Origin of the sequence: Pseudomonas sp. PDM30 (assembly GCF_019218985.1) — a bacterium.
Lineage (GTDB): Bacteria > Pseudomonadota > Gammaproteobacteria > Pseudomonadales > Pseudomonadaceae > Aquipseudomonas > Aquipseudomonas jessenii.
In genome coordinates this window covers 171,000-227,484 of record NZ_JAHUWM010000009.1, presented here as the reverse complement: position 1 = coordinate 227,484, position 56,485 = coordinate 171,000, and the positions used below count along the sequence as shown (strand labels likewise).

Annotated in this window: 53 protein-coding genes (2 of these 53 only partly in view); 26 read left to right on the top strand and 27 right to left on the bottom strand. The window is 60.7% G+C overall.

Annotation, left to right across the window (positions count from 1 at the left end; all coding sequences use genetic code 11):
* Together glcD and KW840_RS21485 are read right to left on the bottom strand one after the other, a co-directional pair.
* Positions 1-1,012 carry the 5' portion of a glycolate oxidase subunit GlcD gene (gene glcD, locus KW840_RS21490; protein ID WP_218497694.1) on the bottom strand. It extends 488 nt beyond the left edge of the window, so 1,012 of the gene's 1,500 nt are visible here — the first part of the coding sequence; the start codon lies at positions 1,010-1,012; its stop codon lies off the left edge, out of view.
* A gap of 220 nt (positions 1,013-1,232) precedes the next feature.
* Positions 1,233-2,996 (bottom strand): L-lactate permease, encoded by a 1,764-nt coding sequence (locus KW840_RS21485; protein ID WP_218497691.1) that lies wholly within the window; start codon positions 2,994-2,996, stop codon positions 1,233-1,235.
* Positions 2,997-3,174: 178 nt separating this feature from the next.
* On the opposite strand from KW840_RS21485, the gene KW840_RS21480 reads away from it, so the two are divergent.
* Positions 3,175-3,411: a hypothetical protein gene (locus KW840_RS21480; protein WP_090456183.1), complete on the top strand. Its 237-nt coding sequence runs from the start codon at positions 3,175-3,177 to the stop codon at positions 3,409-3,411.
* Between the two features lie 38 nt (positions 3,412-3,449).
* Here KW840_RS21480 and KW840_RS21475 read toward each other — a convergent pair whose 3' ends face one another.
* Positions 3,450-3,710: a hypothetical protein gene (locus tag KW840_RS21475; protein WP_090456182.1), complete on the bottom strand. Its 261-nt coding sequence runs from the start codon at positions 3,708-3,710 to the stop codon at positions 3,450-3,452.
* Between the two features lie 383 nt (positions 3,711-4,093).
* On the opposite strand from KW840_RS21475, the gene KW840_RS21470 reads away from it, so the two are divergent.
* Together KW840_RS21470 and KW840_RS21465 are read left to right on the top strand one after the other, a co-directional pair.
* The gene (locus tag KW840_RS21470; protein WP_218497688.1) at positions 4,094-5,158 is read left to right on the top strand and encodes a hypothetical protein; all 1,065 of its coding nucleotides are present in this window, start codon (positions 4,094-4,096) and stop codon (positions 5,156-5,158) included.
* A 17-nt stretch (positions 5,159-5,175) separates the two neighbouring features.
* On the top strand, positions 5,176-5,529 hold the full coding sequence (locus tag KW840_RS21465; protein ID WP_090456179.1) for a DUF1428 domain-containing protein: 354 nt from the start codon (positions 5,176-5,178) through the stop codon (positions 5,527-5,529).
* A 14-nt stretch (positions 5,530-5,543) separates the two neighbouring features.
* Here the strand turns inward: KW840_RS21465 and KW840_RS21460 are convergent, their stop codons facing one another.
* Positions 5,544-5,738, bottom strand: a complete 195-nt coding sequence (locus tag KW840_RS21460) for a hypothetical protein (RefSeq protein WP_056727280.1) — start codon at positions 5,736-5,738, stop codon at positions 5,544-5,546.
* A gap of 122 nt (positions 5,739-5,860) precedes the next feature.
* Between KW840_RS21460 and thpR the strand changes: the two genes are divergently transcribed.
* Complete coding sequence (gene thpR / locus KW840_RS21455; RefSeq protein ID WP_218497678.1) at positions 5,861-6,403, top strand: RNA 2',3'-cyclic phosphodiesterase; 543 nt, start codon at positions 5,861-5,863, stop codon at positions 6,401-6,403.
* 269 nt (positions 6,404-6,672) lie between these two features.
* Here thpR and KW840_RS21450 read toward each other — a convergent pair whose 3' ends face one another.
* The 5 genes from KW840_RS21450 to KW840_RS21430 all read right to left on the bottom strand — a co-directional run bounded on the left by KW840_RS21450 (position 6,673) and on the right by KW840_RS21430 (position 12,037).
* Positions 6,673-7,770, bottom strand: coding sequence for a polyamine ABC transporter substrate-binding protein (locus KW840_RS21450; RefSeq protein WP_150814395.1), 1,098 nt, complete (start codon positions 7,768-7,770; stop codon positions 6,673-6,675).
* Between the two features lie 204 nt (positions 7,771-7,974).
* The gene (locus tag KW840_RS21445) at positions 7,975-8,859 is read right to left on the bottom strand and encodes an ABC transporter permease subunit (protein WP_218497675.1); all 885 of its coding nucleotides are present in this window, start codon (positions 8,857-8,859) and stop codon (positions 7,975-7,977) included.
* Positions 8,856-9,770 carry an ABC transporter permease subunit gene (locus KW840_RS21440; RefSeq protein ID WP_150814396.1) on the bottom strand — a complete coding sequence of 305 codons (915 nt, stop codon included), beginning with the start codon at positions 9,768-9,770 and terminating at the stop codon, positions 8,856-8,858. Before KW840_RS21440 ends, KW840_RS21445 begins: the two co-directional genes overlap by 4 nt.
* A complete protein-coding gene (gene potA / locus KW840_RS21435; RefSeq protein ID WP_102672777.1) occupies positions 9,767-10,909 on the bottom strand; it encodes a polyamine ABC transporter ATP-binding protein in 1,143 nt (380 codons plus the stop codon). Before potA ends, KW840_RS21440 begins: the two co-directional genes overlap by 4 nt.
* A gap of 366 nt (positions 10,910-11,275) precedes the next feature.
* Positions 11,276-12,037: a gamma-glutamyl-gamma-aminobutyrate hydrolase family protein gene (locus KW840_RS21430; protein ID WP_218497673.1), complete on the bottom strand. Its 762-nt coding sequence runs from the start codon at positions 12,035-12,037 to the stop codon at positions 11,276-11,278.
* A 284-nt stretch (positions 12,038-12,321) separates the two neighbouring features.
* Between KW840_RS21430 and KW840_RS21425 the strand changes: the two genes are divergently transcribed.
* From KW840_RS21425 to KW840_RS21410, 4 genes are all read left to right on the top strand, one after another.
* The gene (locus tag KW840_RS21425; RefSeq protein WP_090456168.1) at positions 12,322-13,698 is read left to right on the top strand and encodes a glutamine synthetase family protein; all 1,377 of its coding nucleotides are present in this window, start codon (positions 12,322-12,324) and stop codon (positions 13,696-13,698) included.
* Positions 13,699-13,882: 184 nt separating this feature from the next.
* Complete coding sequence (locus KW840_RS21420) at positions 13,883-15,373, top strand: aldehyde dehydrogenase (RefSeq protein WP_218497670.1); 1,491 nt, start codon at positions 13,883-13,885, stop codon at positions 15,371-15,373.
* Between the two features lie 51 nt (positions 15,374-15,424).
* Positions 15,425-16,708 carry an FAD-binding oxidoreductase gene (locus KW840_RS21415; protein ID WP_218497668.1) on the top strand — a complete coding sequence of 428 codons (1,284 nt, stop codon included), beginning with the start codon at positions 15,425-15,427 and terminating at the stop codon, positions 16,706-16,708.
* 349 nt (positions 16,709-17,057) lie between these two features.
* Positions 17,058-17,606 (top strand): cupin domain-containing protein, encoded by a 549-nt coding sequence (locus KW840_RS21410; protein ID WP_218497666.1) that lies wholly within the window; start codon positions 17,058-17,060, stop codon positions 17,604-17,606.
* A 128-nt stretch (positions 17,607-17,734) separates the two neighbouring features.
* Here the strand turns inward: KW840_RS21410 and KW840_RS21405 are convergent, their stop codons facing one another.
* Entirely contained in the window at positions 17,735-18,442 is a 708-nt protein-coding gene (locus KW840_RS21405) for a CatB-related O-acetyltransferase (protein WP_218497784.1), read from the bottom strand.
* A gap of 211 nt (positions 18,443-18,653) precedes the next feature.
* On the bottom strand, positions 18,654-18,947 hold the full coding sequence (locus KW840_RS21400; RefSeq protein ID WP_150814401.1) for a fructose-bisphosphate aldolase: 294 nt from the start codon (positions 18,945-18,947) through the stop codon (positions 18,654-18,656).
* Between the two features lie 648 nt (positions 18,948-19,595).
* Between KW840_RS21400 and KW840_RS21390 the strand changes: the two genes are divergently transcribed.
* A complete protein-coding gene (locus tag KW840_RS21390) occupies positions 19,596-20,399 on the top strand; it encodes a hypothetical protein (RefSeq protein WP_218497660.1) in 804 nt (267 codons plus the stop codon).
* 33 nt (positions 20,400-20,432) lie between these two features.
* On the opposite strand, the gene KW840_RS21385 is transcribed toward KW840_RS21390, so the two are convergent.
* Positions 20,433-21,170 carry a hypothetical protein gene (locus tag KW840_RS21385; RefSeq protein ID WP_218497658.1) on the bottom strand — a complete coding sequence of 246 codons (738 nt, stop codon included), beginning with the start codon at positions 21,168-21,170 and terminating at the stop codon, positions 20,433-20,435.
* A gap of 190 nt (positions 21,171-21,360) precedes the next feature.
* Positions 21,361-21,597, bottom strand: coding sequence for a hypothetical protein (locus tag KW840_RS21380; protein WP_090456158.1), 237 nt, complete (start codon positions 21,595-21,597; stop codon positions 21,361-21,363).
* A gap of 341 nt (positions 21,598-21,938) precedes the next feature.
* Here KW840_RS21380 and KW840_RS21375 point away from each other — a divergent pair, with 341 nt between their 5' ends.
* The 3 genes from KW840_RS21375 to KW840_RS21365 all read left to right on the top strand — a co-directional run bounded on the left by KW840_RS21375 (position 21,939) and on the right by KW840_RS21365 (position 25,197).
* Positions 21,939-22,385, top strand: a complete 447-nt coding sequence (locus KW840_RS21375) for an anti-virulence regulator CigR family protein (protein WP_218497656.1) — start codon at positions 21,939-21,941, stop codon at positions 22,383-22,385.
* Positions 22,386-22,502: 117 nt separating this feature from the next.
* Positions 22,503-23,006: a hypothetical protein gene (locus KW840_RS21370; protein WP_191622236.1), complete on the top strand. Its 504-nt coding sequence runs from the start codon at positions 22,503-22,505 to the stop codon at positions 23,004-23,006.
* A 271-nt stretch (positions 23,007-23,277) separates the two neighbouring features.
* Positions 23,278-25,197 (top strand): tyrosine-protein phosphatase, encoded by a 1,920-nt coding sequence (locus tag KW840_RS21365; RefSeq protein ID WP_218497654.1) that lies wholly within the window; start codon positions 23,278-23,280, stop codon positions 25,195-25,197.
* A gap of 519 nt (positions 25,198-25,716) precedes the next feature.
* On the opposite strand, the gene KW840_RS21360 is transcribed toward KW840_RS21365, so the two are convergent.
* Together KW840_RS21360 and KW840_RS21355 are read right to left on the bottom strand one after the other, a co-directional pair.
* Positions 25,717-26,664 carry an AraC family transcriptional regulator gene (locus tag KW840_RS21360; protein ID WP_256353532.1) on the bottom strand — a complete coding sequence of 316 codons (948 nt, stop codon included), beginning with the start codon at positions 26,662-26,664 and terminating at the stop codon, positions 25,717-25,719.
* A gap of 280 nt (positions 26,665-26,944) precedes the next feature.
* Positions 26,945-27,397, bottom strand: coding sequence for a hypothetical protein (locus tag KW840_RS21355; protein ID WP_090456151.1), 453 nt, complete (start codon positions 27,395-27,397; stop codon positions 26,945-26,947).
* A gap of 382 nt (positions 27,398-27,779) precedes the next feature.
* Here KW840_RS21355 and KW840_RS21350 point away from each other — a divergent pair, with 382 nt between their 5' ends.
* Complete coding sequence (locus KW840_RS21350; protein ID WP_218497649.1) at positions 27,780-29,537, top strand: SulP family inorganic anion transporter; 1,758 nt, start codon at positions 27,780-27,782, stop codon at positions 29,535-29,537.
* A 22-nt stretch (positions 29,538-29,559) separates the two neighbouring features.
* On the top strand, positions 29,560-30,378 hold the full coding sequence (ppk2, locus tag KW840_RS21345) for a polyphosphate kinase 2 (protein WP_090456147.1): 819 nt from the start codon (positions 29,560-29,562) through the stop codon (positions 30,376-30,378).
* 49 nt (positions 30,379-30,427) lie between these two features.
* On the opposite strand, the gene speF is transcribed toward ppk2, so the two are convergent.
* Positions 30,428-32,611: an ornithine decarboxylase SpeF gene (gene speF / locus KW840_RS21340; protein WP_090456145.1), complete on the bottom strand. Its 2,184-nt coding sequence runs from the start codon at positions 32,609-32,611 to the stop codon at positions 30,428-30,430.
* A gap of 442 nt (positions 32,612-33,053) precedes the next feature.
* Here speF and KW840_RS21335 point away from each other — a divergent pair, with 442 nt between their 5' ends.
* Positions 33,054-33,836: a DeoR/GlpR family DNA-binding transcription regulator gene (locus KW840_RS21335; protein WP_090456143.1), complete on the top strand. Its 783-nt coding sequence runs from the start codon at positions 33,054-33,056 to the stop codon at positions 33,834-33,836.
* Positions 33,837-34,007: 171 nt separating this feature from the next.
* On the opposite strand, the gene KW840_RS21330 is transcribed toward KW840_RS21335, so the two are convergent.
* The 7 genes from KW840_RS21330 to KW840_RS21300 form a co-directional block, all read right to left on the bottom strand.
* Entirely contained in the window at positions 34,008-35,291 is a 1,284-nt protein-coding gene (locus tag KW840_RS21330; protein ID WP_218497647.1) for an FAD-binding oxidoreductase, read from the bottom strand.
* Positions 35,292-35,773: 482 nt separating this feature from the next.
* Positions 35,774-37,132 (bottom strand): chromate efflux transporter, encoded by a 1,359-nt coding sequence (gene chrA / locus KW840_RS21325; RefSeq protein WP_090456140.1) that lies wholly within the window; start codon positions 37,130-37,132, stop codon positions 35,774-35,776.
* 44 nt (positions 37,133-37,176) lie between these two features.
* Complete coding sequence (gene moaE, locus KW840_RS21320) at positions 37,177-37,665, bottom strand: molybdopterin synthase catalytic subunit MoaE (protein WP_218497645.1); 489 nt, start codon at positions 37,663-37,665, stop codon at positions 37,177-37,179.
* Positions 37,666-37,668: 3 nt separating this feature from the next.
* Entirely contained in the window at positions 37,669-37,920 is a 252-nt protein-coding gene (gene moaD, locus KW840_RS21315; protein WP_090456136.1) for a molybdopterin converting factor subunit 1, read from the bottom strand.
* Entirely contained in the window at positions 37,917-38,423 is a 507-nt protein-coding gene (moaC, locus tag KW840_RS21310; protein ID WP_218497636.1) for a cyclic pyranopterin monophosphate synthase MoaC, read from the bottom strand. The genes moaD and moaC overlap by 4 nt, the downstream gene beginning before the upstream one ends.
* 43 nt (positions 38,424-38,466) lie before the next feature.
* Positions 38,467-39,294, bottom strand: coding sequence for a formate dehydrogenase accessory sulfurtransferase FdhD (fdhD, locus tag KW840_RS21305; RefSeq protein ID WP_218497634.1), 828 nt, complete (start codon positions 39,292-39,294; stop codon positions 38,467-38,469).
* 146 nt (positions 39,295-39,440) lie between these two features.
* Positions 39,441-40,331 (bottom strand): LysR family transcriptional regulator, encoded by an 891-nt coding sequence (locus KW840_RS21300; protein ID WP_090456130.1) that lies wholly within the window; start codon positions 40,329-40,331, stop codon positions 39,441-39,443.
* A 285-nt stretch (positions 40,332-40,616) separates the two neighbouring features.
* Here KW840_RS21300 and moaB point away from each other — a divergent pair, with 285 nt between their 5' ends.
* Positions 40,617-41,156 (top strand): molybdenum cofactor biosynthesis protein B, encoded by a 540-nt coding sequence (gene moaB / locus KW840_RS21295; RefSeq protein ID WP_150814417.1) that lies wholly within the window; start codon positions 40,617-40,619, stop codon positions 41,154-41,156.
* A complete protein-coding gene (gene glp, locus KW840_RS21290) occupies positions 41,153-42,358 on the top strand; it encodes a gephyrin-like molybdotransferase Glp (RefSeq protein ID WP_218497624.1) in 1,206 nt (401 codons plus the stop codon). Before moaB ends, glp begins: the two co-directional genes overlap by 4 nt.
* A gap of 263 nt (positions 42,359-42,621) precedes the next feature.
* Here glp and KW840_RS21285 read toward each other — a convergent pair whose 3' ends face one another.
* Both KW840_RS21285 and moaA read right to left on the bottom strand, forming a co-directional pair.
* The gene (locus KW840_RS21285) at positions 42,622-43,521 is read right to left on the bottom strand and encodes a bestrophin family protein (RefSeq protein WP_218497614.1); all 900 of its coding nucleotides are present in this window, start codon (positions 43,519-43,521) and stop codon (positions 42,622-42,624) included.
* 5 nt (positions 43,522-43,526) lie between these two features.
* Positions 43,527-44,525 carry a GTP 3',8-cyclase MoaA gene (gene moaA / locus KW840_RS21280; RefSeq protein WP_218497611.1) on the bottom strand — a complete coding sequence of 333 codons (999 nt, stop codon included), beginning with the start codon at positions 44,523-44,525 and terminating at the stop codon, positions 43,527-43,529.
* A 459-nt stretch (positions 44,526-44,984) separates the two neighbouring features.
* On the opposite strand from moaA, the gene KW840_RS21275 reads away from it, so the two are divergent.
* The 4 genes from KW840_RS21275 to KW840_RS21260 all read left to right on the top strand — a co-directional run bounded on the left by KW840_RS21275 (position 44,985) and on the right by KW840_RS21260 (position 50,021).
* Entirely contained in the window at positions 44,985-47,309 is a 2,325-nt protein-coding gene (locus tag KW840_RS21275; protein WP_218497609.1) for an FdhF/YdeP family oxidoreductase, read from the top strand.
* Positions 47,310-47,429: 120 nt separating this feature from the next.
* Entirely contained in the window at positions 47,430-48,851 is a 1,422-nt protein-coding gene (locus KW840_RS21270) for a cytochrome ubiquinol oxidase subunit I (RefSeq protein WP_218497603.1), read from the top strand.
* 17 nt (positions 48,852-48,868) lie between these two features.
* A complete protein-coding gene (gene cydB, locus KW840_RS21265; RefSeq protein WP_218497600.1) occupies positions 48,869-49,885 on the top strand; it encodes a cytochrome d ubiquinol oxidase subunit II in 1,017 nt (338 codons plus the stop codon).
* Complete coding sequence (locus tag KW840_RS21260; protein WP_090456115.1) at positions 49,872-50,021, top strand: DUF2474 domain-containing protein; 150 nt, start codon at positions 49,872-49,874, stop codon at positions 50,019-50,021. Before cydB ends, KW840_RS21260 begins: the two co-directional genes overlap by 14 nt.
* A 711-nt stretch (positions 50,022-50,732) precedes the next feature.
* Here the strand turns inward: KW840_RS21260 and KW840_RS21255 are convergent.
* Entirely contained in the window at positions 50,733-51,584 is an 852-nt protein-coding gene (locus tag KW840_RS21255) for a CAP domain-containing protein (protein WP_218497598.1), read from the bottom strand.
* Positions 51,585-51,726: 142 nt separating this feature from the next.
* On the opposite strand from KW840_RS21255, the gene KW840_RS21250 reads away from it, so the two are divergent.
* The 5 genes from KW840_RS21250 to KW840_RS21230 all read left to right on the top strand — a co-directional run bounded on the left by KW840_RS21250 (position 51,727) and on the right by KW840_RS21230 (position 56,141).
* Positions 51,727-52,347, top strand: coding sequence for a cell wall hydrolase (locus KW840_RS21250; protein WP_154947611.1), 621 nt, complete (start codon positions 51,727-51,729; stop codon positions 52,345-52,347).
* A gap of 198 nt (positions 52,348-52,545) precedes the next feature.
* Complete coding sequence (locus KW840_RS21245; RefSeq protein WP_218497596.1) at positions 52,546-53,523, top strand: NAD-dependent epimerase; 978 nt, start codon at positions 52,546-52,548, stop codon at positions 53,521-53,523.
* A 48-nt stretch (positions 53,524-53,571) separates the two neighbouring features.
* Complete coding sequence (locus KW840_RS21240) at positions 53,572-54,312, top strand: glycosyltransferase family 2 protein (protein ID WP_218497595.1); 741 nt, start codon at positions 53,572-53,574, stop codon at positions 54,310-54,312.
* On the top strand, positions 54,309-54,587 hold the full coding sequence (locus tag KW840_RS21235; RefSeq protein WP_095945709.1) for a lipid-A-disaccharide synthase N-terminal domain-containing protein: 279 nt from the start codon (positions 54,309-54,311) through the stop codon (positions 54,585-54,587). The genes KW840_RS21240 and KW840_RS21235 overlap by 4 nt, the downstream gene beginning before the upstream one ends.
* A 3-nt stretch (positions 54,588-54,590) precedes the next feature.
* The gene (locus KW840_RS21230; RefSeq protein ID WP_218497594.1) at positions 54,591-56,141 is read left to right on the top strand and encodes a glycosyltransferase family 39 protein; all 1,551 of its coding nucleotides are present in this window, start codon (positions 54,591-54,593) and stop codon (positions 56,139-56,141) included.
* Between the two features lie 125 nt (positions 56,142-56,266).
* Here the strand turns inward: KW840_RS21230 and KW840_RS21225 are convergent, their stop codons facing one another.
* Positions 56,267-56,485: the end of an NAD(P)-dependent alcohol dehydrogenase gene (locus KW840_RS21225; RefSeq protein WP_218497591.1), read on the bottom strand. 813 nt of this gene lie beyond the right edge of the window; only the last 219 of its 1,032 coding nucleotides appear in the window; its start codon lies off the right edge, out of view — the gene reads right to left on this strand; the stop codon is at positions 56,267-56,269.

Here is a 56,485-nt window from a genome sequence, read left to right as displayed (position 1 = left end):
TGCGCCCGGCCCAGAACAGCACACGCTCGGCTTCGTCCTTGGCCTGGCGTAACTCGGTGGCGCCGGCCTGTTGCAGTACCTGGCGCACCCGGTCGCAGTCATCTGAGACATCGGCTTCAACACCATCGAGCTCGCACAGCAGAATGGCCTGGGCATCCACCGGATAACCGGCGTGGATGAAGTCCTCGGCGGCGCGGATGGCCAGGTTGTCCATCATTTCCAGGCCTCCGGGGATGATGCCGGCGGCAATGATGTCGCCGACGGCGCGCCCGGCTTTTTCCACGGAATCGAACGCCGCCAGCAGCACTTTGGCGGTCTGCGGCTTGGGCAGCAGCTTGACCGTGACCTCGGTGATCACCCCGAGCAGGCCTTCGGATCCGGTGAACAACGCCAGCAGGTCGAAACCGGGGGAATCGAGGGCGTTGGAGCCCAGGCTCAGGTGCTCGCCATCGACGGTGAGGATGTCGACCTTGAGCACGTTGTGCACGGTCAGGCCGTACTTCAGGCAGTGCACGCCACCGGCATTTTCCGCGACGTTGCCGCCGATGGAACAGGCGATTTGCGAGGAAGGATCCGGCGCGTAATACAGGCCGAAGGGTGCCACTGCCTGGGAAATCGCCAGATTGCGTACGCCGGGCTGAACCCGTGCGGTACGGGCGGCTGGATCGATGTGCAGGATGTTGTTGAAGCGCGCCATCACCAGCAGCACACCTTTCTCCAAGGGCAACGCGCCGCCGGACAACCCGGTGCCCGCGCCACGGGCCACGACGGGGACGCGCAGTTCATGGCAGACCCGCAGCACCCCCTGGACTTCGTCGATGGATCGGGGCAGCACCACCAGCATCGGCGTGGTGCGATAGGCCGACAGCCCGTCGCATTCGTAGGGCTTGGTTTCCTCGCGCTGATGCAAGATCTCAAGAGCTGGCAAGCGGGTTTTCAGGGCGTGCAACAGCGCCTGTTTGTCGACGTCGGGCAAGGCGCCGTCAACGCGTTCATCGTAGAGAATGTTCATCGGCGCTCGACACTCGTTTTGTTGATGCGTGAGGTCTGTATTCGCGGTCCACTGTCTTAATCATTGGCCCGTCAGGCTCAGCTGTCCATGGGATCGTTGTCTGCTCGACGTACCACCATCCATAGATGTGGGAGCGAGCTTGCTCGCGATAGCGGCAGACCAGTCGACATCTATGTTGAATGACACTCCGCCATCGCGAGCAAGCTCGCTCCCACAGGGATCAATGTCCGCCCACCACCATATGGCTGAACGGTGCGACGTAGGCCTGCAGCGTCACCAGGCCACCGACCAGGATCGCCAGCACAATCGAGTGGAAGAACACGTAGCGCAGGATTTCCCCTTCATGGCCGTACCAGCGGGTGGCGGTGGAGGCGACCACGATCGACTGGGCGTCGACCATCTTGCCCATGACCCCACCGGAACTGTTGGCTGCAGCCATCAACACCGGGCTGATACCCAACTGCTCGGACGTCACCCGTTGCAGGCCGCCGAACAGCACGTTGGACGCGGTGTCTGAACCTGTCAACGCCACGCCGAGCCAGCCGAGCAGGGTGCCGAACATCGGGTAGAAAATGCCCGTCGCGGCGAAAGCCAGGCCCATGGTCGCATCCAGGCCCGAGTAGCGCGTGAGGAAGCCCAGCGCGAGCATCGCCACTATGGTGATCAGCGAATAACGCACCACCCACAAAGTGCGCAGGTACTGGTGAATCAGTTGCGGGATCGAGTACCCCATCAGCAAACCGCCGACAATCGCCGCCAGCAGAATGCCGCTGCCGGTGGCGGTGAACCATGTGAACTTGTACACCGCTTCTTCGGTTTTCGGCGCGGCCACCACGGGCGGGACTTTCTCGACCTGCAAGTGCAGGGTGGTGAAGGTCACGACCGGCGCAAACAGCGGGTTCGCCTCGCGCATCGGCTTGCCCTGAGGATCGAGCTTGGCGGCACTGGTTTGCGGGTCGATGGCGGGGCGGGTGTCGAAGGTGTTCTTGAAGCCCTGGGTGCCCCAGATGAACACGAAGACCGTGAGGATGAGCCACGGCATCCACGCCCGCATCACTGCCGGTTTTGCTTCATTGGCAAAGGTTGCAGTGGGTACAGGCTTTTCGTCGTGCTCGGCATCGATCTTCGAGTTGTCGACCCGGCCGGACAGGGCGGCGGAGGTATGCACGGTGGCCGGTTTCCACACCTTGAGGAAACCGGTCAGGCAGGCCATGGAAATCAGTGCGGCGATCACGTCCACCAGCATCGGCCCGTGATAGTTGGACACCAGGAACTGCGGCACGGCAAAACTGACCCCGGCCACCAGGATCGCCGGCCAGATTTCCACCATCTTGCGCCAGCCGGCAAAGGCCCAGATCAACCAGAACGGCACCAGCACCGAGAAGAACGGCAACTGCCGGCCGACCATCATCGACAGCTCCATTTCATCCAGCCCGGTGACCTTGGCCAGGGTGATGATCGGTGTGCCGAGGGCGCCGAACGCCACGGGGGCGGTGTTGGCGATCAGTGCCAGCCCTGAAGCGGCGAGCGGCGAAAACCCCAGCCCGATCAGAATCGCCCCGGTCACCGCCACCGGCGTACCGAAACCGGCGGCGCCCTCGAAAAACGCCCCGAAGCAGAAGGCGATCAGCAGCAATTGCAGGCGCCGGTCATCGGTGATGCGCGCCAGGGAGTCTTGCAGCACCTTGAACGAACCGTTCTCGGTGGTCAGGCGATGCAGGAAGATGATGTTCAACACGATCCAGCCAATCGGCAGCAGGCCGTTGGCCGCACCGAACAGCGCCGCGGAACCGGCCATGCTCGCCGGCATGCCGAAGGCGAAGATCGAGATCAGCAAGGCCGAGACCAGGGCGAGCAACGCCGCCAGGTGCGCCTTGATATGAAAAAAAGCGAGGGCCGCCAGCATCACCACCACCGGCACAGCCGCCATGAGCGTTGAAAGCACCGGGTTACCGAACGGATCGTAGACTTGCTGCCAGACCATGTTCCACCTCTGCTTTTTATTGTTGGACGTGCAGATCCCCTGGGGGAGGTGGCCTTGAGTATAGGTGGCATTGCGCCGCTGTCAGGGCCGGCCTCCGGTCCTGCCAATCGGCGCATTCCGGAGGGCTGAGCTAGCATGGCCAGTAGGGTTTGAATTCAGTCAGGGGAGCAATGCAGTCATGACCGAGCGCCATATGGAGCACAAGGAAACGCTATCGAACGGATGCAACATCAAAGTCAAGGCAGAGATATTGAAGGACGGTTCGTTGGGCATGTTCATCGGTGTCTATCGGCCGGACGGCTCGGCCATCGATGAGAACCACGACCCGCGGCCGCACATGCTGGACATGGAAGCGGCGATGGATTGGGGGATTGATATTGCCAAGGGGATCGGCAATAGCCAGCGAACGTTGTGAGCGGTTGCCGTCCGTGCCCGGGCGACCGGCGGTCGCTGTCAGAACCCGAACGAACGGGCCGAGCCTTTTGCCAGTTCGACATCCAGCAGATGCTCGACCAGCACGTCATTCAAAAAACGGAACTGATCATTGAGCCCGACCACTTCGTTGCTGAAGTGATGATCGGCTGCCGGGATCAGCAACGCCTCGAACTTCTCGTCGAACAGAAGAGTCAACTCTTTACGTGACTCGAATTCCTGCGCGTAGAAATTGTTGCCGAACACCGGAAAACGTACGGCGAGGGTGACAGTGTGAATCATGATGTTTGTTCCTCGCTCAGGACGTACCAGGCAAACACACTCAATGTGAACGCCGTCAGGGCCAGGCAGGTCAGCAGATGGATCAGCATGAGGTTCCCCTCCGATTCGGGGTTTCGTGTTGGCTTGGATTTGATCCTACGCTGACGGCGTTCAAGCGGAAGGCAATCGCGGCGATGGTGAATATCGACGCAAGTGATGGTGCAATTTGCGCTGTCTGCTCTGGCCCCATCGCGAGCCGGTTCGCTCCCACAGGTTCACCGCCGACCAGGGTGGGAGCGAGCCTGCTCGCGATGGCGGCCGACAGAGCACCGCCACCTATACTTAAACCGATGGTTTCGAGTGTCGGGCATTTCGTCCGGTGCACACTGCGGGAAGTCGCAATCTTGAGCCTGCGTTCGCTGATCGTCGCCGTGCTGGTGGTGTTGGCGGGGTGCGCCACACCGCCGCGTGCGCCGGTGGAAGTGGTGCCGGTCATCGTCTCAACGAGCACCTGGCAGCAAGTGGACCGGGAGATCGTCGCTGCGTCGCAGTCAGCCACCGAGCAAACCAGAATCTACGCCCGCGGCGCCATGGAGTACTGGCGCACACGGGTCTATGAGTTGACCGAACAGAATTTCATTCCGTGGTTCAGTAGCTACTGGACCCAGGAATGGCTGTCGGTGAAGGTCAGCTGGTACACCCTCAGCGCCAAGGGTGAGCAGGACGCATCGGAAAAACGCCTGGCGGCGTACCTGCTCGAAGCCTATCAGGAGAAGGTCCTGGCCCCGGCGGCATTGGAAGTCGATCCCGATGCGATTCTCGGTCTGGCAGCGGCGTTCTACGTCGACATCCTCAAGGAAGAGCTGCAGAAAACCTCCACCCGCCACGGCGTGCCGATGGCCCAGCTCAACGGGCGCATCCAGAAAATCCCGGCCATCGCCCTCGGGCCGCCGCCGGCGCGGGACGCCTCGTTGTACCAGATCGTGCACACCGAATCGCTGAACACCTTGCCGGCCTTCGCCGCGCTGGTCGACAAAATCCACAAGGCCGGTGGCGACAAGGGGGTGGGCTCGACCGACACCGCGATGGCGCCGGTGGCCAGGCGCGCCAGCCGGCGGATGGAAGCCGAGATGGCCCCGCGCGGGGCCGCCAGCGCCGTGGCCGCGGCAGCCGGGAGACTCGCCGGTGGCTTGATCACGATAGGGGTGGCGGGCATTCGCGCACTGATTCAGGCCAATGACCGGCCCGACAGCGAGGCGCTGATCCGCAGCAGCCTGGGCAATACCTTCGACAAGGCCTGGCTCAAACTGGTGCAGAACCCGACCACTGGCGTCATGGCTGGCACGCTTTACATGGCGGGGCAGATCGAAGGCAGCCTGGCGGTGCGTACCGAACCGCCGGTCGGTTTGAGTACCGGCACTGTCGATTGGACGCCAGCGCAATCGACTACCCAGCAGAACACCCCATGACCCAAGGAGAGATACTCATGTCTTATGTCGATGGTTTTATCGCTGCCGTACCCACCGCCAACCGTGAGCAATACATCAAACACGCCGAAATCGCCGCCTCGATTTTCAAGGAAAACGGTGCCTTGAGCGTGGTCGAATGCTGGGGCGAGGATGTCCCGGAAGGCAAGGTCACCTCGTTTCCAATGTCGGTGAAACTCAAGGAAGGCGAAACCGTTGCCTTTGGCTGGATCGTCTGGCCGGACAAGGCCAGGCGCAATGCCGGAATGGACAAGATGATGCAGGACCCGCGCATGAAGCCGGACGTCAATCCGATGCCCTTCGATGGCCAGCGCATGGTGTACGGCGGGTTCGAATTGCTCCTCCAGGCCTGACGCCGCACGCGGGATCACTCCGGCGTCGGGGTGATCCTGCAACTCTTGCGCTGGCGGATCTCGTCGTCCGTCGGCCGCTCGCGGATGAACTCGAAGCGCGGCTCGCCTTCGCTGTAGTGCACCAGCCAGCCCCATTCCAGCTTGAGTTCATCCTGGCCGGGCTCGGGCGGTCTGGCCCACCATGGTTCCTTGCTGATGATCTGTCGCATGGCCCCCTCCGGTTTTTCGGGATGCTAGAACTATAACGCGCCTGCCCCACGATGCCAGAAATGCGCTGGTCGGCAGGCGGGTGTTGAGTACACTCAGGCAGTCTTCCCACGAGGTGTCCGGCATGAACGACGAATCCCGCGAGCCGTTCAAGCGTCTGTTCTTTGCGCTGAACTGCGCCCCGGCCCAGCGCCGGGAGATAGCGCAGTGGCGCAGTGCGCTGCAACTGCGCAACGGACGGCCGGTGCCGGCGGAAAACTTTCACCTGACGCTGAAGTTTTTGGGGGCGGTGGGCGCGGCGCAGATTGCCGATATCTGTACCGCTGCGGCGGCGATCCGTACACCGGGCGAGCGTTTGACGGTGGTGCTGGATCGGCTGGACGTGTGGCGCAGGGCAGGGGCGCTGGTGCTCGCACCGGAGCAGGCGCCCCCGGCATTGTTGCGCCTGGTGTATGCCCTGGAACAGGCGATGTTGCCGTTCGGGCTGGAGGAAGCGCCAAGGGAATACCGTCCGCATCTGACCCTGGCACGGCAGTATCGGGCACCGGTGCCGGAGTCCGCAACGGCGCCGGAATTCCTCCTGCGTGCCGACCGGTTCACCCTGTTCGAATCCCACAAGGGCCGCTATCGGGCACTGGCCGAATGGCCTTTGATCGATTCCCAATAAAAAAGGCGCCCGAGGGCGCCAAAATTCACCTGAACCGAGGGAGCCAGGTGAGGCCGTTCTACTTGCAGGAGAGGCAGCGGTGGTAAGGCGCTGCGTGAACGGAAATGGGTAAAGCTGAAATGTGTGCTGGCTGTTCTGGCCTCATCGCGAGCAAGCTCGCTCCCACAGGGGGGTAGCGTCGTTCGCACATCATTGGTTCAACACGGACCACTGTGGGAGCGAGCTTGCTCGCGATGGCAATGTCAGGCTCAGCAGATCAACTGAGTGAATTACTGGCCCAACTTCACCTTGGTCCAGCCACGGGTCATGATCCGCTGGACGGCAATCGGCTGGTCCGGCACGGCATAGAGCGTGGCCATCACCGCTTCCGGCGGGTAGGAGCCCGGATCGTTGCGGATCGCTTCATCGACCAGTGGCGTGGCCGCAGCGTTCGCGTTGCTGTAGCCGATGTTGTTGGTGATGTCGGCAATCACGTCGGGGCGCATCAGGAAGTTCATGAACAGGTACGCGTTCTCGACGTTGGCGGCATCGCGCGGGATGGCGAGCATGTCGTAGAAACTGGCGGCGCCTTCTTTCGGGATGCTGTAGTCGATCTTCACCTTGTCCCCGGCTTCCTGGGCGCGGGCCTTGGCCTGCAGCACGTCGCCGGAGTAACCGACGGCCACGCAGATGTTGCCGTTGGCCAGGTCCGAGATGTATTTCGACGAATGGAAGTACGCCACGTTCGGGCGAATCTTCATGAACAGCGCCTCGGCTTCGGCGATGTGCTGTTTGTCCTGATCGTTCACCGGGTAGCCCAGGTAGTGCAGGGCGGTCGGGATCATTTCAGTCGGCGAGTCGAGGAAACTGATGCCGCAGGCTTTTAGCTTCTCGGCGTTTTCCGGTTTGAACAGCAGGTCCCAGGAGTTGGTCGGGGCGTTGGCGCCGAGCACTTCCTTGACCTTCTGCGGGTTGAAGCCGATGCCGATCGAGCCCCACATGTACGGGATGGCGTGGGCGTTGTCGGGATCGCTCGCGGAGGCGTTTTTCAGCAGCACCGGGTTGAGGTTTTTCCAGTTCGACAGCTTCGACTTGTCCAGTTCCTGATAGACACCGGCCTTGATCTGCTTGGCCAGGAAGCTGTTGGACGGCACGACGATGTCGTAGCCGGATTTGCCCGCCAGCAGGCGTGCCTCAAGGGTTTCGTTGCTGTCGAAGACATCGTAGGTCACCTGGATGCCAGTCTCGTCCTCGAACTTCTTGACGGTATCCGGGCCTATGTAATCCGACCAGTTATAGACGCGCAGAACCTTGTCATTGGCCTGGGCGCCGGTGGCGATTGCGCCCAATAAGGACAGTGTCAGCAGAGTCCTGCCAAACATTTTCATCGGTACAACTCCATTTTTTTATTCAAAAACACAAAACAGTGAACACAACACCTGTGGCGAGGGGGCTTGCCCCCGTTGGGTCGCGCAGCGGCCCCAAAACCGGATTCCGCGGTGTTTCAGTTACACCGAACGCACTGGTTTTACGGTTGCTGCGCAGCCGAACGGGGGCAAGCCCCCTCGCCACAAAGAGCAAACCACAGCGTCTTAGGCGGTGGCTTCCAGCATTTGCTTTTTCGGTTGCTGCCAGGATTCGCTGGCGGTCTGGTCCATGGCTTCCTGGATCGCGCGCTTGCGGGTGGCTTCGGCACGGCGGCTGAAGTACCAGACCATGAAGGTCACGATCGACACTGCCAACAGGATCAGGCTGGCCACGGCGTTGATCTCGGGCTTGACGCCCAGACGCACCGCCGAGAACACCTCCATCGGCAGGGTCGTGGAACCCGGGCCGGACACGAAGCTCGCCAGCACCAGGTCATCCAGCGACAGGGCGAACGACATCATGCCGCCGGCCGCCAGCGACGGCGCGATCATCGGAATGGTGATCAGGAAAAACACCTTGAACGGCTTCGCACCCAGGTCCATGGCCGCTTCTTCGATGGACAGGTCCAGTTCGCGAAGGCGGGCGGAGACTACCACTGCCACATAGGCGGCACAAAACGTGGTGTGGGCGATCCAGATCGTGACGATGCCACGCTCCATCGGCCAGCCGATCAACTGCGCCATGGCCACGAACAGCAGCAACAGCGACAGGCCGGTGATCACTTCAGGCATCACCAGCGGCGCGGTGACCAGGCCACCGAACAGCGTGCGGCCCTTGAAGCGTGTGACGCGGGTCAGGACGAACGCGGCCAGCGTCCCTAGTGCGACTGCCGCAATCGCGGTGTAGCAGGCGATTTCCAGCGAGCGCAGCACCGAACCCATCAACTGGCTGTTGTCGAGCAAACCGGCGTACCACTTGATCGACCAGCCACCCCACACCGTCACCAGCTTGGAGGCGTTGAACGAGTAGATCACCAGAATCAGCATCGGCAGGTAGATAAACGACAGGCCGAAAATCAGCATGAACTTTGAAAATCCGAAGCGTTTCATCCCCGTGCCTCCATCTCTTTGGCCTGGCTGCGGTTGAACAGCAGAATCGGCACAATCAGGATCAACAGCATTACCACCGCCAGGGCGGACGCCACTGGCCAGTCGCGGTTGTTGAAGAACTCTTGCCACAACACACGGCCGATCATCAGGGTTTCCGGGCCGCCCAGCAGTTCCGGAATCACGAACTCACCGACCACCGGAATGAACACCAGCATGCAACCGGCGATGATGCCGTTCTTGGCCAAAGGCACAGTGATTTTCCAGAAGCTGTTGAAGGTGCTCGAACCCAGGTCCGATGCGGCCTCCAGCAGGCTCTGGTCATGTTTGACCAGGTTGGCGTACAGCGGCAGCACCATGAACGGCAGGTATGCATAGACGACGCCTATGTAGACGGCGATGTTGGTGTTGAGGATCTCGATCGGGTGCGAGGTCAGCCCGGTCCACATCAGGAACCCGTTGAGCAGGCCGTTGTTGCTGAGGATGCCCATCCACGCATAAACGCGGATCAGGATCGCGGTCCAGGTCGGCATCATGATCAGCAGCATCAGCACGTTCTGCGCTTCCTTGCTGGCCTTGGTGATGGCGTAGGCCATCGGGAAACCGATCACCAGGCACATCACGGTGCTGAAAAACGCCACCTTCAACGAGCCCAGATAGGCGGACAGGTACAGCTCATCCTCGCCCAGCAGGGTGTAGTTGCCGATGTTGAGCAACAGCTGGAATTTCTGCTCGGCGAAGGTGTAGATCTCCGAGTAGGGCGGAATGGCCAGGGCCGCTTCAGAGAAGCTGATCTTCATCACCAGGAAGAACGGCAACATGAAGAACAGGAACAGCCAGATGAACGGAATCCCGATGACGAACTTGCGCCCGCTGGGGACCCACCTCAGGAATTGCTGATTGAAGGTTTTCATGCGCGCAGTACCACGCCGCTGTCGTCTTCCCACCACACGTAGACCTGATCGTCCCAGGTCGGACGCGCACCACGGCGTTCGGCGTTGGCCATGAACGACTGGACGATCTTGCCCCCAGGCAGCTCGACGTAGAACACCGAGTGCCCGCCCAGGTAGGCGATGTCATGCACTTTGCCAGCGGACCAGTTGTAGCGGTTATCCGGCTTGACGGTGCTGACCAGCAGTTTTTCCGGGCGGATCGCGTAGGTGATCGACTTGTCCTGTACCGAAGTGCTGACGCCGTGACCGACGTAGATCTTCTGCTCCAGGTCCGGGCTGTGGATGATCGCGTGACCTTCCAGGTCCTCGACCACGGTGCCGTCGAAGGCGTTCACGTTGCCGATGAATTCGCAGACCATGCGGCTGACCGGTGCTTCATAAATGTCCACCGGGCTGCCGATCTGGGCGATCCAGCCCAGGTGCATGATCGCGATACGCTGGGCCATGGTCATGGCCTCTTCCTGGTCGTGGGTCACCATCACGCAGGTCACGCCCACGCGCTCGATGATCTCCACCAGCTCCAATTGCATCTGCGAACGCAGCTTTTTATCCAGTGCGCCCATCGGTTCGTCGAGCAGCAGCAGCTTCGGACGCTTGGCCAGGGAACGGGCCAGGGCCACGCGCTGACGCTGGCCGCCGGACAGTTGGTGCGGCTTGCGCTTGGCGTATTGGGTCATGTGCACCAGGCGCAGCATCTCCTGCACCCGGGCGTCGATTTCGGCCGCTGGCAAACGGTCCTGCTTGAGGCCGAAGGCGATGTTCTGCGCTACCGTCATGTGCGGGAACAGCGCGTAGGACTGGAACATCATGTTGATCGGTCGTTCGTACGGCGGCATGTCGGTGATGTCGACACCGTCGAGCAGAATCCGGCCTTCGGTCGGGCGCTCGAAACCGGCGAGCATGCGCAGCAGGGTCGATTTGCCGGAACCGGAACCACCGAGCAGGGCGAAGATTTCACCCTGGTGGATTTCCAGGGACACATCGTCCACAGCGATGGTTTCGTCGAACTTCTTGGTGACGCGATCGATTTTCACCAACACCTTTTTCGGTGCCTGGTGACCCTCAAGAGCCTTCCTGTAGATGCTGGAGGCGTTTGCCATGTGAAACTCCCAACAGGTTTCAGTCGCCCGGCCAACACGGCCCGGCTTAATAGTGGATTGCAAACCCGTATCGGGGACTTCGGTCAGAACGCAGACCCTGTGGGAGCGAGCTTGCTCGCGATGAGGCCGGCACAATCGACATTGATGTCACCTGACACATCGCTATCGCGAGCAAGCTCGCTCCCACAGGGATTTGCGTTTGCTGATCGAACTCACCCATACCGCTCGGGTTTATTCGGCGCCGCCATCCTGGCTGCCTGGTCGTACTTGTTGTTATTGCAGTGTGTTGTTTTCGCGAGCGGGGCACGCACAAGCGCCTGCCCGCTCGCGTTGGGCAGTCAATCGTTGAATGTGGGTATCAGGTCGTCAGCTCGAGTGACGCAGTGCCGCCCGTTGCCGGCAGGCTTCGCCGAACGCCTGGAAAATACTCAAATAAGGAGGGTTGTTCAGCACTTGCCATTCCGGGTGCCATTGCACGCCGAGGGCAAAGGCTTTGCTGTGCTCGACGGAGACCGCCTCGATCAGGCCATCGGGCGCGACGGCTTCGGCGCGCAGGCCGGGCGCGAGGCGGTCGATGCCCTGGCCGTGAATCGAGTTCACCTGGAACACCGCAGGCAGCTCCAGCGCTTCGAACACACCGCCGGGCTGCACATTCACCTCATGGGCGGGGGCGTATTGCACGGCCAGGTCCGGATGGTCGGCCTCGCGATGGTCGAGCAAGCCAGGCAGCTCATGGACCTTCTGATGCAGGCTGCCACCTAACGCCACGTTCATTTCCTGGAAACCACGGCAGATGCCGAGCACCGGCACGCCCGCTGCAATAGCAGCGCGGATCAGGGGAAGGGTGGTGGCATCCCGCGCCGGATCATGATCCGTGCCGGGGGCGCTGTCGGGGCCTTGATAGTGGAAGGGTTCCACGTTCGACGGCGAGCCGGTCAGCAATAGACCGTCGAGCTGCGGCAGCAGGTCATCGATTTCGGTCAGGTCGCCTAAGGAAGGAATAACGACAGGCAGCCCCCGCGCCGCAACGCTGACAGCACGCAAGTACTTGTCACCGCTGATGTGGTAGGGGTGCAGGCCAATCTGTTTGACGCACGCAGTAACGCCGATCAATGGCTTGAGTGCCATTTTTATCACCTCGAAGTTTCACACTTGAACGAGCTTTTCCGGAGCTTAGCCTTGTTGATTTTAATTAACAACTCTCATGTAAAAAATTCTAAACGCCGCACGTCCGATCTTCAGGGTTTACGCGTGTTTGAGGGCGTATCTGGCACTCTCGTCCCCCTGAGAGGCCCGAAAATAAACGTTGAAAGGCCAGGTGTTCGCTATTGACTTCACTTTGCCTTTCGGATTGACTGGGCTCGTGAAAGGGCGGTGAACATAATAATTAACAGTAAAAAAATAGGTGCATCATGTCGGTCCCTCTGCGTGCCGTTCAACTCAACGAAGCAAACGCATTCCTTAAGAAACATCCTGAGGTTTTGTACGTCGACCTTCTGATTGCGGATATGAACGGTGTGGTGCGCGGCAAGCGCATCGAGCGCACCAGTCTTCATAAGGTTTACGAGAAAGGCATCAACCTGCCGGCCTCTCTGTTTGCTCTGGACATCAATGGTTCCACGGTGGAAAGCACCGGCCTGGGTCTGGACATCGGCGATGCCGACCGGATCTGCTACCCGATCCCCGGCACCCTCAGCATCGAGCCATGGCAGAAGCGCCCGACCGCGCAACTGTTGATGACCATGCACGAAATCGAAGGCGAGCCATTCTTCGCCGACCCGCGTGAAGTGCTGGCCAATATCGTGCGCAAGTTCGACGACATGGGCCTGACCATCTGCGCCGCGTTCGAACTGGAGTTCTACCTGATCGACCAGGACAACGTGAACGGTCGTCCGCAATCGCCACGTTCGCCGGTGTCCGGCAAGCGTCCGATGTCGACCCAGGTGTACCTGATCGACGACCTCGACGAATACGTCGATTGCCTGCAAGACATCCTCGAAGGCGCGAAAGAGCAGGGCATCCCGGCTGACGCCATCGTCAAGGAAAGCGCCCCGGCGCAATTCGAAGTCAACCTGCATCACGTGGCTGACCCGATCAAGGCCTGCGACTACGCGGTCCTGCTCAAGCGTCTGGTGAAGAACATCGCCTACGACCACGAGATGGACACCACCTTCATGGCCAAGCCGTATCCGGGCCAGGCAGGTAACGGTCTGCACGTGCACATTTCGATTCTCGACAAAGAAGGCAACAACATCTTTGCCAGCGAGGATCCCGAGCAGAACGCCGCGCTGCGACACGCGATCGGCGGTGTGCTCGAGACCCTGCCGGCGCAGATGGCGTTCCTTTGCCCGAACGTCAACTCGTACCGTCGTTTCGGCGCGCAGTTCTATGTACCGAACTCGCCGAGCTGGGGCATCGATAACCGCACCGTGGCCGTGCGTGTACCGACCGGCTCCAAGGACGCCGTGCGCATCGAGCATCGTGTAGCCGGTGCCGACGCCAACCCGTACCTGCTGATGGCATCGGTATTGGCCGGTGTTCACCACGGTCTGACCAACCAGATCGAACCGGGCGCCCCGGTGGAAGGCAACAGCTACGAGCAGAACGAGCAGAGCCTGCCGAACAACCTGCGCGACGCACTGCGCGAGCTGGACGATAGCGAAGTCATGGCGCGCTACATCGACCCGATGTACATCGACGTGTTCGTGGCGTGCAAGGAAAGCGAGCTGGCCGAGTTCGAGAACTCCATCTCGGACCTTGAGTACAACTGGTACCTGCACACCGTCTGACGGCGTTGGCGGCACACACAAATCCTGTGTGCACCGCCAAACCCTGTGGGAGCGAGCTTGCTCGCGATGAGGCCATCACATTCAACATGGATGGTGTCTGACCCACCGCTATCGCGAGCAAGCTCGCTCCCACAGGGATTGCGGTTCTTTTCAGATTCTTATTCCCCTGCGTCGAGTCACAACCATGACAAACACTCGCAGCGATTGGGAGCAGCGCTTCCAGTCCCTAACCATCGAAGGTCGCGCATTCATTGACGGCCAATACTGCGCGGCCGCCAGCGGCGTGACGTTCGAATGCATCAGCCCCGTGGACGGTCGTTTCCTGGCGAACGTCGCCAGCACCGACGAAGCCGACGCCAATACAGCGGTCGCCGTGGCGCGTCGTACGTTCGAATCCGGCGTGTGGGCCAACCTCGCCCCGGCCGAGCGCAAGCGCATCCTGATCCGTTTCGCCGACCTGATCCTGGCGAACCAGGAAGAACTGGCCCTGCTCGAAACCCTCGACATGGGCAAGCCGATCAGCGACTCCATGAGCATCGACATTCCGGCGACCGCCAACGCGATCCGCTGGACCGCCGAAGCCATCGACAAGATCTACGACGAAGTCGCCGCCACGCCCCAGGATCAACTGGGCCTGGTGACCCGCGAAGCGGCCGGCGTGGTCGCGGCCATCGTGCCGTGGAACTTCCCGTTGATCATGGCCAGCTGGAAATTCGCCCCGGCCCTGGCAATGGGCAACTCGTTCATCCTCAAGCCTTCGGAAAAGTCCCCGCTGACCGCGATCCGCATCGCGCAGCTGGCGCTGGATGCCGGCATCCCGAAAGGTGTGTTCAACGTCCTGCCGGGCTACGGCCACACCGTTGGCAAGGCGCTGGCGTTGCACATGGACGTCGACGTGCTGGCCTTCACCGGCTCCACGGCGATTGCCAAGCAGCTGATGGTTTACGCCGGGCAGAGCAACATGAAACGCGTCTGGGCCGAAGCCGGGGGCAAGAGCCCGAACGTGGTGTTCGCCGACGCGCCGGATCTGCGCGCGGCAGCACAGGCGGCGGCCAGTGGCATCGCCTTCAACCAGGGGGAAGTCTGCACTGCCGGTTCTCGCTTGCTGGTGGAACGTTCGATTCGCGAGCAATTCATTCCATTGTTGGTGGAAGCCCTGCAAGCCTGGAAACCGGGCCACGCCCTCGACCCTGCGACCACCGTCGGCGCGGTCGTCGACCAGCGTCAACTGGACAACGTACTGCGCTACATCGGCATCGGCAAAGAGCAGGGCGCCGAACTGATCGCCGGCGGCAGCCGCACCCTCGAAGACACCGGTGGCCAGTACGTGGAACCGACGATTTTCGACGGCGTGACCAACGCCATGACCATCGCCCGGGAAGAAATCTTCGGCCCGGTGCTGTCGGTCATCACCTTCGACACCTTCGATGAAGCCCTGGCGATTGCCAACGACAGCATCTTCGGCCTGGCCGCTGGTGTATGGACCAGCAACTTGAGCAAGGCCCACACCTTCGCCCGTGGCCTGCGTGCCGGCAGCGTCTGGGTCAACCAGTACGACAGCGGCGACATGACCGCGCCGTTCGGCGGGTTCAAGCAGTCGGGTAATGGTCGGGACAAATCGCTGCACGCGTTCGACAAGTACACCGAACTCAAGGCGACCTGGATCAAGCTCTGATAACAATAAAGCGACGGTCGCCGGCTCTGTCGGCGGCCATCGGAGAACTGTATGAAACAAGCACATGTAAACAGCTACTACGCCGCCACCCGCAACTTCACCGGTGATTTCCCGGTGCTGGAAGGGGCGGTGGACTGCGACGTCTGCGTGATCGGCGCCGGCTACACCGGCCTGTCCTCGGCCCTGTTTCTCGCCGAAGCGGGCTACAGCGTGACCGTGCTCGAAGCGGCCAAAGTCGGTTTCGGCGCCAGCGGTCGCAACGGTGGTCAACTGGTCAACTCCTATAGCCGCGACGTCGATGTCATCGAAGAGCGCTATGGCGACAAGACTGCCGAAGTCCTCGGCAGCATGATCTTCGAAGGCGCCGACATCATCCGTCAGCGCATACAGCACTACGGCATCCAGTGCGACTACCGCCCCGGCGGCATCTTCGCGGCGATGAACAAAAAGCAACTCAAGGGCCTGGCCGAACAGAAGAAGAGTTGGGAACGTTACGGCAACAAGAACCTGAAAATGCTCGACGCGGCCGACATCAAGCGCGAAGTGGGTTCCGACGCCTACGTCGGCGGCCTGCTGGACATGCAGGGCGGCCACATTCACCCGCTGAACCTGGCCCTGGGCGAGGCCTCGGCCATCATCGGCCTGGGCGGCAAGATCTACGAGCAGTCGGCGGCGGTGGAAATCACCTACGGCGAGCCCATCACCGTGCGCACCGCCAAAGGCGTGGTGAAGGCCAAGTACCTGCTGATCGCCGGTAACGCCTACCTGCCGCAAGGCCTGGACAACCGCGTGACCAGCAAGAGCATGCCGTGCGGTTCGCAGATCGTCGTCACCGAGCCGTTGTCTGAAAAGCAGGCCCGAAGCCTGATCACCAACAACTACTGCGTGGAAGACTGCAACTACCTGCTCGACTACTACCGCCTGACCGCCGACAACCGCCTGCTGTACGGCGGCGGCGTGGTCTACGGTGCACGCGAGCCGGACGACATCGAACAACTGATCCGCCCGAAGATCCTCAAGACCTTCCCGCAATTGAAGGACGTGAAGATCGACTACCGCTGGACCGGCAACTTCCTGCTGACCATGTCGCGCATGCCGCAATTCGGCCGTATAGAGAAAAACGCCTACTACATGCAGGGCTACAGCGGCCACGGCGTCACCTGTTCGCACCTGGCCGGCAAACTGATCTCGGAAATGATCCGTGGCGACGCCGAGCGCTTCGATGCATTTGCCTCGCTGCCGCACATGCCGATGATCGGCGGGCGTACCTTCTCGGCGCCGTTGACCGCCCTCGGCGCGGTGTACTACTCGCTGCGTGACCGTTTCGGCATCTAAGCTTTACCTCGCCGGCGGCATCTCCCCAAAGGGTGCCGCCGGCTTTTTAATACCAGAAACACCAAATCCCCTGTGGGAGCGAGCTTGCTCGCGATAGCGGTCTGATATTCGACATTGATGTTGACTGACCCGCCACCATCGCGAGCAAGCTCGCTCCCACAGGTCTTGTGTCTTGACCCAGAATTATCATCAACAGGTTCTTTTTTTCAGCCGTTTATCGAACCTGCTGAGCATTACGAACAAACGTGATTTAATAGCCGCCTTTCACGTTTCCGGGACCGGAAAACGGCGTGATCCGCGCCTGCTCTCCACCCCCATTACCCTTAAGCGGTACGCACATAAGGCTGTCATGGACACGGGCTCACGACTCAAATTAGTACGCGAAAGCTACAAACTGTCCCAGCGCGAGCTGGCCCGGCGTAGCGGCGTCACCAATGCAACCATCTCCCTGATCGAACAGAATCGGGTCAGTCCTTCCGTCAGCTCCCTGAAGAAATTGCTGGAGGGCATCCCCATGTCCCTGGCCGACTTCTTCACCTTCGATCAGCCGCCGCGCGAACACCAGTACGTCTTCCGCGCCAACGAACAGCCTGACCTCGGCCGCCATGGCCTGCGCTTGCTGCTGATCGGCGCGTCCGTGCCAAGCCGGCAGATGCGCCTTCTGCGCGAGCAATACGCACCGGGCGCAAGCTCCGGCGAAGAGCCGATCGTGCATTCCGAAGGCGAGGAGTGTGGGTTGGTGACCCGGGGTACCGTGGAGTTGACCGTGGATGGCCAGGTGAGTGTGCTCAACGCCGGGGATGGCTATTACTTCCCGACGACCTTGCCGCACCGGTTTCGCAATATCGGGGCGGATGAGGTGGAAATCATCAGCGCCAACACACCGGCGAACTTCTGATAACCGCTTTTTGGGCAGGGATCATCAGGATCCAGCCGTTAAAACCCGCCTCTGATGCGGGTTTTTTTATAATTTGAATCTGGTTTGGCCGGGCATCTTGAATGTGCAGTGTTGGTCATTTCCAATGCTCAAGACGAAATACTGCACCCTTTGCGGGTTATTTCGATCTGTTGGTAGTCGGCACGCGTTTCTTTCTGCAGGGTGGCCAACAGAGATAAAGTGGCTTGCGGATCATTGAGCGGTAATGTCTTGAGTACCTCGACATCAACATCCCACCACTTGCTGTCGATCAGCGCCTCAATCAACTCGGGTGTATGCCGATACTTGACAACTTTTGCCGGGGTGCCGGCAACAATGGCATACGGTGGCACGTCATGGGCAACCAGGGCGCGGGTTGCGATGACAGCGCCGGTGCCTATGGTCACGCCTTCCAGGATCATCGCACTATGGCCGATCCAGACGTCATGCCCAATCGTGATGTCCGCAACCTCCGGGTCGTAAACCAGCGCCGTGTCGGTATATTGAAAGGGATGTGAACTGAGCCAGTCCAACGGATGCGAGCTCTTTTGTTGGCCGATAAAACAGCTGCTGCCAATGGAGCAAAACCTGCCAATGGATGAGACCGCCGAAAGGACGCAGTCACTGCGGATATAGGTATGCGCACCAATTTCCAGCTTTTTCGACTCTATGACCACATGCCCAAGCGTCACGCCTTCTTCTAGGGTCACTGTCGATCTTTTGTGCACCGACAATAAACCGCCCGCCACTTTGCATTTGTGTTTGCGGATCCATCTTTTCCAGTAACTATTTCGCAAGTAACTAATTATTGTTTTCATGAACAGCTGTCTTGGATATCCGTTATAGGGCATGGCCCGGCCCCATGAGCCAACGGCCGAGTCTAAATGAATCGGCCGGGGTAGATGAACTTTTTAGACGTTACTCAAAAATGGTTTTTGCGCGTTTCAGTTTGCTGATGGCTGCTGTAGCCAACTGAACGGTGGCCATTGAAAACCCGCAGAAATGCGGGTTTTTTTTGCTTGAACAATGTCACTGCTTCTTCGGCCCCTCAAACCCCCGCTGCTCGATCACCCCAAACACATCCCGCACATCCTGAAGCAGAATCCGCGAAATGTTGGTGACGGTGTTGATGTCGTTTTCGGCGTAGTCGGGGAGGCTGGTGCAGGCCATGAGGTTGAGGTATTGCAGGACGGCGTTCAGGCGTTCGGCGGCGCAGTTGTGGAGCTCGCGCAGCGGGGCGTCGCTGTCGATGAGGAGGACGGGGTAGCTGGTGGCGATTTGTTTCATGGGGGTGAAGCGGGGATGCGGACTGTTAGTCGTCATAAGTAAAACTTCCTCGTATCTGTAAGAAGAACTACTCCCGCTCGCTGCGATTCGAATGGGGTGGTAGCTATGTGCGGGTTCGCAGACCGAGGATACGAGGAACCCGGCAGACCCGAAGATCTCCCACACACAGCCACCATAAAGCGACATGCGGGCGCAGATGCGACCGTCATCGGCTTGATGGACTGCAAGGTTACTACACGTATCTACAGGGCTGCGAAACCCTGTCGCCAATTCAAGTCAGCGACGGGCGCACATTAGGTGTCGATCTCCAGCACTGCAACCGGCCTGTAGGACGCCAAATGCCCCCTGTGGCGAGGGAGCTTGCTCCCGTTCGGCGGTTCTGCCACCGTAAAACCGGGCACTGCGATGGGTCTGAGGAAATGAGTTGCAAAGGATCAGGGCCGCTTCGCAGCCCAGCGGGAGCGAGCTCCCTCGCCACAAAGGGACAAGTCCTACAAATTTTCCAGACGTCAAGATTGAACGTTCGTCGGATGGCGGGTTGCTACCATCGCAATTGCCTGCCGATATCAACACGGCTGCTACGCTTGGTCGTTGCAGTGCCCGAGTTCCATTCCTGCTCACGCTGCAAGGGTAATCACGGAGTGCGACATCCATTCCTGTCGGCAACCTGCACGGAGGCAGGCGATGGTGATCAAAAGCATGGCCGATTCGACTGCGGCGGGGAGTCTCGAGCCGCTCGATCGGGAAGAAATCGAGCGGGTGCTGGCGCTGTTGCTGGTCAGCCCGCTGTTTGCCAAGTCCAGGCGCATGGGCAGTCTGTTGCGCTTTCTGGTTGAGCACGACCTTCAGGCTTGCAATACGCCGCTGACCGAACACGCCATCGGCATCGCGGTGTTTCGTCGTGACCCGGCAGTGTATTGCACGGGCGACGATCCGGTGGTTCGAGTGCAGGTGGGGCGCTTGCGGCGCAAGCTCGCAGCGCATTACGCCGGCAACGGCCAGCAGGACCCGGTGCGCTTCAGCATTCCACCCGGGTGTTATCGCTTGACCTACCAGCGGCTGCGGCCCAAGGGCGTCGGCACTCGCCATCCTGTGGTCCAGATCCAGCCGTTTACCTGCCTTACCCGCGATGGCGATGACTTTACCCGGGGTTTGTGCGAGGAGTTGAGCTGCCGACTGTTCGAGTCGTTCGAGCAGGCGCAGACCGGGACCAATCATGTGTTGATGCGGGTGGCACGTAACAGCGAGCCGGTACCGGACTTCAAGCGCGGCGGGCGTTACAGCTATTGCCTGGAGGGCAGCGTGCGGGTCGAGCCTTCGCGGGTGCGAGCGTCATTGCGCCTAGTGGATGTGGCGCAGGGGCGGATTCGCTGGTCGGCGCAGTTCGATCGTGATCGACCCCATGGCATCGCCACCCAGGAGGACCTCGCGCAGTCGATCTGTCGCTCGCTGACGGGCTACTTCGCCACGGCGGGCAAAGAGGAGTGAAAGGGCAACCGCAAGGTTGCCCCGGCATGATGGTTACACGGTTTTCCACTGACCGCCTTCGTAAAGGCGACCTGCGGTGTTATCGAACGTCAAGTCGATTTCGATCGCCTTGGAGCGTGAGGTACTGAACATGGTGCTGGTCTGTACGTTCTGTTCGAACCACACGAGGATGGTTTCCACCGGCGTCAGTACGGTTTCACCGGTGACCACCTGATCCACCGCAACGTAAATGGGGGTGCTGACCTGATTGCCATCAATGCCGGTAGATAACTGGTTGATACCCGGATGGATGGGGTCGTAGTCATTTACAAAGGTTATGGAAATGTTCGGTCCCCCGGTAACCGCCGAACTCAGCAGACCGTGCTCATCGAGTGTCGATGTTTGCCCCAGGCCGATATTGACGATGTTGGTCGAGACTTTGACCTGCACATTTGCCTTGAACAGGTTGGACGCAAACAGCTGATATTGAGGCGTCCAACTGAACTCGTTGTTGCTCAGGTAAGCATCATAGGACTGCCAGACCACGTTGTAGTCGGCGTCACCCACCTTCTTGGCAAAGCACAGCTTGTAGCCGGACTTCTTGAGCAGCGCCAGGTCGCCGGCGGCGATTTCGATGGTGACGGTTTTTTGCGAAGCCGCCAGGGCCGACCTCAGTACCCGGCCGTAATCCGCCGCTTTCAGTTGCGTTGCACCCATGATCGACTTGACGGCTTCTTGCACATCATTGTGAAGCTGCTGGCTCTTTTGGCTGACAGCGATTGATTTGCTCATGGTTTCCCTCTTCCTTGGTGGTGTGTTGGGCAAACAATGGGCTGCTGGCGCTTGGCGCTGCAGTCCATTGACGGCTTCACTCTAGGGGCGAGGGGCAGGGCGGCTAAGTGTCTTGGTGTTACAAGCGGGTATCGGGGGTGTATCAGGGGCCGGGTCAGCGGGGCAGCCGATCGGCCGCCCCGCCTTGACCTCAGGCGGCCCGGGCATCGGCCCAGACGAAGTTCCAGCTGGTGCGTTTGCCCTTGGCGATCTCGATCAGCTTGTTCTCGTACACCGTATGATTGACCACGCCGGTGTAGGTCAGGGTGCGGGCGGCATTGGTCCCGGTGACCTCGCCCGGCTTGCCGCCCGACTCGACCATGGCTTTTTTCATGTCGGCATCCGACGGGGCGCTGCTCTGGTTTTTTTCCACTTTGACGAAACTCATGATTCACCTCTTCCGTGATGGGGGGATCGGTGCCAACGCGGGCCGACAAGTCGACGACCCAGTTCCACACCGACGGCCATACTCTATTGGCCAGTTCGGCGGCGCAGAAGTGACAACTGCGGCGCTGAGGTAACAATCGGGAAACAGCGCCACGCATTGAAGTATCTGCGACGTATCAAGCGTGGATTCACATCGAAGAAGGTTGCGGCGAATGCCCGGACGTGAAACCTGGTTTCGAGCGGATGAGCGCAGACGGTTCATGGCTCTGTGACTCGATGGAACCAACTACGTCAATAGCGTCTAAATTTCAGGGAACATTTCCCACCACGAAGGAGCGACTCATGTTCAGGTCTCGATCTTTGATTGCAGCAATCACCTGTTTGACCCTGATCAGCGGCTCGGCGACGGCGCTGGCTGATCCCGGTAACGGCCAGGGTAACGGGAAGGCCAACCATGGCAACCAGGGCAGTCATGGCAACAAGAACAAGAATTCCGGCGGCGGGGACTGGAGCAATGGCCCGAGCATCAACCGCAGCAGCGTGCTCCAGATCATTGGCGTGAACACGGGCTACTGGAGCCCCGGGCCTGATTTGCCACCGGGCATTCAAAAGAACCTTGCCCGTGGCAAGCCGCTTCCACCCGGCATCGCCAAAAAACTGGATGGCCGGCTGGTCGGCAGGCTGCCCCACTACGATGGCTACGAATGGCAGCAAGTCGGTACGGACCTGATCCTGGTTGCGCTGGCCACCGGGCTTGTCTATGAAATTCTCGACGGTGCGTTTGATTAACGTGTGGAAGGTCTTCCCGTTGACTGAAGGTGCTCCAGCCGTCTGTCGTGGCACTTGAACTGTTCCAGGGATATCGCGTCATACGTCACGCGATATCAACCTCCTACGGAAGCAATCATGCTTTTTAAAAACAAGAGTCTCGTTGCTGTAATGTCATGCGCCATGATGCTTGCAGCCGCTCCGTTACTCCCTGATGGCCTGTCGATCATGGGTTCCGCATACGCGAAGGATGGCGGTGGCGGTGGAAACGGTGGTGGCGGCGGTGGCGGAAATGGCGGTGGTAATGGCGGTGGTAATGGCGGCGGAAACGGCGCAGGCCACGGCGGCGGTATGGGGGGCGGACACGCCGGTACAGGCCACTCCGGCAGTAACGGCCGCGGCAACGGGCTGAACAGCGACCATGCCGGCAAATCCGTGCGCGACCATGGCCTGAGCGGGAACCACTACGGTAGTGAGCGCAACGATGATAACGGTCATGGCACCACGACCTCAGGCATCGCCCATTCCAAAGATACTCGCGGCATCTCCAAGGCCAGGGCTATTTCGGCCTCGACGCCGGGTGAGCACAACACCAAGGGCTTGAGTAAAGCCGGGCAGTCGACCTCGAAAAAAACCCATTGAGTTCGCGGCGACAGATCAGTTTCTGAAAAGCAAAAAACCCGCTGGAAGGCGGGTTTTTTTATACCTGGAAATTGACCGCCGGCCACCACACACCTCGTTCCCCGCCAGGCACATCACTCACAACCAGCCCCCCAGCGGGCATTACACGGACAGAAAACGAGCCGCGGGGACACATCGCGCAGTGATTTGCGTTCGTGGGCGATTTGTCATGTTCAACGCCATTTCATTGTAGATATTAGTCAGCCCAACGCGATTTCAATGAGGCTGCACTGTGTTCCAACGACTTGTGTGTTCGCTGTCTGTTTTGAGCCTGTCCATCGCTGCCGCCCAGGCGGCCGAGACAGTCCCCCTCAACACTCCTCGCCTGAAGAGCATCGATAACATGCGCGATGTCGCCGGTCTCACCACCGCGTATTCCACGGCCAATGACGGCACGATGCGTGGCGGGGTGTTTTACCGCTCCAACGCGCTGACGCCGTCGGCGGCGGATCTGGCAACCCTCAACGGTATGGGCATCAAGGCGGTCTACGACCTGCGCACGCCAACCGAAATCGCCGCCACGCCCGACACGATGCCCACGGGTGCGACGTACACCAACATCGACATCATCGGTGGCTCCACGTCGGGTGCGAACATCACCAACGTTGCGTTCCACAGCGCCGCCGAAGCCACCGCCATGATGCAGGACACCAACCGTGATTTCGTCCGCAACCCTGGGATGCGCAGCGAGTTCAACCAGCTGTTCAATGAGCTGGCCACGGTCGACGGCGCCGCGCTGTTCCATTGCACCGCCGGCAAGGACCGTACGGGCTGGACCGCTGCTGTGCTGCAAAGCATCGCCGGGGTCGACGATGCCACCATCATGAGCAACTACCTGGCGACCAACGACTACACCGCTGCGCGTATCCAGGCGACTCTGGCGGCGTTGCCTCCGAGCCTGGCGACCATCTATGGGCCGCTGATCGGTGTGGAGGCCAGTTATCTGCAAGCCGGCCTGGACGAGGTGACCGCGCAGTACGGCACGATGGATAACTACCTCAAGCAAGGCCTCGGCCTGTCCCAGGAAACCATCTACGTGCTGCGCGGCAAGATGGTGTTCTACAACAGCCTGCCTGGCGCAGCGGACCTGGCCGGCAACGCCGCGGCCGGCGCGCAGATGTTGCAGCAACTGCAGAACAGCAATCTGTCGGGCACCTACAGCGCCTACAACTACTACCTGCAGTCGGCCATCGATGCCCGCAGCCTCGGGGGCGTGGAGTCCACCGTCGGCGGTCAGGTGCACGCCGATGCCGCGAGCTACCTGCTGCGTCAGGGCGCGATGATCGAACAGGCCGCCGCGCCGTTCACCAGCGGCATCGACCTCAAGGCCGGGCAATATCGCCTGTGGAGCACCGCCCTGGCGGGGTACCTGGGCACGGATGGTTCGTCCCAGGCCTCCAGCAGCAACGAGCATAGCCAGGGCATGATGATTGGCCTGACCCAGCGCTTTTCCGAACAGCTCAGCGCCCATGCCGGCTTCGGCTACAGCAGCGGCAATGTCGGCGGTGCAGGTGGCGAGGCCGATACCGACCTGACCTTCTTCAGTGTCGGCGCACGCTTTGCACCGAACGGTCTGGAACGTGGCCTGTTTGTGGATGCCAATGCCAGCGCGGGCTATCTCGATTACGAGAGCAAGCGAGAACTCGGCGGCGGTCTGGGCACGGCCAGGGGCGACAGCCATGGCAACCTCACCGGCGCGACCCTGGCGCTCGGTTACCGTGTGCCGGTCAACGGCGTGACCCTCGAACCGAGCCTCGGCGTGCGGGTCAGCCACGTCAACCTGTCGGGCTTCCAGGAAAAGGGCAGCGAACTGGCCCTGGACGTCGACGGCATCCACGAGACCCGCAGGAGCGCGGTGGCCAACCTCAACGCATCCTTTGCACCTGTCAGCCTCGGTGCCTGGCAAGTGGTGCCGGGTGTGCAAGTGGGCTACGAGCATGTGTTGGGCGACCATGAAGTCGACAGCGAAGGGCAACTGCTAGGCCTGGACATCGAACAGCAAGCCGCCTTCGACAACCGTGACCAGTTCACCGGTGGCGTCAACGTCATGGCCAACCTTGGTCCGTGGAGCGTAGGGGCGCAAGTCGGCGCCAGTGGTGGCGGCGACAGCCACGGCTTCAATGGCGGCCTGAAGGCCAGTTATCTGTTCTGACGATCAGATCAAACAATCTGTGGGAGCGAGCTTGCTCGCGAAGAGGCCGTGTCAGTCGACATCGATGTTGAATGTCACTCCGCCTTCGCGAGCAAGCTCGCTCCCACAGTGGTTTTTTGTCGTACGCGGGATTTGTGTTCGACACCGATCAAAGTGTGGGAGCGAGCTTGCTCGCGAAGAGGCCGTGTCAGTCGACATGGATGTTGAATGTCACTCCGCCTTCGCGAGCAAGCTCGCTCCCACAGTGGTTTTTTGTGGTACGCGGGATTTGTGTTCGACACCGATCAATGGTGGGAGCGAGCTTGCTCGCGAAGAGGCCGTGTCAGTCGACATGGATGTTGAATGTCACTACGCCATCGCGAGCAGGCTCGCTCCCACAGTGGTTTTTTGTCGTACGCGGGATTTGTGTTCGACACCGATCAATGGTGGGAGCGAGCTTGCTCGCGAAGAGGCCGTGTCAGTCGACATGGATGTTGAATGTCACTCCGCCATCGCGAGCAGGCTCGCTCCCACACATCCTCAATTGGTCGCCATGGGTCGCGTTCGCCGGCCTTTTCTCACGTCTGCGGGACTGATGCCGTAGGCACTCTGGAAATACTGGCAAAACCGGCCGACATTGCTGAAGCCGTGTTGCAAGGCCACGTCCGTGACCGAAGGCGATACACCCTGGGACAGCGCGGCAAAGGCGCGCTCCAGGCGTACCTGGCGCTGATAGGCAACGATTGAAGTGCCCATGAAACGCTGAAAACCCTCCTGCAATGCGCGCAGGCTGACGTTGGTCAATTGCGCCAGTTCGGTACCGCTGGCCAGTCGGTCGGGATGCGCCTGAATGTACTCGACGGCCAGCTTCACATGTCGCGGCGCTATCAGTGGGGAGGGGCGCTGAAGGGCCTCGGTGAAGTTGTGCGGCCAGGTTTCGAGCACCGCGTCGACCAGCATTTCGCGAAGGCGTGAGGGCATCAGCGAGCCCGTATTGATCAGCAGGTCGAACTCGGTTCCGGTGGCCAGGTCCACCAGCGCCTTGATGCCCTGCAAGGCGGTGACGCTCAGATCCACCACGGGCTCAAAACAGATTTTTTGCAGGATCGGCTTGCCGAGCAACATCGACAGTCGTTCGGTGATCAGCGCCCGACTGATCGAAATCCCGTGCTGCGCATGATTGTCGACAAAGCGCGCCGAGCGGACCTCGGCCTTGTCGATGGCCAGGCCGATCTGGGCGAAGCCAACCGACTCGGTGACGTGGTTGAAGATGATCTTGCCGGCGGTGGGAATGACGAACGTGATTTCATCAAGGGGGGCGGGAAATGCCACCGTGAAGTCACCGTGAAAGTGCATGCGACGAAAGCTGACACCTTCGTGTCTGCCGTAGACCCCGCCGATGCTGATGCTTTTTGGCGGCGGCGCAGAGTCGGAGTAAAGGTTGCCGAACAGGTTCAAGAACAACGCGCCAAAGTCGTCACAGCTCATGTCGTTGGACCTGATGATGATTTGCTTGCGCGTCGTGCTTGAGTACACCTGTAGTGTCACCTTGAGCGGTTGGGCAAAGCCCGGTACGGGGAACTGCCGATCGGAGTTCGAACGGATGCGGTTCGGGAAAGCGCTAGGACGTTATCAGTGACTAATGACAGGTTTGTTACCGGTTGTTGCCACCGTCGTCGCCGGCTCCGTTCACCCGACGCCACCGCTCGCACCGGACAACGGGTGGCACGAGCGGTACCGGGGCGTGGGCGGCCTGCAATGGCCGCGGCTATTTCACCGGTTCTGTTGCCTTGATATCCCCGCAAAAAATATCGACGTTGCCATCGGTCGAAGCCGTTCGCACGACCACCGAATACTTGCCGTCAAGCAGGGTTTGCAACGGCACAGGCGCGGTTCTGGTAAAAGACCAGCCGCGTACGGGTTGGCGTTCGGTGTTGACGGTGTCGTTCATCGCGTAGGCGACTGACCCGGGTTGCTGGCAGGTGCCGTTATTGATGAAAGAGTAAAGACGCAGGGGCAGCGTAACCCCCATTGGAGCACCGCTGATGAAGAAACTGAGCCCCGTTTTCTTGTCCCAGTCGGTCAAGGTGACGGTGCCGATCTGACCGGCGTTTTGCCGGGTGGCGACCAGGTTAACGTTCACGCCGTGGGTCGAAGAAGTGGTGCAGCCGAAAAGGCTTGCCGCAACCACGAGTGCTGCCAGTGAGGTTTTGAGCTTCATTGCCAAACTCCTGAGTTGAAGAACTGCAATGGGGAGAATTAGCGGGTATAGCTCATTTATCGCTTTCATGACGTCGTCCATACGAGGCTTCCCCTTTCAGGAAGGACGTGTTGGAGGTGTTCGGGCTCGATCAACGAATCCCTTCATCGCCGCGCAAACCGGCTACATTTGTAATCTACCGAGCCCGATTGCCCGGACGTTTGCCGGTGTATTCAACCCATGCCCCACCCTTGGAATTTCCTCAACCTGAGCTGATTACCCGCCGGCACACGCGCTTCGATGCCTTTGAGGGTTTGCAATGGTTGCGCGTGCAGTTAAAGGATTGTGCGGTCAGTCGAGCCCACTCATCATCCGCATGGAAGATTTGCCACTGGAGTGACCGATGAATCAACAAGGCAGCCATCCGCAAGAGCGGATTCCAGGCACTCCACAGCGGAGAACCTTGCGCAGCCTGTTGATCCCGGAGTGGCTCGGCAGCTACCGGCCAGACTGGCTGCGCAGCGATGTGGTCGCCGGGCTGACGGCAGCGGCCGTGGTCATTCCCAAGGCGCTGGCGTACGCCACCATTGCCGGCCTGCCGGTGCAGGTCGGGCTGTACACGGCGCTGGTACCGATGGTGATCTATGCCGTGCTCGGCACGTCGCGCCCGCTTAGCGTCAGCACCACGACCACCCTGGCCATTCTTGCCGGCTCCGCGTTGGGCCAGATCAGCCCCGAAGGCGATGCGGCGACCTTGCTCGCCGGTTCCGCCACGCTGGCCCTGATGGTGGGTGCGATCCTGATTGTCGCGGGGTTGCTGCGCCTGGGTTTCGTCGCCAATTTCATTTCCGAGCCGGTACTGGTGGGTTTCAAGGCCGGCATCGGCGTGGTCATCGTGCTCGACCAATTGCCCAAGCTGTTGGGCACGCACATCGACAAAGGCGGCTTCCTGCATAATCTGGTGGCCACGGTCCAGAGCGTCGGCCATGCCTCGCTGCCGACCGTGGCGGTCGGTGTGTTCATGGTCCTGCTGCTGGTGGGCATGAAGCGTTTTACGCCCCGGCTGCCCGCACCTTTGATTGCGGTGGCGCTTGGCATCATCGGCATGAGCCTGTTTGGCCTGGAGCGCTTTGGTGTGTCCGCCGTGGGCGTGGTGCCGATCGGATTGCCCGCACCGACCCTGCCGGTTTGGTCGATGGCCGAAACCCTGTGGTCCTCGGCGATGGGTATCGCGCTGATGAGTTTCACCGAAACCATCGCGGCGGGGCGCGCTTTCGCCCGCAGTGACGAGCCCGCGCCACAACCGAATCGGGAACTGCTGGCCACAGGCGTTGCCAACATCGGTGGCGCGTTTCTCGGGGCCATGGTCGCCGGTGGCGGGACCACCCAGACGGCAGTGAACCGCCTGGCCGGCGCCCGTTCGCAACTGGCCGCACTGGTCACCGCCGCACTGGCGCTGGGCACTTGCCTGCTGCTGGCACCGCTCATTGGCCTGATGCCCAACGCCACGCTCGCCGCCGTAGTGATCGTGTATTCGGTGGGCCTGATCGAACCGGCGCAATTTCGCGAAATCCTGTCGGTTCGCCGTACCGAATTTGCCTGGGCCGTGGTGGCCATGATCGGCGTGATGCTGCTGGGCACGCTGCAAGGAATCGTCGTGGCGATTATCGTCTCGTTGCTGGCCCTGGCCTACCAGGTCTCCGACCCGCCCGTGCACGTACTTGGACGCAAGCCCGGTACCAACGTCTATCGTCCGCAGGCCACCGACAACGAAGACGACGAACACTTTGACGGATTGCTGTTGCTCAGGCCCGAAGGACGGGTGTTCTTCGCCAATGCCGAGCGCATCGCCGACAAGATCCGGCCGCTGATTGACGTGGCGAATCCCAAGGTCGTGGTCCTGGACCTGCGCAGTGTGTTCGACCTGGAATACACCGCGCTGAAAATGCTCACCGGCGCGGAGCAGCGCATGAGTGAGAAAGGCATTTCACTGTGGCTGGTGGGCATGAGTCCGGGCGTATGGGACATGGTCATCAAGGCACCCCTGGGCCATGTGCTGGGCGAGGCGCGCATGTTCCTGAACCTGGAACAGGCGGTTGAACATTATCAGCGCAGTCGACGCGCAATGAACGCGGCCGGGGGCACTCCGGACGCTATGTGACGCATTGAAGGAGGTAACGGGCATGGCAAAGAAGAAGGCGGCAACCAAAAGCAAACCGGTCGAAAGCGGCAAGCTCAAGAACAAGGATTATCTCGAGGAACTGGCGCGGCTGCATGTCGAGATGGTCAAGCTGCAGGAGTGGGTGCAGCACTCGGGCGCCAAGGTCTGCATTGTCTTTGAGGGCCGTGATGGCGCCGGCAAGGGCGGGACAATCAAGGCGTTGACCGAACGGGTCAGTCCGCGGGTGTTCCGGGTGATGGCGCTGCCGGCACCGACCGAGCGGGAAAAAAGCCAGATGTATGTACAACGTTATCTGCCGCACCTGCCGGCGGCCGGTGAAGTGGTGATCTTCGATCGCAGCTGGTACAACCGCGCCGGTGTCGAGCGGGTCATGGGGTTCTGCAGCGACGAGCAGGTGCACACCTTTCTCACCGGGGTGCCGCGCGTCGAGCAGGCACTGGTCGAATCGGGAATCATCCTGATCAAATACTGGCTTGAAGTGAGTCAGGAGGAGCAGACCCGACGCCTCAAGTCGCGTATCACCGACGGGCGCAAGATCTGGAAGCTGTCACCCATGGACCTCAAGTCCTATAACCGCTGGTACGACTACTCCCGTGCCCGGGACGACATGTTCAAATTCACCGACACCGAATTCGCCCCGTGGCGGGTCGCCAACTCGAATGACAAGCGACGGGCGCGACTGAACATCATCAGTGATGTGCTGAACAGTATTCCTTATGAAGAAATACCGCGGGCAAAAGTGAAACTGCCCAAACGCCAAAGTCCCGGAAACTATCGGGATCCGAACTATCCGTTCAAGTACATCCCGGAAAAATTCTGATCGATGCATTGGGCAGGAGCCGGCCCACGCCAGCTCCTGCTGCATGCCATCAGGCCTTGATCACGTACCCATACGCCCGGGTACGCCCGCCTTCCTGCTTCAGGTACACACCCTGCAGCTCCGGCGTGAAGCCGGGCAAGCGGTTGATGCCTTCTTCCAGGGCCAGGAAGTACTTGAGCACCGCGCCGCCCCAGATTTCACCCGGCACCACGCACAGCACCCCCGGCGGATAAGGCAACGCACCCTCGGCCGCAATGCGCCCGTCGGCATCCGCCAGCGCCACCAGTTCGACGTTGCCGCGGATGTACTCGATTTGCGCTTGCTGCGGGTTCATGGCCTTTTTCGGGAAGTGTTCCTTGCGGAACATGTCCTTCTGCAACTGCTGCACATTGTGGTGGCGGTACAGGTCGTGCATTTCCTGGCAGAGCTGGCGAATGGTGTAGTTGCGATAACGTTCCTGATGCTGCGCGTAGATGGCCGGCAACACCCGGCTCATCGGCGCGTCATCGCTGATGAAGCGTTCGAAACGGGCGATCTGCGCGGCCAGGTGGGTCATCTTCGCCCAGTCTTCGGCCGGGGTGAGCAGGAACAGGATGGAGTTGAGGTCGCATTTTTCCGGAACGATGCCGTTCTCGCGCAGGAAGTTGGCCAGGATACCGGCGTGAATGCCGAAGTCGGTGTAGCTGCCATCCACCGGGTCGATGCCCGGCGTGGTGAACAGCAACTTGCACGGGTCGATGAAGTACTGCTTCTCGGCGTAGCCGGCAAAGGCGTGCCAGCGGTCCTTGGGGTGGAACTCGAAGAAGCGGATGTCATTGGCAATGTCTTCGGTTGGATAGTCTTCCCAGGCGCGCCCTTCAATGGTATCCGGCACGAACGGTCGGACCATGGTGCAGGCTTCGAGGATCAACTTGCGCGCCTCGATGCCGAACTTCACGCAGTCTTCCCACAGGCGTAGGCCGCTGCGGCCCGAGTGAATGCGCGCATTCACATCCAGCGAAGCGAACAGCGGGTAGAAGGGGCTGGTGGACGCCTGGGCCATGAACGCGTTGTTGAGCCGGTGATGGTTGCAATAGCGCGCCTGGCCTTTGATGTGGCGGTCCTTCTTGTGCACCTGGGAGGCCTGGGAAAAACCGGCCTGCTGTTTGTGCACCGACTGGGTGACGAAGATGCCCGGGTCGTTCTCGTTGAGGTCGAGCAGCAGCGGCGAGCAGTCCTTCATCATCGGGATGAACTGCTCGTAGCCGACCCACGCCGAGTCGAACAGGATGTAGTCACACAGCTTGCCGATGCGGTCGACGACTTGCCGGGCGTTGTAGACGGTGCCGTCATAGGTGCCCAGTTGAATGATCGCCAGGCGGAACGGCCGTGGCAGTTGCGCCTTGTCCGGGGCGACTTCGGCGATCAGTTCGCGCAGATAGTCTTCGTCGAAACAGTGGGCGTCGATGCCGCCGATGAAGCCGTAGGGGTTGCGCGCGGTTTCCAGATACACCGGCGTGGCGCCGGCCTGCAACAGCGCGCCCTGGTGGTTGGATTTGTGGTTGTTGCGGTCGAACAGCACCAGATCGCCGGGGGTCAACAGGGCGTTGGTCACCACCTTGTTCGACGCCGAGGTGCCGTTGAGCACGAAGTAGGTCTTGTCGGCGTTGAACACCTGCGCGGCGTGTTTCTGCGCCAGCAGCGCCGGGCCTTCGTGGATCAGCAGGTCGCCGAGCTTGACGTCGGCGTTGCACATGTCGGCGCGAAACAGCGTCTCGCCGAAGAAATCGAAAAACTGTCGCCCCGCCGGATGCTTGCGAAAGAACTGGCCGCCCTGGTGACCGGGGCAGGCAAAGGTTGCGTTGGCCGCCTCGGTGTACCGTTTGAGCGAATCGAAGAAGGGCGGCAGCAGGCTTTCTTCATAGGCTTTGGCCGCTGTCTCCAGTTGGTTGCCATGGTATTCGACGTTACTGGGGGACAGGTCGAAGATGCCGTTCACCTGCAGCAGCACGTCATTGAGGTGTTTGTAGACCTCCCGGGGGCGGGTGCTGGTGCCGGGGGACGGCACCAGGAAAATCGGCACATCAAAACCGGTGCGCTGAATGACGTCCAACGCTCCAGCCAACACATCATTGACCGACACCACGGCCACGGCGACGTCGGTGAAGTCGGTTTGACTGAGCGGGACTACCTCCCGGGCGTTCAGGAAACATTCGGAGGCGCCATCACTGGCGGCGATTTTCAGAGCTTTCATGGGTGGTGTCTCCTGGCGGGCACTCAATTGTCCGCAGCTTTTTTAGAGATCAACTTCCGGAGGAGTCTTCCAGTTCCCCTGATCGGAAATCGTGTCACCACTGGTTATAGAGCATATTTCTGATCTGTCAGGCGTTTTACCGCGACCTTGCACAACTTGACGTCTCACGACCTGTCGGTCAGGCGTGAACCAGCGCAATCGTGAACGAGACCACGATCATGCACGCAAAAGCAAAATTGATATTCATGAGGTTTCCATCCGAAACATGAGTGACGGCGCCATCTTGAACAGGTCACAGCAAAATAAAAAATTCGGCGTAATGATTTGAAAGATCGAAAAAAATGATACTTGGAGGTGTTTGCCCGGCCGCCCGTTTGTGTTTGTCCCGTGCTTTGGCTAATCTCGCCGAAGAGCGCAATTTCACGCATAAACGGGCAAAAACATGCACGACAACCATTCCGCTGCCGAACTTCCATCCGTACGCCGGCAAAAAATCCTGTTGATCCTCGAACGAGACGGCAAGGTCATGGCCTCGGAGTTGAGCCAGCATTTCGCGGTGTCCGAAGACACCATCCGCCGGGATCTGGCGGAACTGGCCAGTGTCGGCCTGGTGCAGCGGGTACACGGCGGGGCGTTGCCGCGTCCCAAGGACACGGGCAAGGACTATTTCACCCGGATCAGTGAAACCGATGAGGTGAAAACCCATCTGGCGCAACTGGCTGCGCGACGGGTGCAAGACGGTCAGATCGTAGTGTTCGATTCCGGCACTACCACCTTGCAGATCGCGCGTTCGCTGCCGGCGGACATCGCCATTACCGCGATCACCGCGTCGCCGATGACCGCCATCACCTTGTCCGAATACAAAGGCATCAAGGTGATTCTGGCGGGCGGCCAGCTCAACCCGGCGACGATGTCGGCCAGCGGCCACGAAACCCTGCGGCTGCTGGCGGGCATCAAGGCCGATCTGCTGTTTACCGGGGTTTGCGCGATTCACCCGCAGGTGGGCTTGAGCTCACTGCATTTTGATGAGGTGCCGGTGAAACAGGCGATGCTCGACTGTGCCTCTCACGTGATTGCCGTCACCACGGCGGACAAACTCGGGGCGGTGGAACCCTTTGTCGTCGCGCCTTGCAACCGCGTGCACACGCTGATTACCGAACGGCATGTGGCGTCTGGCAATGTTGAAGATTACCGGGCGCTGGGGATCGAGGTGGTGCAGGCTTGAGTGGGTCTTTGTGGGAGCGAGCTTGCTCGCGATGGCGTACTTTCAGCCGACATCACTGCTGAATGAGACACCGCCATCGCGAGCAGGCTCGCTCCTACAGGAATCGATGTCGACCACAAATCTCCAGGCCAGCACAAACAACATCCATGTTGAATGTATTGGCCAGTAACCTCAGCGCAGTCGCTCAAGCATCTGGTAGTACCACATGCCGGCGGCGAGCATCGGGTTGCCGAGCAGGTCGCCCATGGGCACGCGGATATGCTGGCAGGCGGCGAAGGTGTCGAACTGTTCCAGTTTTCCTGTGATCGCACGGCCCATGATTTCGCCCATGATGTGGGTGGTGGCGATGCCGTGGCCGGAGTAGCCCTGGCAATACCAGACGTTGTCCGACAGCTTGCCCAGTTGTGGGATGCGGTTGATCACGATGCCCATCGCGCAGCTCCACTGGTAATCGATGGCCACGCCTTTGAGCGCCGGGAAGGTCTGCTCGATGCACGGACGCAGCTCGGCGGCGATGTTCCGCGAATCCTTGCCGCTGTAGTTGGCGCCGCCCCCGAACAACAGGCGACCGTCAGCGGTGAGGCGGTAGTAATCGAGCACGAAGCGGCAGTCATAGACCGCCAGGTCTTCGGGGTTGATCTGCCTGGCCAGATCGCCCAGCGGCGCAGTGGTGACGATGCCGCCCATGGCCGGGAAAATCTTGCCCTTGAGCTTGCCCGGTTCCAGCTTGTGGTAGACGTCGCCGGCCAGCAGCACCTGGTTGGCGTCGATGTGTCCGTGGGCGGTGCGCACTCCAGGCGTGTCCCCGTGGATGATCTCCAGCACTTCGCTGTTCTCGAAGATCAACGCATCGAGGCTTTCGGCTGCGCGGGCCTCGCCGATGCACAGGTTGAGCGGGTGCAGGTGCATGTTGCGGGTGTTCTTGATCGCGCCGTGGTAGAGGTCGCTTTGCAGCAGATCGCGCACCTGGTTGCGGTCGAGCAGGCTGACCTCGTCGCCCATGCCACGGTGCACCGCCTCTTCGTAATCCTTGCGCAAGCCGGCCATGTGCGCGGGTTTGTATGCGGCGTGCAGGTGGCCGTGCTTGAGGTCGCAGGCGATGCCGTATTTTTCCACGCGCTGCCGGATGATCTGGTGCCCGCGCCAGCGCAGGTTCCAGATGAAATCATCGACTTCATCACCAATGGTGCGGCGCATCTGTTTGCGCATGGCTTCATCGCCCGACAGGCTGCCGGTGACCTGGCCGCCATTGCGCCCGGTGGCGCCCCAGCCGATCTTGTGGCTTTCGACGATGGCGACCTTCAGGCCTTTTTCCGCCAGCTCGACGGCGGTGGCCACACCGGTGAATCCGCCGCCGATGATCACTACGTCAACCCGGTGCCGGCCTTGCAGCGTCGGGTAATCGGTGTCCTGGTTGAGGGTGGCGGTGTAGTAGGAATTGCAACGTTGAGTCATGTCGGTGTCCAGGCAGAATTGGGAGAAACCAATGCCGGTCAGGTGAGCACAGTCATTGTGGGAGCGGGCTTGCTCGCGAAGAGGCCCGCACATCCAGCACTTGAGGTGACTGACACACCGCTTTCGCGAGCAAGCCCGCTCCCACAGGTTCTGTGTATGGCTGAGCAGGGTTCACGCGTACCGGGATAGCGAAGGAGGGGGCTCGCCGATCAGGCGAGCAGGGCGCTATCCGGCGGACGTGCGGAGTGACGCAGTTTGGAGCGGCGCAGGGCCATGGGCAGGTTGACGATGCGCTTCATGCAATGCCGTCCACGGCCAGCAGCGAGGTGGCCTGGATCGAGAGGTTCAGCAGGTGCTGTTCTGACGGCAAAGTACGCATGGCGCAGGTTTCCGGCGGCGGAAATCGTCGGTGGCCAGTAGCACAAGCCATCCGGGGGATGGCTGGATACTAGGGAGGATTGCGGCGCGTGTAAATGTTTGATTCAGAACATCAGGTGCACACCCAGGCCGATCAACCCGCAGCCGATCAACACCTCGATCACCCCGCGCTTGAATCCAAGCAATGCAACGCCCGCGACTATCGCGATCAGCAGCGAAGGCCAGTCCAGTGCTCCTTCGAAGCCTTTGGGCCACAGCACGTGGTAGGCAAAAAAACAGGCCAGGTTGAGAATCACGCCCACCACGGCGGCCGTAATGGCCGTCAGTGGCGCGGTGAACTTGAGTTCGTTGTGCGTCGATTCCACCAACGGCCCGCCCGCGAGGATGAACAGGAACGAGGGCAGGAAGGTGAACCAGGTCACCAGCGTCGCGGCGATGGCGCCGGCAACGAAGGCCTGATCCGGGCCGAAGACCTGATGCACGTAGGCGCCGATAAAACCGACGAAGGCGACAACCATGATCAACGGACCCGGCGTGGTTTCACCGAGCGCCAGGCCGTCGATCATCTGCGTCGGCGTCAGCCATCCGTAGTGGCCGACCGCGCCCTGGTAGACGTACGGCAACACCGCGTAGGCGCCGCCAAAGGTCAGCAGCGCGGCCTTGGTGAAGAACCAGGCCATCTGGGTCAGCGTGCCTTCCCAGCCGAACAACGCGGTGAGCATGGCCATGGGCAGTGTCCACAAGATCGCACCGATCACGGCCAGACGCGCCAGTTTCCAGCCACTGAAGCGGGCGTGTCCGGGGGTTGGGGTGTCGTCGTCGATCACTGCCGGGCCGTAGGAGCGTTTCGCAGCGCTGTGGCCACCGGTCCTGAATTTTTCCGGTGCCAGTCGCCCGCCGAAATAACCGATGACCGCCGCACCGAGCACGATCAACGGAAACGGCACATTGAGCACGAAGATGGCCACGAAGGACGCGGCGGCGATGCCCCATAACCAGCCGTTCTTCAGCGCCCGCGAGCCGATCCGGTGAGCCGCCTGCACCACGATTGCCGTGACCGCAGGCTTGATCCCGTAGAACAGTCCGGCGACCACGGGCACGTCACCAAAGGCGATGTATACCCAGGACAGCGCAATCAGGATGAACAGCGACGGCAATACAAACAGCACGCCAGCGATCACACCGCCCCAGGTCCGGTGCATCAGCCAGCCGATGTAGGTCGCCAACTGCTGAGCCTCTGGCCCGGGCAGCAACATGCAGTAGTTGAGGGCATGCAGAAAGCGCCGCTCGGAGATCCAGCGCCGGCGTTCGACCAGCTCCTGATGCATGATCGAAATCTGCCCCGCCGGCCCGCCGAAACTGATGAAACCAAGCTTGAGCCAGAACAGGAAGGCCTCGCGCAGGCTGATGGACCGGGGTTGCAGTACATCCTGTTGCGTGATCGGGGAGGGCGTGGGGCTCAAGCGGAAACTCCTTGTGCAGAAAAGCTTTGAGCCGATGACTGTAGCTAGGCCGGAGCGCGTTGCATAGCCGCCTCATGTGGCCTATCTGCCCAGCGCTCGACGGCTGACCGGTCGCTGTCACGGGCATCGACCCAGCGTGCGCCGGACGCCACGTCTTCGCGTTTCCAGAACGGCGCGTCGGTTTTCAGGTAGTCCATGATGAATGCACAGGCTTCGAAAGCGGCTTGACGATGGGGGCTGCTGACGCCGACAAACACGATCGGCTCGCTGATCGACAACGGGCCGATCCGATGCACGATCTGCACGGCGTTCAATGGCCATCGGGCCCTGGCATTGTCGACGATTTTTTGCAGCGAACGTTCGGTCATGCCCGGGTAGTGCTCCAGAAACAACCCGCTGACCGCCTCACCCTGACTGATGTCGCGCACATAGCCGACGAAGTTGACCACGGCACCCACCCCCGGATCGTTTGCCTGCAGGCTGTCGATCAGCCGGCCGACGTCGAACATTTCACGCTGGACCCGAACCGACATGTCTCAACCCCCGGTGACCGGTGGAAAAAAGGCGATCTCGTCATAGTCCTCGATCACCCGGTCTGGATGGCACAGCTCCTGGTTCAGCGCACACATCAGGTTGCTTTCACCCAGCACATGGCTCCACACCTCACCGCGAGCCATCAGCAGTCGGCGCACGTCCTCGATGGTCTTGAGGCTGTCGGTCAGGGGCAGTTTTTCACCGCCCAGGTTGAGCTGCTCGCGGTAACGGGCGAAGTAATTGATCAGGATCATTGCGCGTCCTCGAACTTGAAGTGACCGGAGCGGCCACCTTGTTTACTCAGCAGGCGGATGTCATCGATGACCATGCCCCGGTCTACCGCCTTGCACATGTCATAGAGGGTCAGCGCCGCCACGCTGACGGCGGTCAGGGCTTCGAGTTCGACCCCGGTCTGGCCCTCGACGCGGCACGTACTGAGGATTTTCACGCTGTCCGGAGTGCAGGCCTTGAGTTCGACGTGGATCGAACTGAGCAGAAGGGTGTGGCACAGCGGGATCAGCTCATGGGTTTTCTTTGCCGCCATGATTCCGGCGATCCGCGCCACGGCAAATACGTCGCCCTTGGGGTGGCCGTCGCTTTGAATCAGCTTCAGGGTTTCCGGGCGCATCCGCACCCAGGCCTGGGCCTGGGCTTCACGCAGCGTCGAGGTTTTTTCGCTGACATCGACCATGTTGGCGCGACCCTGGCTGTCGAGGTGGGTCAGGCCATCGTGCGATGCATCTGAAATGTCTGTCATGGGAGGTTCCTGCGCTTGCCAGCGCGGTGATCAGGTGAAGGCATCATGCCGGACTGTAAATGCGTGGTGCGTTGCGGTGGGGGATGTGAATCAGGTTGAGGCGATGTTTGATTGCCCATTGCACGGTCAGGGCGGTGGGTGCCGACAGACTGACCAGCGTGCCGAGCCTGGCCCTGACGGCCTTGTGGATCAGTTCGAGGCTGCAACGGCTGGTGACCACGGTGAAGCCGCAACGGCTGTCGATGCCGGCGTGTTGCAGGGCACCGATCAACTTGTCCAGCGCGTTGTGGCGGCCAATGTCTTCGCGGCAGATCAGCGCGTTGCCTTGGGGGTCGAAGTACAGCGCCGCGTGCAGCGCACCGCTGCTGCGGGCCATTTGTTGGGCCTGTTCGATGCGGTTGCGGATGTCGATGAAATGCTCGGCGGGCGGCAGGGCAACCGACTCGAGAATCTGCAGTTTCGGCAGGGCCTGCTCCAGCGCTTCCACACCGCACAGCCCGCAGCCACTGGTGCCGGCCATTTGCCGACGATGGTTCTTCAGCGCCCAGAATGCGCGGCTGGAGATCTGCACGTCGGCTTGAACGGCCTGGTCGAATCGGGTGAGGCGCAAGTCGTAGATTTCACTCTGGTCCTCAACGATGTCGTTGCTGACGCTGAAGCCACGGATGAAATCTTCGAGGTTGCCCGGCGACACCATCATCACCGCCTGACTCAGACCGTTGTACGTGATTGCCAGGGCAATCTCTGATGCCAGCGCCGCCTGACAGACTGACGCGGCGTTGTCGTACTCGCGAAAGTTCACACTCAACGGTTGGGGCGCGGGGGCATTGGTGTCGCTTCGAACATCGGCTTGTTCAACTTGGCACAACATGAAAAGAACCTCGAAGCGCTGAATTAAGTTCAGGCTACGGGTAACTTTAAACAGCGTCCAATCGCTTGTTCCGATGTGCCGATTGGTGATGTCTATCAAACTGGGCAAACATGTCCGGTTCGGTTTTATATAAAGCCGAAACTTGATCAGTCAGTCCGGCTGAATAACGTTCGTGCTTCGGCGAAACACTTTTCGGCAATCGCCGAACGCGGTTCGGTCTTGCGCATCACCAGGCCCAGGGGCGCGAGTACGCTGGCATCCGGCAATTCGATGAACGCCAGGTGTTCGATGGGCTCTTCCAGGCCACTGTCCAGCGGCATGATCGCGCAGCAGAAACCCTCGTGAATCGCCTGCAGCAACTGGTAAGTCGAATCGCTTTCCAGGATCGGCTGCGGGTCCAGTCCGCGGCTGCGAAAGCTCAGGTCGATGGATTTGCGGTAGTGCATGCCGTTGCTGAGCATCCCCAGCGGCAGCTCGGCGGCGTCCTCCCAGCTCATTTGCGTGCCGTCGAAATGGAAGTGGCGATTGTCGTACAGCAGGCCGACGCGGGTTTCGCCGATCTCGAAAAACTCGAAATAGCTCGGGTTGACGTGATCGAGGTAGCACACGCCCAGGTCCAGCTGATTGTTGCCAAGGCCCTCGATGATCTGGTCGGAACTCAAGGACGACAGGCTGTACTTGAGCTCGGGAAAGCTGCGGGACAGGCCCTGGATGTAGGTGACCGGGTTGAAGCTGCTGAGGGGGACCAGCCCCAGGCGCAGGTTGCCCACGAGCTGGCCCCGGCACGCGGCGGCCTCGGCGAAGAGCCCGTCGTGGGCGGCCAGCAGGGTCCTGGCCCACGCCAGCACCCGTTCGCCGGCCTCGGTAAAACCCTCGAAGCGCTGGCCTCGGGTGACCAGCACCAGGTCCAGTTCATCCTCCAGGTTGCGCAGGCGCATCGACAGCGTGGGCTGGGTGATGTGGCAGCGTGCGGCCGCCTGGCCGAAGTGGCGGGTCTGCTCCAGGGCGATCAGGAACTTGAGTTGTTTGATGTCCATGACGGCACCTGCTGGCGGGGGAGTGAAGGGTTAAGTATTGACTCAGGTGCGCAAGACACAAGGCGAGGCAGAAATCGTGAGCCGAGACGATCTCATTGTCTTCGGTGTGCGTCCAATCACTGTTATCTAAGGTGTTATCGACGGGCTCTATCATTGCTGTTGTTTCTGGTCTTTTTATATTGATAGATTGGCTCGATAGTCTGGTTGGTTAGAGTGATTAGACACGGCTTGAATTATCGAATTAGTCTCCGGAAGTCATTTAATCAATATCTGCCGGAGAACCCCATGAGCGTCAAACCGGATGCATTGTTTATACCCCTGAATATTGCCGTGTTGACTGTTAGCGATACCCGCGAATATGCCAATGACACTTCCGGCCAATTACTCGTCAGTCGTTTGCTGGAAGCCGGCCACACCCTCAGCGAGCGCAACCTGCTCAAGGACGACCTGTACAAGATCCGCGCGCAGGTGGCGAACTGGATTGCCGACGACGGTATCCAGGTGGTGCTGATCACGGGCGGCACCGGGTTTACCGGCCGCGACAGCACACCTGAGGCAGTGGCCTGTTTGCTGGATAAACAGATCGAAGGCTTCGGTGAGCTGTTCCGGGCGATTTCGATCCTCGACATCGGCACCTCGACGGTGCAGAGCCGGGCATTGGCCGGGCTGGCCAATGGCACGCTGGTCTGCTGCCTGCCGGGTTCCACGGGTGCCTGCCGCACCGCGTGGGAAGGCATCCTCGCCGAGCAACTCGACGCGCGCCACCGGCCGTGCAATTTCGTACCGCACCTCAAGCCTATGCAGGCTTGCGGGACGCGCGGATGAGCTATTCACCCTTGATGCCGGTGGAGGATGCCATCGAAAGGTTGCTGACAATGGCCGAGGCACAGTGGATTGAAGACAGTGAAGCGGTGCCGCTCAGTGCCGCACGGCAACGGGTGTTGGCCAATGACCTGGTGGCGACCCTCGACCTGCCGCCGTGGCCGAACAGCGCCATTGACGGCTATGCCCTGAATGTCGACGGTTGGGACGGGGCACCGCTGACCGTGTCGCAACAGGTATTTGCCGGTCACGCCCCCCAAGCACTGGCACCGGGAACCTGCGCGCGCATCTTCACCGGCGCCCCGGTTCCGCCGGGTGCCAACGGCGTGGAGATGCAGGAGAACACGCAAGTACTGGATGACGGACGTATCCGCTTCAAGCAGCCATTGAGCGCCGGCAGCAACATCCGCCCGCAAGGTCAGGAGAACCGCGTCGGCGATGTGCTGCTGCGCGCCGGCAAGCGCCTCGGTCCGTTCGAACTGGCGGTCGCGGCAGCGCAGGGCTGCACCCATGTGCAGGTCGTGCGGCGACCACGGGTGGCGTTGCTGTCCACCGGCGATGAACTGGTCGATCCGGGCACACCGCTCAAGCCCGGCAGCATCTACAACAGCAACCGCACATTGTTGAGCCATTGGTTGAATGCGTTGGGTTGCGAGGTCATCGAGGCCGGCATTCTCCCCGACGAGCCACGCCAGACGCGACTCAAACTCGAACAACTGCAACACACGGCGGACCTGATGCTCAGCACGGGCGGCGTGTCCACCGGTGACGCCGACTGCCTCGGCCAGGTACTGCGCGAGTGCGGCAAGCCGTTGCTGTGGAAGCTCTCGATCAAACCCGGCAAGCCATTGACCGTGGGCCACTTCGGCCGCGTGCCGGTGATTGGCCTGCCGGGCAATCCGACCTCGGCGTTGGTCACTTTCGGTCTGTTGGCCCGGGTTTATCTGTTGCGGATTCAGGGTGTCGAAGACGTCGAGCCTTTGAGCTTTCCGGTGAGTGTCGGCTTTGCCTGGCCCAAACCCGGAAGCCGCCGCGAGTACCTGCGAGCGAAACTCGAAGCCGGTCGCGCGGTGCTCTATCCGAACCAGAGTTCCGGCGTATTGCTGGGCGCATCCTGGGCCGATGGGCTGGTGGAAGTGCCGGAAGGCTGCACACTGGAAGCGGGCGACACGGCGCGGTTTATTCCCTTCAGCGAGCTGTTCTGAATTCCGCAAACAAACTGTGGGAGCGAGCTTGCTCGCGATGAGGCTGGCAAATCCAACAGAGATGTTGGCAGGCAGACCGCTATCGCGAGCAAGCTCGCTCCCACAGTTTTGATCTTCAGTGAATGTCAACCTTGCGGCCGGCCACAATCCCTGTGGGAGCGAGCTTGCTTGCGATGAGGCCGGCAAATCCAACAGAGATGTTGGCAGGCAGACCGCTATCGCGAACAAGCTCGCTCCCACAGAATTTGTGTGTTTCCTGAGTCTCAGTTCAACACAAAATCCACCGGCTCCAGTTGCGGTGGCAGTTCCGTCACACCCAGGGCCGCCAGTACATCGCGCTCGATATTGCGCACGATGGCATCGGTGGGCAGGTCGTTTTCGTCGCGGCCGAAGGGGTCTTCCAGTTCATCGGCAATCGCATCCAGGCCGAAAAAGGTGTAGCTGACAATCGCGGTGAAAATCGGTGTCAGCCAGCCCAGGGGTTCGGCCATGGCAAACGGCAAGAGGATGCAGAACAGGTAGATGGTGCGGTGCAGCAGCAGGGTGTAGGGAAAGGGTAGCGGGGTGTTCTTGATCCGTTCACAGACGGCCTGGGCATGGGTCAGGCTGGTCAAATGGTTGGCCATGAGCGTGTAGCGCCAGTCGTTGATCGCCCCGGACTCGTTGAGTGACGAGCACTGTTGACCGACCTGCATCAGTATCTGCCCGCTGATGTCCGTGGTGTTGCCCTTGGGCATCGGGTGCAGCCAGTCGCCACTGGCGGCCATTTCGTTTTCCTGGCGCAGGCGCGCGTTGAGGGCATGGGCGAAGCCGCAGAGGTTGCTGAGGATCGTGTGGCGCTCAGCGGTGTCCTTGATCGCCAGGGTTTCACGAATCATCGAGCGGATCTCCACGATCACATCGCCCCAGGCCTTGCGCGCTTCATACCAGCGGTCGTAGCAGGCGTTGTTGCGAAAGCTCATGAAGATCGACAGCGACAAACCCAGCAGCGTGAAGGGCGTGGCGCTGACCTTGGAAAAGTAGCTGGGATGCAAGGTTTCGATGAGCACGATGGCCGAGGCGAGCAGTGTCACCATCAGGCTGCGCCAGGCGATGCGTTTGGCAATCGAACCCTTGAGGGACGTCAGCACGCCGATCAGGTTGGGTTTGGGTCTCACGATCATGGGTTTCAGCCGCCCGTCATGTTCATGAAGCGAATGACCTGGACATCGTCGTTCACTTCGAAGTTGTGTCGATAAGGCTTGAGTTTCATCGCCTCGATAATGGCTTTTTCCAGGCGCTCGGGCTGTCCGGGGTGGCTGCGCAAGACCGCCTTGAGATCCACGGAGTGCTCATTGCCCAGGCACAGCAGCAGACGTCCCTCCACGGTCAGCCGCACCCGATTGCAGGTGCCGCAAAAGTTGTGGCTGTGGGGTGAGATGAACCCCAGGCGAATCTGCGGCGCCTCGGCCAGGCGCCAGTAGCGCGACGGACCCTGGGTCGACTCGGCGGAATCAATCAAAGTGTAGCGTTCGGCAATGCGTTCGCGGACCTGGCTACTTGCGAAAAACGATTCGGCGCGGCTGTGCTCGTCGATGGTGCCCAACGGCATTTCCTCGATGAAGGAGATGTCGAGGTTACGGTCGATGGCGAAGCTCACCAGATCATTGATCTCATGGTCGTTGCGACCTTTCATCACCACGCAATTGAGCTTGGTGTTGCGAAATCCCGCCTGGTTGGCCGCGTCGATGCCTTTGATCACCTGCGCCAGGTCACCGGTGCGGGTCAGTTCGCGAAAACGTTGCGGGTCCAGGCAATCGAGACTGATGTTGAGGCGCTTGACCCCGGCTTCGAACAACGGCCCGGCCAGTTTGGCCAGCTGCGAACCGTTGGTGGTCATGCACAGTTCACGCAGGCCGGGCAGGGCGGCGATCTTCGCGCACAACTGCACCACGCCCGGACGGATCAGCGGCTCGCCACCGGTCAGGCGGATCTTGCGGGTGCCCAGCGCCACGAAGCTTTGTGCCAACTGATAAATCTCTTCCAGCGTCAGCACCCGTTGGCGCGGCAGAAACTGCATGTCCTCGGCCATGCAATACACGCAACGGAAATCGCAGCGGTCGGTGACCGACATCCGCAGATAGTCCACGCGCCGGGAAAACCCATCGATCAAGACTTGTTCTGACATGACACCCTCGCTTGGCACGCATTGAATGAATGTTCCGTGTAGGAGCGAGCTCTGCTCGCGATGGTCGTTAACGATTACGCGTGCTTGCTGGTTGAACACGGTGCTCTTGAATCCATCGCGAGCAGAGCTCGCTCCTACAGAAATTGCGCCGATAACGGATTTATTGAGCGCAGGTGTAGGAGCGCTGAAAACGGATTTGTTGTGCGCAGGCTAAGAGCAACTTGTCGGCCCGTCCAATCACTATTAGTAACCGGTTGATCGAGTGCATCTATGATGGATTAAGTTGCAGCCTTAACGGCTGGTTAAATCTTATAAGCTATTGATAAAAAACAATAAATATCGATGATAAATATCCTCGATCATGTGGTCGTAAATAGCGATTAGACAATAATTATTCCCTGTTCATATGCTTTCTCCGTCAAACGATCAATGGCCTGAATCAGGTCACGGAGAAGTACCATGTCTCAAGTCGACCGCTACAAACCCTACAAAGGTGCCGCCGCTGGTTGGGGCGCGCTGATTGCTGTTACCAAAAACTGGCTGGGCAGTGAAAACGCGCTGAAGAATATTCGCGCCATGCTCAAGACCAACCAGAACGGCGGGTTCGATTGCCCCGGTTGTGCCTGGGGCGAGTCGCCGGAAAACGGCATGGTCAAGTTCTGCGAGAACGGCGCCAAGGCGGTTAACTGGGAAGCCACGGGCCGTTTGGTCGACCCGGCCTTCTTCAACAAATACAGTGTCTCGGCGCTGGCCGAGCAGAGCGATTACTGGCTGGAGTATCAGGGCCGCCTGACCCACCCGATGCGCTATGACGCGGCCACTGACCGTTACGTGGAAACCACCTGGGACGAAGCGTTCGCGCTGATCGCCCGGCACCTCAACGCGCTGGAATCGCCGGACCAGGCCGAGTTCTATACTTCGGGCCGGGCCAGCAACGAAGCCGCCTTTCTCTATCAGCTGTTCGTCCGGGCCTACGGTACCAACAACTTTCCGGACTGCTCCAACATGTGCCACGAAGCCAGCGCGGTGAGCATGATCGAAAGCCTCGGCGTGGGTAAAGGCACCGTGGTGTTCGACGACCTGGAACATGCCGATGCGATTTTCGTCATCGGTCAGAACCCCGGCACCAACCACCCGCGGATGCTTGAACCGTTGCGCGAAGCGGTCAAGCGCGGTGCCCAGGTGATCTGTATCAATCCACTCAAGGAGCGCGGGCTGGAGCGCTTCCAGCATCCACAGCACCCGATCGAAATGTTGATGAACGGCTCCGAGCCGACCAACACAGCCTACTTCCGCCCGGCACTGGGCGGCGACATGGCAGTCATGCGCGGCATGGTCAAGTTCCTGCTGCAGTGGGAGCGCGAAGCTCAGATCAGCGGCGGCGAACCGGTGTTCGACCATGAGTTCATCGCCGAACACACCTCGGGAATGGGCGCTTACCTGGGCGAAGTCGACGCAACCAGTTGGGAGCACATCGAGCAGCAGTCTGGCATGCCATTGGCGGACATCGAACTCGCCGCCCGCATGTACGCCCGGTCCAAGCGGGTGATCATGTGCTGGGCGATGGGTCTGACCCAGCACACGCACTCGGTGCCGACGCTGCAGGAAGTCATCAACCTGATGCTGCTGCGCGGCAACGTCGGCCGTCCCGGCGCAGGCCTGTCACCGGTTCGCGGTCACAGTAACGTGCAGGGCGACCGCACCATGGGTATCAACGAGCTGGCGCCCACCGATTTGCTCGATGCCCTGGAAAAACGCTTCTCCTTCAAGCCACCCCGCGAGCACGGTCACAACACCGTGATGGCGATTGGCGCGATGGAGCAGGGGCGTTCGAAAGTGTTTATCGCCCTGGGTGGCAACTTCGCCCAGGCCACCCCCGACACGCCACGTACCCACGCCGCGTTGCGTAAATGCGACCTCACCGTGCACATCGCCACCAAGCTTAACCGCAGCCATCTGGTCACCGGCCGTGAAGCGCTGATCCTGCCGTGCCTGGGCCGCACCGACATCGATATCCAGGCTGAAGGGCCGCAAGGCGTCACCGTGGAAGACACCTTCAGCATGATCCACATCTCCCACGGTCAACTGAAACCGAAGTCGAAACACCTGCGCTCCGAGCCTGCGATCATTGCCGGCATCGCCGCCGCGACACTGGGCAAGCACCCGATCGACTGGAACTGGGCCATCGGCGACTACGGTCGCATCCGCAACATGATTGCCGACACCATTCCCGGTTTCGAAGATTTCAACCAGCGCTTGCTGCATCCGGGCGGTTTCCACATGCCCAACGACGCGGCCAGGCGCATCTGGAAAACCGCCAGCGGCAAGGCCCAGTTCACGCCGAGCGTGCTGCCGGAGCACCTGATCAGCGAGGGCGTGCGCAACCTGACGGTCAAGCCACACCTGATTCTGCAGACCATGCGCTCCCACGATCAGTACAACACCACGCTGTATGGCCTGGATGACCGTTATCGCGGGGTGTACGGCATGCGCGACGTGGTGTTCGCCAACGAGCAGGACATTCGCCGGCTGGGTTTTGAGCCTGGGCAGAAGGTCGACCTGGTGGCGCTGTGGGACGACGAGCGCGAGCGTCGGGTCAGCGGTTTCACCCTGATCGCCTACGACATTCCGGCCGGTCAGGCAGCGGCGTACTACCCCGAGACCAACCCGCTGGTGCCGCTGGAAAGTTACGGTGACCGCACCTTCACCCCGACTTCCAAGTTCATCGCCATCCGGCTGGAGCAGGCGAAGGCCAGCAACCTGATTTCGACTTCCGCCGCGTAGCACCGGGGGCGGCCCGGTGCCGCTCACCTAACCCTTTCGACTTGTGTTGGCTGCAGGCCCCCGGCCTGACGGTGGCCCGGCCGTGTGCCGCCGTTTTTCAGCCGCAATGAGGATATCGACATGTTTAACCTGGAGGCACTGGACCTGGCGCGCATTCAATTCGCGTTCACGGTTTCGTTCCACATCATCTTTCCCGCCATCACCATCGGGCTGGCCAGTTTCCTGGCGGTGCTCGAAGGGCTTTGGCTGAAGACCCACAACGACACCTACCGCGATCTCTACCATTTCTGGTCGAAGATCTTCGCTGTCAACTTCGGCATGGGCGTGGTCTCGGGGTTGGTCATGGCCTACGAGTTCGGCACCAACTGGAGCCGTTTCTCCGACTTCGCCGGCAGCATCACCGGGCCGTTGCTGACCTATGAAGTGCTCACGGCGTTCTTCCTCGAGGCCGGTTTTCTCGGGGTCATGCTGTTTGGCTGGAACCGGGTAGGGCGCGGCTTGCACTTCTTCTCGACGGTCATGGTCGCCATCGGCACCCTGATTTCGACCTTCTGGATTCTTGCGTCCAACAGCTGGATGCAAACGCCCCAGGGCTTCGAGATCGTCGACGGTCGGGTGATGCCGCTGGACTGGCTGGCCATCGTGTTCAACCCGTCGTTCCCGTACCGCCTGGCGCACATGGCGATTGCCGCTTTCGTGGCCACCGCGTTCTTTGTCGGCTCGTCGGCGGCGTGGCACCTGCTGCGCGGCAACGACACCAAACAAGTGCGCAAGATGCTGTCGATGGCGTTGTGGATGGCCTTGATCGTCTGCCCGATCCAGGCAGTGGTGGGTGACGCCCACGGCTTGAACACCCTGGAACATCAACCGGCGAAGATCGCTGCCATCGAAGGGCACTGGGAAAACAACGGGAGCGAAGCGACGCCCCTGGTGCTGTTCGGCATCCCCGACATGCAGACCGAGAAAACCAGGTACGCCATCGAGATTCCGTACCTGGGCAGCCTGATCCTGACCCACAGCCTCGACAAGCAGATCCCGGCGCTCAAGAGCTTCCCGAAAGAGGACCGACCCAATGCGACGGTGGTCTTCTGGAGTTTCCGTGTCATGGCCGGGCTGGGCATGTTGATGGTGCTGGCCGGCGTGCTCGGCCTGGCCCTGCGCCGCAGCGGCGCCATCTACCGCAATCGCTGGTTCCTGCGCCTGATGTTGTGGATGGGGCCAAGTGGCCTGATCGCCATGCTGGCCGGGTGGATCACCACCGAAGTCGGGCGCCAGCCGTGGGTGGTGTATGGCCTGCTGCGTACCGCCGATGCCGCGTCCAATCACAGCGTCGCGCAGTTGAGCATCTCGCTGGCGCTGTTCGTGGTGATTTATTTCTCGGTGTTCACGGTGGGCATCGGCTACATGATGAAACTGGTCGGCAAAGGACCGCAGCCCCATCACGGGCATCCGGTCGACGGGCACTCCGATCAGCTGGTCACACCGCGCCGGCCGCTGTCCGCCGACGCTGAAATTCTCGAAACCGACGCCCGCGTCAATTGAAGGAAGGGAGTTGAGTCATGGGTATTCAAGGTATCGATTTATCGCTGATCTGGGGCGTGATCATCGCCTTCGGCGTGATGATGTACGTGATCATGGACGGCTTCGACCTGGGGTTGGGCATTCTGTTTCCGCTGATCCCGGATGCGAAGGAGCGCGATGTGATGATGAACACCGTGGCACCGGTCTGGGATGGCAACGAGACCTGGCTGGTGCTGGGCGGCGCGGCACTGTATGGCGCTTTCCCGCTGGCCTATTCGGTGATTCTGGAAGCGCTGTACCTGCCGCTGATCCTGATGTTGTGCGGCTTGATCTTTCGCGGTGTGGCGTTCGAGTTCCGTTTCAAGGCCAGCCCTGAAAAGCGTCATGTCTGGGACATGGCGTTCATCGGCGGTTCGCTGCTGGCGACCTTTTCCCAGGGCGTGGTGATCGGCACTTACATTGCCGGCATCCCGGTGGTCGATCGCCAGTTCGCCGGCGGTTCGCTGGACTGGCTGGCACCGTTTCCGCTGTTCTGCGGTGTCGGTCTGATCGTCGCTTATGCGCTGCTCGGCAGCACCTGGTTGCTGGTCAAGACCGAAGGCATGCTCGAATCGCGGATGCGCCTGTTCACCCGGCCCCTGGCCTGGCTGCTGTTGGCGGTGATCGGTGTGATCTGTGTGTGGACGCCCATCCTCCATCCGGAAATCGCCACGCGCTGGTTTGCCCATGCGCACCTGGGGGTGTTCGGTGGTCTGGCGGCGCTGGCTTTGCTGGCGATGTTCGGCCTGCTCAGGACCCTGCGCCAACGTCACACCCATTGGCCGTTCGCCTTCACCCTGATGCTGGTATTCCTCGGTTATATCGGCCTGGCGTTCAGCATCTGGCCGAACATCGTGCCGCCGTCGATCAGCCTGTGGGCAGCGGCGTCACCGCCAACCAGCCAGTTGTTCATCCTGATCGGCGCGCTGTTCATTCTGCCGATCATCCTGATGTACACGGTCTGGAGCTACTACGTGTTTCGCGGCAAAGTGAGGATTGGCGATGGCTACCATTGATTCTTGTGAACGGGCACCTTGGTACAAGCGACTTGGGTGGCTGGTGGTGATCTGGCTGGGCAGTGTGGTTGCGTTGGGAGTGGTGGCGGGGGGATTGAGGATGTTGATGCATGCGGCGGGGATGAGTAGCCACTGATGGCCAGTCATTAAGGAGTTCCAGTTCACGTTGATGCGTATGCATGGATTGGATTGGATTGGATTGGGTGAATATCCATTCCTGCGGTAACGACCACCTATGGTTCCGCTCTTACAGCGGGTCACTTGGAAAAGCGGAGCGCCACCCGGCCCCAAGTAACCAAGGGCTCTTGCCCCTGACGTTCGGTGCCTCGCTGTGGCTCGGCATGCCCTCGCTCCGGTCCTGCTCCGTGGGCCCGCCGCCATCGGCCATCCATGGCCGGCGGCGGCTAACCCGGCATCCATGCCGGGTTGCCCACTGCGCAGAGCCGGAACGAAGCCTCTCGAGGAGGCGTGCACCGCAACAGCAAAAGCGAGGCGGCCTATCGCAATTGAACTCGTTTCCCTGTAGGAGCGAGCCTGCTCGCGAAAAACGTCTGAACAACGCGATCAAGCAGACAACCCGCGTTATCGTTGACGTCCATCGCGAGCAGGCTCGCTCCTACAGGTATGAGGTAGCTCTGGCTTTTGATTTTGATCTGCCCCATCGGCCTGCCTGCCCGATCGCAATTGAGCTCGTTTCCGTGTAGGAGCGAGCTTGCTCGCGAAAAACGCCAGGACAACGCGGGCATTCAGACAGCCCGCGTTATCGTTGACGTCCATCGCGAGCAAGCATCGCTCCTGCAGGTGCCCCGTTGGATGGCCCGTCCGCGACACATTCAGAGTCTTGTCATTACTGCGCCCCAAACAGCGCCGTCCAGTAAATCCCCGCATCGCTCTTCGGATCGGTCGCGTAAGCCGCGCCCAGTTCGCGGAACTGTGGGTTCATCAGGTTGGCGCAATGGCCGGGGCTGGCCAGCCAGCCTTCGACCACCTTGTGCGCGGTGTCTTGGCCGGCGGCGATGTTTTCGCCGATCTGCTGGAAGTCGTAGCCGGCCAGTTCCGCGCGGTCGCCCGGGGTGCGGCCATCGCGGTCCTTGTGATCGAAGTAGTTGTTGTTGGCCATGGAGCGGGCGTTGCCTTCGGCGGCGGTGGCCAGCGCGGCGTTCCAGGCCAGCGGTGGCGCGGCGGCGAAGGACTGCGCGCCGCACTGGCGTGGCCGGGTGCGTGCGGCGTTGAGTTCGGTGAGCAGCTTCTGGCCTTCGGCCTGTGCGTCGCCCAGGCGTGCGCTCAACAACGGCCGTGCGACGACGATGCGCCATTCACGGTCCTGGCGGCTGACGCCGACATCGACGAATTGCGGGTCGAGGACGATCTGGCAAAAGCTCTCCTGAATCGCCTTCATCGCCGAGGCGGCATCGCGAGGCCCGGACAGGCTGATGGCCTGCACATTCTTCATGGGATAACCGGCAGTGACCATGGCCTGCTGCAGATTACCGATGTTCGGGGCGGTCAGCACCAGGCGCGGGTCGGCCGACAGGGGTGGCAGCTCCGATGAAGCCTGGCCTGCGCAGCGCTGCGGTTGGCTACGGTAGACGTTGATCGATTCGATCAATTGCGCTTCGTCGGCCGCGACGGCGTTGGCGGCGAATACCAGGCTCAGTGATACACCGGCCAAACGCATTGCGGATGAAATGAAACCCATGAAAATCCCCCTTGAGCAGATTGCGCCCATGATGCGCGAAGTTGGCCCATCTAAGACAACGGATTTATCCAGAGTGTAGTGGGGTGGGCGAATTCATTTCACTACTAGACTCAATTGAACCACTCACCAAGTGACACCGACCATGCGCTTCGACTGGATCGCCACCTGCCTTGCCCTGACGTTGCTTGCCGGCCCGGTATCCGCTACGGATCAAGAACAAAAACAGGAATCGGCCGAGAACAAGGCCGAGGTGTTGGAACAGAAAGCCGCCGAGAGCAACAACCCGGCACCAGCGCCCAAGGCAGAAGCCATTACCCCGTCAGAAGTCCAGGCTGTCGACCCGGCCGGCGCCGCGCCGCTGGACGATGCAATCACCTGCCTGGCCCGGTCCATTTACTGGGAAGCCAAGGGCAAGGACGCCGCCGACATGGAGGCGGTGGCCAATGTGGTCATGAATCGCCTGGGCCACGAGGGCTTTCCGGACACGGTGTGCAAAGTGGTCAAGCAGGGTTCGGAAACCAAGAGTTGCCAGTTTTCCTGGTGGTGCGACGGTAAATCCGATTCGGTCCAGGAAGAGGTGCCATACGCGATGGCCAAGGAAATCGCGCGCAAGGCCCTGAACAAGGAACTGCCGGATCGCACCCAGGGTGCCCTGTATTTCCATGATCGTACCGTCAAGCCGGATTGGGCCAGGCAATACATCAGGACCGTGGATATCGGTTTGTTCCGGTTTTACAAACCCCATGGCGGATCGGCCAGATAACCACGGTGTTTTCGGCCGGATATTTTATTTTTTCGAGGTGGCGCGAGGCGTTATCCAAACTGAAATGTGTCTGTTTTATAAGCTTCATAACGCAACCGTGCGCGAATGAAGCCATAAGCAGGGACTACACATGAAGTTGACGAGGGTCCGGATCAGTCATCTCGCGTCGATCGCGGCGCAGTCGCCGGCGCGTTTCCCATGACCGTACTGGTCACCGGTGCGGCCGGTTTCATCGGCTTTCATACGGTCCAGCGCTTGTGCCGCGAGGGTCAGGAGGTCGTTGGTATCGATAACCTCAACGACTACTACGACGTGGAACTCAAGCACGCACGTCTCAAGGTGTTGGAGACTCTGCCGGGTTTTCGCTTCCGGAAAATGGACATCGTCGACAAACCTGCCCTGATGAGCCTGTTTCAACAACACGCTTTTACCGAGGTGGTGCACCTGGCGGCCCAGGCCGGGGTGCGCTACTCGCTGGACAACCCGGATGTCTACGGGCAATCGAACCTGGTGGGTTTCCTCAATGTGCTCGAAGCCTGTCGGCACCATCGCCCCGAGCACCTGATCTACGCCTCGAGCAGTTCGGTGTACGGCGCCAACAGCAAGATGCCGTTCAGTGTCGAGGACCCTGTCGATCATCCCGTTTCGCTGTACGCCGCCAGCAAGCGCGCCAATGAACTGCTGGCTGAAAGCTATTGCCATTTGTATGGCCTGAAAGCCAGTGGCCTGCGCTTCTTTACCGTCTACGGCCCTTGGGGTCGTCCGGACATGGCGCTGTTCAAGTTTACTGACGCCATCCTCAAAGGCCTGCCCATCGACATCTACAACCAGGGGCAGATGTACCGCGACTTCACCTTTGTCGACGACATTGTCGAAGGGATCGCCCGACTGCGGCCAAGGCCTCCGGTGCCGGAAGGCTCTGTCGCCGGGGTCAACCGGATCTTCAACATCGGTCGCGGCATGCCGGTGGCATTGCTGGATTTCGTCGAGTGTCTGGAATCAGCCCTGGACCTGCAGGCCCGGCGCAACTACCTGCCAATGCAGGCCGGTGACGTGGTCAAGACCTGGGCCGATGTCTCGGCGCTGGCCGATTGGGTGGGCTTCAGCCCGCAGGTGACGCTGGAAACCGGCGTCGGTGAATTCGTGAAGTGGTATCGGCAGTTCTATCAGATTTGAAGCGTTCGCCTCTGATCTCGAACAATCAAAAAAGGCGAGAGAGACCCCATGAGCCAAGACATTTTTGTATCCGTAGTGATTCCCGCCAAGAACGAAGCGAACAACCTCAAGCCATTGCTTGAAGAAGTCCGCGTGGCGCTGGCCGATGAGGCTTACGAAATCATCGTGGTCGACGATGGCAGCACCGATTCGACCCTGCAGGAACTGCGGCAGATCCGCCATGACGGCTTGAACACCTTGCGCATCTTGCATCACGAGCGGTCGCTGGGGCAGAGCACCTCGCTGTACCACGCGGCCCGTGAGGCACGCGGGCAGTGGCTGGCGACCCTCGATGGCGACGGCCAGAACGACCCGGCGGACATTCCCGGCATGCTGGCGCTGGTGCGCGGCGAACCGGGCAAGGTCGATGTACAACTGGTGGCCGGGCACCGGGTCAATCGCCGTGACACCGCGAGCAAGCGCTACGCCTCGCGGTTCGCCAACAACCTGCGCCAGCGCCTGCTCAGGGACGCCACCCCGGACACCGGTTGTGGCCTGAAGCTGATCGAGCGCGCGGCGTTCTTGCGTCTGCCGTACTTCGACCACATGCATCGCTATATTCCGGCGCTGATCCAGCGTCATAACGGGCGCATGATCGTGCACCCGGTCAACCACCGTCCGCGCACGGCCGGGGTATCGAAATACGGCAACCTCGACCGTGCGCTGGTCGGCGTTCTTGACCTGATCGGCGTCTGGTGGCTGATCAAACGCACGCGCCTGAACACCCAGGCCCAGGAGCTCGAAGGATGATTCTGACCCGTGAAACCCTGTGGTTGCTGGTCGGCTTTGCCGGGCAGGCTGCCTTTACCGGGCGGTTTGTCTTGCAGTGGTTGTACAGCGAGTACAAGAAACGCAGCGTGATCCCGACCAACTTCTGGTACCTGAGCATCGTCGGCAGCACCTTGTTGCTCGCCTACGCCATTTACCGCCAGGACCCGGTGTTCATCGTCGGGCAGGCGTTTGGCTCCCTGGTCTATTTTCGCAACCTGCAATTGATTGCCAAAAGCAGAAGCGCAAAGGAATAAGCAATGCGTAGATCGTTGTCGCCCAGGGTCGAGTGCCTGGGGCTGATGCTGCTTGCTCTGTTGCTGATCGGCGCGGGCATGGGGTTGCGTCAGGCTCAGAATGTGGACGAGGAGCGTTTCCTCGGTGTCGCGCTGGAGATGCTGCAGAACGGCTCGTGGCTGATCCCGCACCGGGCCGCCGAGATCTACGGTGACAAGCCGCCGATTTTCATGTGGACGGTGGCGTTCTTCACCTGGCTGACCGGCAAACCCAACATCGCGCTTTATATCCCGGGACTGTTTTCGGCGGTGACGGTCACGGCGATGGTCTATGACCTGGGCCGTCGCCTGTGGACCCAGCGTACCGGGCGCAACGCCGCGCTGTTGTACCTGGCGACCTACCAGACCTACAGCATCCTGCGCACCGGTCAGATCGACAGTTTCTTGATTCTGTTCACCTCCCTGGGCCTGTACGGTCTGGCACGGCACCTGCTGCTGGGACCTGCGTGGCGCTGGTTCTACGCGGGCTGCGCGGCCATGGGAATTGGCGTGATCACCAAAGGTGTGGGTTTCCTGCCGGCACTGTTGCTGATTCCCTACGCCTATGGGGTGCGCAAAGGCTGGCCCGGTGTGGTGGCGATGCCGGGCGAGGCGCGCAAGTGGTTGCTCGGGTTTGCGCTGATGCTTGGCGCCATCGCGATCTGGCTGTTGCCCCTGGCCTTGTCCATCCTCTTCAATGGGAGCGCGGACGAAGTTGCCTATGCGCGGGAGATCCTCCTGCGCCAGACCGCGGGCCGCTATGCCGCCGCGTGGCATCACCGCGAACCGTTCTGGTATTTCTTCACCAACGTAATCCCGCAGTATTGGCTACCACTGGTGCTGGTGCTGCCATGGCTGGTGCCGGCCTGGCGCCGTCAGTTGCAAAAACGCGACGGCCGGGTCTTGGTGTTGCTCGGTTGGGTGGTGCTGGTGGTGCTGTTTTTCTGCATCAGCACAGGCAAGCGCAAGTTGTACATCTACCCGGCGCTGCCTGGGCTGGTGCTGGTCGCCGCGCCGTTGATCCCGTGGCTGCTCACGCGCTGGTTCAAACGGCACCCGCGTATGCGTCGGGTGTTCCCGGCATTGGTGGCGACCTGGTTCGCGTTGTGGTTCGCTCGTGGTTTCATCGAACCGCTCAAGGACGGCACCAACGTTGATCAGGTGCTCATGACCCAGGCGGCGTCCATGACCCGGGGCGCCGATCTGGTGCTGGTCAACTGGGAGGAGGGGCACTGGTTGTTCGCTCGGCAACCGATCGTGCATTTCGGCATGGACAATTCGACCATCGAAAAGGCCGCGCGGTATCTGCGCGAACACCCCAAGGCCTACGCATTGGTGCCGGATGACGTACTGAACCAGTGCTTCAAACCCGAAGCGGCCCGTGAACTGGGGGAAAACGCCCGGGCGAACTGGTCGATCGTGGGCGCGGATGCCGATAACGGCAAATGCCTGCCGCAAGAGGCCGGCAAAGCCTATCGGTTCACCTGGATTGACCCGCACATGCCATTGGCGCCTGCGCAGGTAGCCAATCCCTGAGGGGATTTGTAGGAGCCGGCTTGCCGGCGATGGACTCAAATGCGCCGCGTTTATCCAGTTCACACGCGTTATCGTTAACGACCATCGCTGCGATGCGGCGACCCGACAAGCCAGCTCCTACAAGGTCACTGACTGGCGTCCAGCACCACGCGGTAGCGCGCCTTGCCACTGCGCAAGTGATCGATGGCCTCGTTGACGCGGCTCATGGGAAACATCTCGACCTGCGGCACAATCTGGTGGCGTGCGCAGAATTCCAGCATGGTCGCGGTGTTGGCGGGCGAGCCGACCGGTGAGGCGGACATGGTTTTTTGCTGGGGAATCAGCTCGAACACGTGCATCGGTAT

Coding starts and splice junctions, on each gene's coding strand:
- KW840_RS21465 (WP_090456179.1), top strand. CDS start 5,176: ATGTCTTATGTCGATGGTTTTATCGCTGCCGTACCCACCGCCAACCGT.
- KW840_RS21400 (WP_150814401.1), bottom strand. CDS start 18,947: ATGACGACTAACAGTCCGCATCCCCGCTTCACCCCCATGAAACAAATC.
- KW840_RS21260 (WP_090456115.1), top strand. CDS start 49,872: ATGGCTACCATTGATTCTTGTGAACGGGCACCTTGGTACAAGCGACTT.
- KW840_RS21405 (WP_218497784.1), bottom strand. CDS start 18,442: ATGAAAACAATAATTAGTTACTTGCGAAATAGTTACTGGAAAAGATGG.
- KW840_RS21350 (WP_218497649.1), top strand. CDS start 27,780: ATGAATCAACAAGGCAGCCATCCGCAAGAGCGGATTCCAGGCACTCCA.
- KW840_RS21330 (WP_218497647.1), bottom strand. CDS start 35,291: ATGACTCAACGTTGCAATTCCTACTACACCGCCACCCTCAACCAGGAC.
- potA (WP_102672777.1), bottom strand. CDS start 10,909: ATGGCAAACGCCTCCAGCATCTACAGGAAGGCTCTTGAGGGTCACCAG.
- moaC (WP_218497636.1), bottom strand. CDS start 38,423: ATGACAGACATTTCAGATGCATCGCACGATGGCCTGACCCACCTCGAC.
- fdhD (WP_218497634.1), bottom strand. CDS start 39,294: ATGTTGTGCCAAGTTGAACAAGCCGATGTTCGAAGCGACACCAATGCC.
- KW840_RS21335 (WP_090456143.1), top strand. CDS start 33,054: ATGCACGACAACCATTCCGCTGCCGAACTTCCATCCGTACGCCGGCAA.
- KW840_RS21385 (WP_218497658.1), bottom strand. CDS start 21,170: ATGAGCAAATCAATCGCTGTCAGCCAAAAGAGCCAGCAGCTTCACAAT.
- KW840_RS21360 (WP_256353532.1), bottom strand. CDS start 26,664: ATGAGCTGTGACGACTTTGGCGCGTTGTTCTTGAACCTGTTCGGCAAC.
- cydB (WP_218497600.1), top strand. CDS start 48,869: ATGGGTATTCAAGGTATCGATTTATCGCTGATCTGGGGCGTGATCATC.
- moaD (WP_090456136.1), bottom strand. CDS start 37,920: ATGATCCTGATCAATTACTTCGCCCGTTACCGCGAGCAGCTCAACCTG.
- KW840_RS21270 (WP_218497603.1), top strand. CDS start 47,430: ATGTTTAACCTGGAGGCACTGGACCTGGCGCGCATTCAATTCGCGTTC.
- KW840_RS21390 (WP_218497660.1), top strand. CDS start 19,596: ATGGTGATCAAAAGCATGGCCGATTCGACTGCGGCGGGGAGTCTCGAG.
- ppk2 (WP_090456147.1), top strand. CDS start 29,560: ATGGCAAAGAAGAAGGCGGCAACCAAAAGCAAACCGGTCGAAAGCGGC.
- KW840_RS21485 (WP_218497691.1), bottom strand. CDS start 2,996: ATGGTCTGGCAGCAAGTCTACGATCCGTTCGGTAACCCGGTGCTTTCA.
- KW840_RS21370 (WP_191622236.1), top strand. CDS start 22,503: ATGCTTTTTAAAAACAAGAGTCTCGTTGCTGTAATGTCATGCGCCATG.
- KW840_RS21240 (WP_218497595.1), top strand. CDS start 53,572: ATGAGCCAAGACATTTTTGTATCCGTAGTGATTCCCGCCAAGAACGAA.
- KW840_RS21255 (WP_218497598.1), bottom strand. CDS start 51,584: ATGGGTTTCATTTCATCCGCAATGCGTTTGGCCGGTGTATCACTGAGC.
- KW840_RS21285 (WP_218497614.1), bottom strand. CDS start 43,521: ATGATCGTGAGACCCAAACCCAACCTGATCGGCGTGCTGACGTCCCTC.
- speF (WP_090456145.1), bottom strand. CDS start 32,611: ATGAAAGCTCTGAAAATCGCCGCCAGTGATGGCGCCTCCGAATGTTTC.
- moaE (WP_218497645.1), bottom strand. CDS start 37,665: ATGTCGGTTCGGGTCCAGCGTGAAATGTTCGACGTCGGCCGGCTGATC.
- KW840_RS21410 (WP_218497666.1), top strand. CDS start 17,058: ATGGACACGGGCTCACGACTCAAATTAGTACGCGAAAGCTACAAACTG.
- KW840_RS21440 (WP_150814396.1), bottom strand. CDS start 9,770: ATGAAAACCTTCAATCAGCAATTCCTGAGGTGGGTCCCCAGCGGGCGC.
- thpR (WP_218497678.1), top strand. CDS start 5,861: ATGAACGACGAATCCCGCGAGCCGTTCAAGCGTCTGTTCTTTGCGCTG.
- KW840_RS21445 (WP_218497675.1), bottom strand. CDS start 8,859: ATGAAACGCTTCGGATTTTCAAAGTTCATGCTGATTTTCGGCCTGTCG.
- KW840_RS21355 (WP_090456151.1), bottom strand. CDS start 27,397: ATGAAGCTCAAAACCTCACTGGCAGCACTCGTGGTTGCGGCAAGCCTT.
- KW840_RS21450 (WP_150814395.1), bottom strand. CDS start 7,770: ATGAAAATGTTTGGCAGGACTCTGCTGACACTGTCCTTATTGGGCGCA.
- KW840_RS21275 (WP_218497609.1), top strand. CDS start 44,985: ATGTCTCAAGTCGACCGCTACAAACCCTACAAAGGTGCCGCCGCTGGT.
- moaB (WP_150814417.1), top strand. CDS start 40,617: ATGAGCGTCAAACCGGATGCATTGTTTATACCCCTGAATATTGCCGTG.
- KW840_RS21430 (WP_218497673.1), bottom strand. CDS start 12,037: ATGGCACTCAAGCCATTGATCGGCGTTACTGCGTGCGTCAAACAGATT.
- KW840_RS21415 (WP_218497668.1), top strand. CDS start 15,425: ATGAAACAAGCACATGTAAACAGCTACTACGCCGCCACCCGCAACTTC.
- KW840_RS21250 (WP_154947611.1), top strand. CDS start 51,727: ATGCGCTTCGACTGGATCGCCACCTGCCTTGCCCTGACGTTGCTTGCC.
- KW840_RS21460 (WP_056727280.1), bottom strand. CDS start 5,738: ATGCGACAGATCATCAGCAAGGAACCATGGTGGGCCAGACCGCCCGAG.
- KW840_RS21245 (WP_218497596.1), top strand. CDS start 52,546: ATGACCGTACTGGTCACCGGTGCGGCCGGTTTCATCGGCTTTCATACG.
- KW840_RS21380 (WP_090456158.1), bottom strand. CDS start 21,597: ATGAGTTTCGTCAAAGTGGAAAAAAACCAGAGCAGCGCCCCGTCGGAT.
- KW840_RS21420 (WP_218497670.1), top strand. CDS start 13,883: ATGACAAACACTCGCAGCGATTGGGAGCAGCGCTTCCAGTCCCTAACC.
- KW840_RS21300 (WP_090456130.1), bottom strand. CDS start 40,331: ATGGACATCAAACAACTCAAGTTCCTGATCGCCCTGGAGCAGACCCGC.
- KW840_RS21425 (WP_090456168.1), top strand. CDS start 12,322: ATGTCGGTCCCTCTGCGTGCCGTTCAACTCAACGAAGCAAACGCATTC.
- KW840_RS21230 (WP_218497594.1), top strand. CDS start 54,591: ATGCGTAGATCGTTGTCGCCCAGGGTCGAGTGCCTGGGGCTGATGCTG.
- glp (WP_218497624.1), top strand. CDS start 41,153: ATGAGCTATTCACCCTTGATGCCGGTGGAGGATGCCATCGAAAGGTTG.
- moaA (WP_218497611.1), bottom strand. CDS start 44,525: ATGTCAGAACAAGTCTTGATCGATGGGTTTTCCCGGCGCGTGGACTAT.
- KW840_RS21475 (WP_090456182.1), bottom strand. CDS start 3,710: ATGATTCACACTGTCACCCTCGCCGTACGTTTTCCGGTGTTCGGCAAC.
- KW840_RS21375 (WP_218497656.1), top strand. CDS start 21,939: ATGTTCAGGTCTCGATCTTTGATTGCAGCAATCACCTGTTTGACCCTG.
- KW840_RS21480 (WP_090456183.1), top strand. CDS start 3,175: ATGACCGAGCGCCATATGGAGCACAAGGAAACGCTATCGAACGGATGC.
- KW840_RS21235 (WP_095945709.1), top strand. CDS start 54,309: ATGATTCTGACCCGTGAAACCCTGTGGTTGCTGGTCGGCTTTGCCGGG.